We start from the raw sequence: 56439 nt of genomic DNA on the forward strand, positions 1-56439 counted from the left end.
TCTGGTAATACTCGCCAAGCCAGGCGCCAGCGAACGGACCGACGAACAGCCCGATCGGCATGAAGAAAATGCCTGCAATGCCCCCGATGACCGAACCCCACAACGCCAGCTTGCTGGCACCTACCCGCTGCGCCCCGTACAGCGTGGCCAGGAAGTCCACCAGGTACGACAGCGCGGTGATCAACCCCAGCACGACCAGCGTCACCCAGCCAATGTGGGTGAAATGGTCGGCCCAGGCGGCAACCAGCAGGCCGGCGAACACAAGGGGCAGGCCCGGCAGGGCCGGCAGGATGACCCCAGCCAGGCCGATCAGCACCAGCGCTGTGGCCAAGACGTAGTAAACGACGGCAGTGTCCATGATGGTTACGCAGGTCCTAATTCAGGCTTGACAAAAAGGCGCAAGAGGTGCTTGAAAATTCATTTTGTGCGGGTTAAGTTGCAGCCGCTGCTGTTTGCAAAGGTCACCGTGAATCGTGGCCTGATGCGGTAGATCGCCTGATCCGCTACATCCTTGTACCTCGCTTCCTCCTTGCAATCACAGCCACCACCGCTAGTCCATCACAGTGTCGTAGGGAGTCAGTCGAGATGTCCAACATCGAACGCGAAAATGGTGTCGTGAAGTGGTTCAACGATGCCAAGGGCTTTGGGTTCATCAGCCGCGAAAATGGCGAAGACGTCTTCGTGCATTTCCGCGCGATCCAGATCCAGGGCTTCAAGAGTCTCAAGGAAGGTCAGAAGGTCAGCTTCACGGTCGTGCAAGGCCAGAAGGGCTTGCAGGCCGATGCAGTGCAGGTGGTCTGAGCCGGTTGCCCGGAGCGCATCGGCCACGCAACAAAAAGGCCCGTCACCGGGCCTTTTTGTTGTCTGCAACCGTGTTGTCCGCGGCCCTTGCCAACTGGCGACGCATTGGCGCTGCGTCTGCGCCGCCGAGCCGATGGATCAGCGCAACACGACCTTGCCGTTGACCACGCGCACGTACGCGTTCTCGCGCACGCCAGCCAGGTCGCGCTGGTTGACCACGATCACGCGGCCGTCGTCCATGCGCACCTGCACGTCGAAGCTGGAACTGGTGACATTGTTCTGGATGGCGTTACCTGCCAGCGCGCCGGCAGCGGCACCGGCGACGGCCGAAACATTCTTGTTGCCCGTGCTGCCGCCGGTTTCCTTGGAAATCTGGCGGCCGGCCACCGCGCCCACGATGCCGCCCAGCACGGCGCCAGTGCCGGTCGGCGCGGTACGGGTCGGGCCGACTTCGTCGATCCGGGTCACGATGCCGCAATCCACGCAACGCTGCGTCTGCGAGTAGCCCTGGTCATAACCGCGGTCGCCGCGATAGCTGCCGTACTGGGGCTGTGAGGTGGCGCAGCCAACCAGGGTCGCGGTTGCAGCCAGGCCAATGACGAGCAGTCGGGTTTTCATGAGATCTCTCCGGGGTGGTTCGAAAAGGCGGCCGGGGCCGCGGCGACGCCATCCTGTGATGGTCCAGGTGAACGGCCTGCCAACTGCGACACTGCAGGCTTAACGAAACCCGAGCGTCGTATTCATCCAACCTCAGCGAAAGTCGCGATGGCAGGCCTCGCAGGCATCGGAGATGCGGGTGTGGAGTTGGCCCAGTTGACTGCAATCGGTCAGCGTTACGCCCTGGACCTGATCCAGCGCGGCACGCAATGCCTGTGCGTGCTCGCCGAAGCGGCGGTCCTCGCCAATTGCAGGGAAGGCCGGCTCGACTTCGTCGGCCAGCAGGCGCAACGATTGCAGCCGTCGCTGTTGCTGCGCCGGCGTGCAGGCGACGCCTTCGCCCGGTCGCAATGCGCGTAATTGGTAGGCCATGATCTGCATCAGGCTGTCGGGCACCGGGTCGCGTCGCGCCTGTAGTGCGTTGGCCACCATGACCGTGGCGACCAGGCCGATCAGCAGGCCCAGCACCAGCATGAAGGCGTAGCGGGCCGCGCGGGATTGGGTGGGAGGCGGGGCGTGCATAAGGTGGCTCCTGGGACGCAACGTTCGTTGCGGCAGCGTGGGCGCGCCCTGGACGGGGCGCGTAAAATAGGCCGATGAAAGCACAATGGCGTGAACGCTTTGCCGGTATCGACCGGCTGTATGGGGTCGGCACCGTCGAGCGCCTGTCGGCGTGCCGCGTGGCGGTGGTCGGCATGGGTGGGGTGGGCTCGTGGGTGGTCGAGGCGCTGGCACGCACCGGGGTGGGGCACATTCGCCTGATCGATGCCGATGACGTGTGCGTGTCCAACACCAACCGGCAGTTGCCGGCGCTGGCTGGCCAGTACGGTCGCAACAAGGCCCGCGCGATGGCCGAACGCTGCGTGGCGATCAACCCGGACATCGAAGTCGACGCCGTCGAGGCTTTCCTGACCTCGGGCAATATCGAGACCTTGCTGGGTGAGGAATTCGACCTGGTGATCGATGCCTGCGACAGCTTTCGGGTCAAGGTGGAAACCATCGCCTGGTGCCGTCGGCGCAAGTTGCCGCTGCTGACCGTGGGCGCGGCGGGCGGGCGCACCGACCCAACGCTGGTGCGCGTGCGCGACGTCTCGCGCACCGAGCACGATGCGATGCTGGCGCTGATCCGCAAGAAGCTGCGCAGCGAATTCAATTTTCCCAAGAACCCGCAGCGCTACTTTGGCGTGCCCGCGGTGTATTCGCTGGAAAACGTCAAATACCCGCAGGCCGATGGCAGCGTTTGCGGCATCCGCCCGCAGCTCGATGCCGATGCCACGCTCAAGCTGGATTGCGGGGCAGGGCTGGGCGCGGCCACGCATATCACCGGCACCTTTGCATTCGTGGCAGTGGGCAAGGCGCTGGAGATGTTGCTCAAGCCCAAGCCTAAGGCCGCGGCGCCGGCAGCCGAGGCGGTTGCGGCGTCGTGATGTTGCCTGCGCGCTGTCGTGCTGACCGGGCGCTCGCGCTGATGCGTACGCTGCGCTCAGCGCCGTAGGCCGAACAGGTTGCGTGCGTTGGCCGACGTGAGCGCGGCAATGTGCGCAGGGTCTTGCCCGCGGAGCTGGGCGATGCAGTCCAATACCGTGCGCAGATACGCCGGCTCGTTGCGTTGGCCGCGGTTGCCGGCGTCGGGCTGATCCGGCGCGTCGGTTTCCAGCAGCAGGTGCTGCAGCGGCATGCTGGCGACCAGCCTTCGCAAGCGATTGGCACGCGGGTAGGTCACCGGGCCGCCCAGGCCGATCATGAAATCCAGTTTCCACAACTGCTGCGCCTGCTCGGGGCTGCCGGCAAAGCTGTGCACTACGCCGCGCAGGCCACCTATCGCCTTGATACGGGCGATGACCTCTTCGGTGGCGCGGCGGGCATGCACGATCAGCGGCAGGTCGAAGCGCTTGGCCAACTGCAACTGAGCATCGAAATAGGCGCGCTGCGCCTGCGCATCCAATCCGTCGACGAAAAAGTCCAGGCCGCATTCGCCGATCGCGCAGGGCCGCTCGCGTTCGATCCACTCGGCCAGCAGCTCCAGGTGTTCGGGGCGGTGCTGGTCCAGAAACAGTGGGTGCAGGCCATAAGCGGGGTAGAGACCAGGCGCCTGATCGCAGACCGCACGCAGGCCCGGCCAGCTGGCAGCAGTGATCGCCGGTACCACTTGCTGCATGACGCCCGCGGCGCGCGCGCGCGCGATCACCGCCGCGCGGTCGTGGTCGAATTCGCCTGCATCCAGATGGCAATGGCTGTCGATCAACTGCATCAGTCGCGGCGCGCCGGTGCCGGCATTGGCGACTTGCGGGTTTTCCAGTTGGCCAGCAGCAGCGTGGTCAGGCCGAACAGCACTTCGTCCAGGAACGGGATCGGGTCCGGCGCCACCATGTCGATCAGAAACAGGGCGGCAGCCAGCTTGAACAAGGTGGGATAGCGCAGCGTGCTGGCCCAGTCCAGCGCGCGTGCGGTCAAGGGATTTCGCATGCGAATGCTCCGGCTGTTAGAGATGCATGAAGTAACCGCTAGCTGAACTTAACCGTCGTGTTCATGAGCGAGCGCCTTTTCGTTCAGGGTTCCCATGCTGGAATCACGGCCGTCAACAACGCGGTGCGTCCGCAGGGAGCTGGTTATGAAGAGCAATACGACAACTATACTGGTCGCTGCTGGTGCCTTGCTGGTCGGAGGCGTCGCCACTGCCGCCTTCATGAATAACCGCCCATCGTCCGGCGATTTTGTCGCCAACGGCCAGCCGGCGCCGCGCGGCCTGGAATATGCCGATGTGGTCAAGGTTGCTCCCATCACCCAGCGCGAGCCGCAGTACGCGCAGGTGATCAATAGCAACGCCATTCGCGAAACCACCACCAGTACCTCGCCACGTGAGGTGTGCCGCGATGTCGTGGTGCAGGAGCGTCTGCCCGAGCGCGACGGTAACGTCGGCGGCACCGTGGCCGGTGCGGTCATCGGCGGCCTGATCGGCAATCAGGTCGGTGGCGGCAACGGCCGCAAGCTGGCGACTGCCGCAGGCGCGGTGGGTGGCGGCTTCATCGGTAACCGCATCGACCGCAACCACGTCGGTGGCCGGGTCGTCGATCGCACCGAGCGTCAATGCCATACCGAAAATGCCAACTCGCAGTCCTCGCGCGTGGTGGGCTACGACGTGACCTATCGCAATGCCGACGGCACCACCGGCACCATGCGCATGGACAGCAAGCCGGGCGAACGCATCTCGCTGGGCGACGCCGACAACGTGGTGGCCTATGACGTCACCTACCGCTACGACGGGTTTGAAAAGACCGTGCGCATGAACGACAAGCCCACCAGCGACCGGCTGCCGGTGGTCGATGGCCAACTGGTGACCCAGATGGCATCGACGGCGGGCGATTCCAACGTGCGCCAGGACGGCTTGAGCACCCGGCAGTAACGTGTAAGCCGCCGCGCCGCGCAGTCAGCGCAGCAGTGAGAAAAGAGCCGGCAATGCCGGCTCTTTTCGTTTGCGCCATTGCCGCACGGGTGCACTGCCATGTTCGGCCGGCAACTGGCAGATAATCGAGCTTTCAGCTTGCGATGGAAGCCAACATGCCGGTGCGCCCCGATGACCTGTTCGATGTACGCGCGCTGCTCACCGACGAAGAGCGGGCGGTGCAGGACGCTGTCGCGCGCTTTACCGATACGCGGGTGGTGCCGGCCATCGGCGATGCCTTCGATGCCGGACGCTTTCCGCGCGAGTGGATCCCGGAACTGGCGGAACTGGGGTTGCTGGGCGCCAGCCTGCCGCCGCGCGACGGCGGTGCGGGCCTGGGCGCGGTGTGCTACGGACTGATCTGCCAGGAACTGGAGCGCGGCGACAGCGGCCTGCGCAGCTTCGTCAGCGTGCAATCGTCGTTGTGCATGTACCCCATCCACGCCTACGGCAGCGACGAACAGCGGCAGCGCTGGCTGCCGGAAATGGCCGCCGGCCGGGTCATCGGTTGTTTCGGCCTCAGTGAGGCGCAGGGCGGGTCGGACCCGGCTGCGATGACCACCCGCGCGGTGCGCGAGGGCGATGGCTGGCGCTTGAATGGCGCCAAGCTGTGGATCACCAACGGCAGCATCGCGGGGCTGGCAATCATCTGGGCGCATACCGACGATGGCGTGCGCGGCTTTCTGGTCGAAACCGACAGCGCCGGTTTCAGCGCGCACGACATCAGCCACAAGATGAGCCTGCGTGCGTCGGTCACCTCGGGCCTGTTCCTGGACAATGTGTTCGTGCCCGAGCAGATGCGGTTGCCGCGGGCGGCCGGTTTGAAGGCGCCACTGAGTTGCCTCAACCAGGCACGCTACGGCATTGCCTGGGGGGCGATCGGGGCGGCGGTGGCCTGCCTGCGCGAGGCGCTGGCCTATGCCGGCGAGCGCATCCTGTTCGGCCGGCCGCTGGCCGCCACGCAAAGCGCGCAGATCAAACTGGCCGACATGGCGCGGCGGATTTCCACCGCCCAGCTGCTCGCCTTGCAGCTCGGGCGCTTGAAGGACGCCGGGACGCTGCAGCCGGAGCAGATCTCGCTGGCAAAATGGAATAATTGCCGCATGGCGCTGGATGTGGCGCGCGAATGCCGCGACCTGCTGGGCGCGGCCGGCATCACCACCGAGCATGTGGCGATCCGGCATGCGCTGAACCTGGAATCGGTGATCACCTACGAAGGCACCGAAACCGTGCATCAGCTGGTGGTGGGCCGTGCGCTGACAGGACTCAATGCGTTTTGACGAGGAGTGGGGCTTGATCAGCAGGGATGTGATGCGACGCCTGTGCGGCGTCTTCTGCACGATGTGGTTGTTGGCCGGCGCCGGGATCGTGCCGGCATGGGCCAACGAGGCGCCGCGCATGGCGCCGACGCCGGGCTGGGTGGTGGCAGATGCCGTTCCCGGTAACGTGCCTGGCGCTGCCGGGCTGCGCTATGAACTGGTGTCCGACCAGGTCGATCTGACCGGCCGCGTGCCGCAGGCTTACCGCCGGCTCAGCTACACCGTGCAACGGGCCAAGAGCCTGGAGGAAGCCGGGCAGATTTCCATCGACTACCAGCCGCAGTACCAGCAGCTGGAACTCAACAGCCTGGAGGTCTGGCGCGCCGGCAAGCGCATCGATATGCGCACGCAGGCGCACTACGCCAGATTGCGGCGCGAAAGCGGGCTGGAGAACGGCCTGATCGATGGTGCGCTGACGCTGTCGATCACCTTGCCGGATCTGCGCGTGGGCGATCGCGTTGACTATGGCGTGACCATCAGTGGCAGCAATCCGGTGTTCGGCAAGGGCTATTACGACGTGTTCGAAGCGCGCTACGGCGTGCCGCTGGGCGAGCGCCGGGTACGTGTGCGCTATCGGGCCGACATGCCGCTGCAGTGGCGCATCAGCGCGCCGGGGTTTGGCCGGAACGTGCGCACGCTCGATGGGGTGACGCAACTGGATATCGGGGCCAGCAATATCGCGGCGGTGCAGGAAGAAAAAGACGCGCCCGACGATGTGGACCCGTATGGCGTGATCGAAGTGTCCACCGCCGGCAGTTGGGGTGCGGTGGCGGCCTGGGCGGCGCAGCTGTATCCGCGTGCATTCAACCAGACGCAGGTGGCCGCCAAGATGGCGCAGAGCCTGGGGTTGCGCAGCGACGACCCGCAGGGCGCGTTGTTGCGCGCCGTGGCGTTCGTGCAGGGCGAGATCCGTTACGTCGGCCTGGACATGGGCGAAAACTCGCACGCCCCGCACGCGCCCGAAGTAACGCTGCGCAACCGCTACGGCGACTGCAAGGACAAGGCGACGCTGCTGATCGCACTCTTGCAGCTGGCCGGCATCCGCGCCGAGCCGGTGCTGGTCAACAGCGACAAGGGGCATGGGCTGGAGAAGCGGTTGCCCAGTCCGTACGCCTTCGATCATGTGGTGGTGCGGGCGCATCTGCCGCAGGGCGAGGTGTGGGTGGATGCCACGCGCGATCGCGAAGAGGGCCCGTTGGCCCAGCGGCGGCCACTGCCGTTCGTGCGCGGATTGCCCGTGATTGCAGGGCAGGACACGTTGGTTGAAGTGCCTGCGCCGATGCCTGCGTTGCCGCAGATCGAAGTGAACGAAGAAATCTCCATTTCGCTGCGCAAGCCGCAGCGCTGGGCAAGCTTCACGGTGGACACCATCTATCGCCAGGGCCGCGGCGAGCGTGTCGCCAGCAGCTTCGACGACGATGGTGCGCAGACGGTGGGCGAGCACTATCTGGAATTCATGCAGCAGTACTACACCGCGCTGACCCAGGTGAGCGTGCCAAGCATCGACGCTGCCGACCCGCTGAATGTGCGCACGCACGAAGCCTACCGGCTGGAGTGGCCAGCGAAGGAGGGCGATGAGCTGGGTTTCCCGTTGTTCCAGCTTGGCGAATGGATGGATGCGTTACCGAAAGAGCCGCGCAAGAGCCCGCTGGCACTGCGCGGACCGCGGCTGGCGCGGCAGACCGTGCGCGTGCACAGCGACCCGGCGACCCAGGTGGAGGCAGATACCCAAGTGGTCGCCAATCCGTGGTTCCGCTTTTCGCGCAGCATCGCGATGCGCGAGGGAAAGCTGGTCATCGTGGGCGAGTGGCAGCGCTTCACCGACCGTATTCCGGCCAATGGCGTGGCGCGCGCGGCTGCCGACATGGAACGCGCGCGCGACCTGCTGTACTTGAATCACGATCTCCGGCCGCAGCGGCGCACGCAGCCTCCCGACTGGCGTGCGCTCGGCTACCCGCTGGCCGGCTTGGTGGCCCTGGTGTCGTTGCTGGTGGCGTGCTTTTTCTGGTGGCGCGGCGGTGGCCTGGGCGGAATCATGTTCGATCCACATGCCACCGTGGCCCGGATGCCGCAGCATGCTCGGTTGCGCTGGAGCGCCTGGGCGGTGTTTGCGGCGACCACGCTGCTGTCGGCGTGGGTGTGGCTGCACGCGCTGCCGCTATGGGCCAAGGCCGGTGGGGTCATTGTCGTGGTTGCAATCGCCTTGCTGGGATGCGTGCTGCTCACGCAGATCCTGCGGTGGATGGGCAGCGGCGCCCAGCTTGGGCAGGTGTTGCCGGCGATGGCCGGCTGCGCCTTGCCGTGGCTGGTATGCCTGCTGGCGGCCGTGGTCGCGCTCAAGGGCCAGGTTGCATTGCTGCGCACCGGCGCGACCGATCCGGCCGGCATGGCGCAACTGGCGACATGCATCTTGCTGCTGATGCTGGGGGCGCTGTGGTGGTCGGTCTGCTCGGTGCAGGCCGTTGCCGCCGCTGCCGGCTGTGCGCGCACGCGTGCGTTCGGCGCCTGGGCGCTGACGGTGGCGGCACTGGGCATCCTGATCGCGGTGTTGAGTGTGCCGGTGGCGGTGGTGGCCTTGGCCTGACGCAGGTCGGCGCGGCAGTGCACGCAACCCTGGCATCGGTGCGCCGCTGCTGCGTGCAGGGCTTTGCAAAGGCACGCGGGGCTGTGACACTGCCAGCCCCCTCGTTGCTGCCGCGGAGCCAGCCAGATGTCGAGCGTGCGTCCCCCGTTGACCGTCCATGGCATGTCCAGTTCCGGCAATTGCTACAAGGTGCGCCTGCTGCTGGAACAGTTGGGCAGCCGCTATCACTGGGTCGAGGTGGACAGCGTGGCCGGGCAGACCCGCACGCCCGAGTATCTGGCCAAGAACCCCAACGGCAAGGTGCCGATGGTCGAGCGCGACGATGGCCGCGTGTTGACCGAATCCAACGCGATCCTGTTCTGGCTGGCCGAAGGCACGCCGTATCTGCCCACCGATGCGTGGCAGCGCGCGCAGGCATTGAGCTGGATGTTCTTCGAGCAATACAGCCATGAGCCGTATGTGGCAGTGGCGCGGTTCATCAGCCTGTGGACGCCGCGCGATGCCGCACGCCGCGCCGAGTTGCCGCAGCTGCGCGCGCGCGGCGAGCAGGCGCTGGCGGTGATGGAGCAGCATCTGCAGCAGCACACCTGGTTCACCGGCAGCGACTACGGCATCGCCGATATCGCACTGTTTGCCTACACCCATTGCGCCGAAGACGGCGGTTTCGATCTGGAGCGCTGGCCCGCGATTGGTGCGTGGATACAACGCGTGCAGGGCTTACCGCGTTTCGTGCCGATGCCGGCAGCTGCATCGGTGGCGGCATGAGCTGTCTGCGCGATCTGCACGTGGCTGATGGCCATACCGCTGCGTGCCGGGCAGACGCTTGTCTCTGCTCTCTTGCATCGCCATCGCCATTCGCCGTGCGCCTGCTTGCGCGGATGCAAGGCGACACGCGTGCCGGCGCCGCCCGGTTACCCGTGGCCGGCCGGCAGGAGCGCTGACGATGTGCGGATTGGCAGGAATGTTGCTGGCCTCGCCGCGCCTGCATGGCGAACAGCTCGATGCGCTGGTGCGGCCGATGGGGGCCGCCTTGCGCCACCGCGGCCCCGACGATGCCGGCACCTGGTGCGATGCGCAGGCCGGCGTAGCGCTGGCGCATCAGCGCTTGAGCATTCTGGACCTGTCGCCGCTCGGCCATCAGCCGATGCGCTCGGCAGACGGCCGCTACGTGCTGGCCTACAACGGCGAGGTCTATAACTTCGCGCAGTTGCGCGCAGCGCTGTCCGCGCTTGGGCATCGCTTCCGCGGCCACTCCGATACCGAAGTGCTGCTGGCGGCCGTGGTGGAGTGGGGCCTGGACGAGACGTTGACCCGCTGCAACGGCATGTTCGCCATTGCGTTGTGGGACGAGCGCGACAACTGCCTGTTCCTGGCCCGCGACCGCGTCGGCAAGAAGCCGCTGTACTACGGGTGGGCCGGCGACACGCTGGTATTCGGTTCCGAACTCAAGGCCTTGTGGCAGCATCCGGATTTCGACAACGGCGTGGATCGCGATGCGCTCACGCTGCTGCTGCGGCTGGGCTATATCCCGGCGCCGGCCTGCATCCACGAGCACACCTTCAAGCTGATGCCCGGCCGCGTGCTGCGCATGGATGCACAAGCCGTTGCAGCCGGCGCGGCCGCGCATCGTCCCGATCAGGCGCAGCAACCGTTCTGGAACGCCCGCGAGGCGATGCAGCGCGCGCTGGCGACGCCGTTCACCGGTACCGACGCGCAGGCCGAAGAGCAGTTGGATAGCGTACTGCGCGATGCGGTGGCCTTGCGCATGGTGGCCGATGTGCCGGTGGGCGTGTTTCTCTCCGGCGGCACCGACTCGTCCATCGTCACTGCGATGATGCAGGCACAAAGCGCGCAGCCGGTGCACACCTTCAGCATCGGCTTCGAAGGTTCGCATCACGACGAAGCGCCGCTGGCGCGCGAAGTGGCCACGCATCTGCGCACCGACCACACCGAACTGTATGTCAGCGGCGCCGATGCGCTGGCAGTGGTGCCGGGCCTGCCGGACATGTTCGACGAACCCTTCGCCGATGCCTCGCAAGTGCCGACGGCGTTGGTCGCACGGCTGGCGCGCGGCGGGGTCACGGTGGCGCTGTCCGGCGATGGTGGCGACGAATTGTTCTTCGGCTATGGACGGTATCAGCGCGCACTGCGCAATTGGCGCATGCATGGCCTGGTGCCGGGCCCGCTGCGTCGCCTGATGGCGGTGGCAGCGCGTCGCAATGGCGAATCTTCGCGCACCGGCGGCCTGGCCGCGCTGGTGGCCGAGGCCGGTGCACGTGGCATCGGCGACATCTACCGCAACCGCATTTCGCGCTGGCGCGATCCGGCCGCGGTGGTGCTGGGCGCCACCGAACCCGACAGTTTCTACAGCCTGGCCGACCCGCTGCATGGGTCCGGCACCCCGGCCGATGCGATGATGCTGGCCGATTTTGCCGCCTACCTGCCGGACGATCTGCTGTGCAAGGTGGACCGCACCACCATGGCGGTGGGGCTGGAAGCGCGCGCGCCGCTGCTGGACTGGCGCGTGGCCGAATTCGCCTGGTCGCTGCCGCTGTCGCTGAAATATCGCGATGGAGTGAGCAAGTATCTGCTCAAGCGCGTGCTGTGCCGCTACCTGCCGGACGCAATGGTGTACCGCGGCAAGCGCGGCTTCGGCGCCCCGGTCAGCGCATGGCTGCGTGGCGACCTGCACGGCTGGGCGGACGATCTGCTGGCGCACGGCGCCCTGCAACGCGAAGGCGTGTTCGCCGCCGACAGCGTGGCCCGCCTGTGGCGCGACTTCAACGGTGGCGAGCGCAAATGGCATACGCATCTGTGGACGGTGCTGATGTTCCAGGCATGGCAGGCACACTGGCGCGAACAGCGTGCGGCCGTGGTGCGCTGACACCTGTAGGTTGTGGTCTGCACACCGGGCGGGGTAGGCGAAACCGCCTATGCGCGTTGCCGCGCTCGCGTGCACGCACTGCCGCTTGCGCTACAGACGCCGGCGGCGTTTCACCGGCCCTGAGCATCCGGCTGGGTAGGGTGGGGCCCTGTTTCCACGGAGCATTCCCCATGAGCAAGCTCACCATTGCCGTGCTGGTCGGCAGCCTGCGCGCCGAGTCGTATAACCGCCAGCTGGCACGCGCGCTGGAGCACCTGGCCGGCGACAAGGCCGTGTTCGAGTACCTGGAGATCGGCGATATCCCGCTCTACAACCAGGACCGCGACGGCGATTATCCCGCCGAAGGCACGCGCCTGAAGCAGCAGATCCGCGCTGCCGATGCGGTGCTGTTCGTCACCCCCGAATACAACCGCTCCATTCCCGGCGTGCTCAAGAACGCCATCGACACCGGCTCGCGTCCCTACGGCGATAGCGCGTTTGCCGGCAAGCCGGCAGCGGTGGTGGGCATCTCGGTCGGCGCGATCGGTACTGCCACCGCGCAGCAGCATTTGCGTAACGTGCTGGCGTATCTGGATATGCAGGTGCTCGGCCAGCCGGAAGTGTTCCTGCAATACAAGGACGGCCTGTTCGGGCCCGACGACCAGATTGCCAACGCCGACAGCCGCAAGTTCCTGCAGGGCTTCATCGACCAGTTCCTGGGCCTGATCGGGCACCTCAAGCGCTGAGTTGACCACAGCGGCGCCGCACGTCAATGCGGCGCCCCGTTGGGCCCTGGGCGAGGGCGGAAACCCAAGCGGCGCAAGGGTCTCGGCATCTGCGACGGCCGGCGCGTAGCACGTGGATGCACCGGCTATACACCAGTTATCCACAGAGTTGTGCATGGTCGCCGGCCGCGCCGATGACTATGCTTCCTGCCCTCGTCTCCCCGCGTCAGGTTTGTTTGTCCATGTCCGCTCGTCCTGGTTTCCGTTCCAAGCGCAGTCGCGATCGCGACGACGACGATTACGATCGTCCCGAGCCGCGTCTGGACCAGTTGCGGGTACCGCCGCATTCGGTCGAGGCCGAGCAGGCGGTGTTGGGTGGCCTGATGCTGGCGCCGGACGCGTTCGACCGCGTCAACGACCAGCTCACCGAAAACGACTTCTACCGGCGCGACCATCGGCTGATCTACCGCGCGATTCGCGAACTGAACGAGAAGGACCGTCCGTTCGACGCAGTGACCCTGGGCGAATGGTTCGAGTCGCAGGGCAAGCTGGAGCAGGTGGGCGATGGTGCGTACCTGATCGAGCTGGCCAGCACCACACCGTCGGCGGCCAACATCGCCGCGTATGCGGAAATCGTGCGCGACAAGGCAGTGCTGCGGCAGTTGATCGAGGTGGGCACCAACATCGTCAACGACGGCTTTCAGCCGGAAGGGCGCGACAGCGTCGAGTTGCTGTCCTCGGCCGAAAAGGCCGTGTTCAAGATCGCCGAAGCCGGCGCGCGCGGGCGCACCGATTTCGTGGCCATGCCCGGGGCATTGAAGGATGCCTTCGAAGAGCTGCGCAACCGCTTCGAAAACGGCGGCAACATCACTGGCTTGCCGACCGGCTACACCGATTTCGATGCGATGACCGCCGGCCTGCAGCCGACCGACCTGATCATCCTGGCGGCGCGTCCGGCGATGGGCAAGACCACCTTTGCGCTGAACATCGCCGAATACGCCGCGATCAAGTCCAAGAAGGGCGTGGCGGTGTTTTCGATGGAAATGTCGGCCTCGCAGTTGGCCATGCGCCTGATTTCCTCCAATGGCCGCATCAATGCGCAGCGCCTGCGTACCGGTGCGCTGGAAGACGAGGATTGGGCGCGCGTGACCGGCGCGATCAAGATGCTCAAGGAAACCAAGATCTTCATCGACGACACCCCGGGCGTGTCGCCGGAAGTGCTGCGTTCCAAGTGCCGCCGGCTCAAGCGCGAACACGACCTGGGCCTGATCGTCATCGACTACCTGCAGCTGATGTCGGTGCCGGGCAACAGCGAAAACCGCGCGACCGAAATTTCGGAAATCTCGCGCTCGCTGAAAGGCCTGGCCAAGGAGCTCAACGTGCCGGTGATTGCGTTGTCGCAGCTCAACCGCTCGTTGGAAACGCGCACCGACAAGCGCCCGGTGATGGCGGACTTGCGCGAGTCGGGCGCTATCGAGCAGGACGCGGACATGATCGTCTTCATCTACCGCGACGATTACTACAACAAGGAAAATTCGCCGGACAAGGGCCTGGCCGAAATCATCATCGGCAAGCACCGCGGCGGACCGACCGGCTCGTGCAAGCTGAAGTTCTTCGGCGAGTACACCCGCTTCGACAACCTGGCGCACGACTCGGTGGGCAGTTTCGAGTAAGCGCTGCCGGGGAACGGCCGGGTGGTCATCCACCGCCCGGCATCGCGCCATCGTTGCGCCCGCTGGCTTATGCTGCGCAGCCTCACCGTTTGCTGCCGAGCTCGTATGTCATACGCCATCGTCTGGTTCCGTCGCGATCTGCGTCTGGAAGACAACCCGGCCTTGCGCGCCGCACTCGATGCGGGGCATCACCCGATTCCGTTGTACATCGATGCGCCGCACGAAGAGGGCGAATGGACGCCTGGCGCCGCGTCGCGCACCTGGCGGCATCGCTCGCTTGCAGCGCTGGACGGTGCCCTGCGCGCGCTCGGCAGTGGGTTGGTCATTCGCTCCGGTGACAGCGCGCAGGTGCTCGATGAGGTGATCGCGCAGACCGGTGCGGTGGCGGTGTACTGGAACCGCAAGTACGAGCCGGCCACCCAGCCGCGCGATGCGCAGATCAAGCGCGATTTGCGCGAGCGCGGCATCGAGGTGCAGAGCTGCAATTGCGCATTGCTGTTCGAACCGTGGCAGTTGTCCACGCAGCAGGGCGGCCCCTACAAGGTGTTTACCCCGTTCTGGCGCAACGCGCTGACGCAGCTGCAATTGCCCGCCGCGATAGGTGCGCCGCGCAGTCTGCCGCCATTGCCTGCAAGCTTGAAGACCGATGCGCTCGACACGCTGCAGTTGGTGCCGGGCCTGCAGTGGGACCAGGGTTTCTGGGAGCACTGGCAGCCCGGCGAAGCCGGCGCGCACGAAATGCTGGAGATCTTTATCGACGGCGCGTTGTCTGGATATCGCGAAAACCGCGATCGCCCCGATCGCGTCGGGACCTCGCAACTGTCGCCGCATCTGCACTTCGGCGAAATTGCGCCGTGGCGGATCGCCAGCACCCTGGAGACGCATCGCACTGCGCGCAATGGCGCAGAAATCGATGCCTATATCCGGCAGCTTGGCTGGCGCGACTTTGCCTATCACTTGCTGCATCACTTCCCGGACACCACCAACCAGAATCTCAACCCGCGCTTTGCAGGATTCGATTGGGCAACGGTCGATCCGGTTGCATTGCAGGCCTGGCAGCGGGGCCGCACTGGCATTCCGATCGTCGATGCCGGCATGCGCCAGCTCTGGCATACCGGTTGGATGCACAATCGCGTGCGCATGATCGTCGCCAGTTTTTTGTGCAAGCATCTGCGCATCCACTGGATCGAAGGCGCGCGCTGGTTCTGGGACACGCTGGTCGATGCGGACCTGGCCAACAACACGCTGGGCTGGCAGTGGGTGGCCGGTACCGGCGCCGATGCGGCGCCCTATTTCCGCGTGTTCAATCCGGTGACGCAGGCAGAAAAATTCGACCCGCATGCGGCATACATCACGCGCTGGGTGCCCGAGCTGGGCAAGCTCGCGGTGAAGGAACGCTTCGCGCCATGGTTGCATCCGTTGTCGCTGGCTCGCTTTGCACCGGAGTATCCGCGCAATCCGATCATCGGCTTGGCCGAGGGCCGCGATGCGGCGTTGGCCGCGTATGCGAAATCGCGCGCCTAGTCGCTGCTGATCGATGCGCGTGTGCCTGTTTCTGGACGGTGCTCGCAACGCTGTCTGATGAGCGAAACAGGGCATGGAATGCGCGCTGTGTACTGGCGTGCGCTGGCTCATGTGGCGGCGCACGTGTACGCGTCATCGCCGAAAACGTTTTCCTGAATGGCACACCCGTTACACGTGGGTTGCGGCAGTTTTCATCATGCGCCAGTCGCGTGGGCCTGTTTATCCTCGCGCACACGATTGAGCGCCGGATGGTCCGGCCATAGGAGAGCACCATGTCCCCAGCAGCCACCAAAAGTCTTGCCGTTGCATTGGCCAGCGTCATTGCGCTGTCCGCGTGTGCCACCGGCGGCTCGTATGTGCAGCGCGACCAATACGGCGAGCAGACGCAACAGCAGAATCGGACCGGCCGCAATGCGCTGATCGGTACCGCCATTGGTGTGGCTGCAGGCCTGCTCACCGGCGACAGCGCCACCGAGCGTCGTCAGCACGCAATGGTCGGCGCTGGCATCGGTGCACTGAGCGGCGCAGCAATTGGCCAGTACCAGGACCGCCAGGAGCGCGCGCTGCGTGAGCGCACCGCCAACACCGGTATCGAAGTACAACGCCAGGGCGACAACATCAGCCTGAACCTGCCCGATGGCATCACCTTCGACTTCGGCAAGTCGGCATTGAAGCCGCAGTTCTACACTGCGCTCAACGGCGTGGCCTCCACCCTGCGCGAGTACAACCAGACCATGGTGGAAGTGGTGGGGCATACCGATAGCGTCGGTAGCGATGCGGTGAATCAGCGCCTGTCCGAAGAGCGCGCCAGCGCGGTAGCGCAATACCTGACCGCACAAGGTGTGCAGCGCGAGCGCATGGAAACCATGGGCGCCGGCAAGCGTTATCCGATTGCCGACAACACCACCGATGCCGGCCGCGCCAAGAACCGTCGCGTCGAAATCCGCCTGATTCCGTTGCGTGCCGACGGCGCGGCCAGCAACACCGGCATGCGTTGAGGGGATGCAGTGAATCGTGGCGGGTCGGATGACTCACCTGCGATGTGCTGATGTATGCAACACAGGCCGCGAAAGCGGCCTGTTTTTTTGCTGCATGGTGTGATCAAGAGCAGCGAACCAATCGCTTGGGTTTAGAACGGATGGTCTGCACGGCTTTGAGGTCTCGATCTTTCTCACGTCATCGGCGCGAATGTGTCGGCGTAACTGTGGAACTTCAAAGCGCGGATCTGGGTGTTATTGCAGGGCCCTTGCCCCCCACCATCGCGGGACACGCTGCAAGTAGGTCCATGTTAGCTCCGTGGCGGCATCCATGCCGCCAAGGGTCCCGCGACGGTGAGCGGGCAAGGGTCAATCGAGTTGGTCGCTGTATTTGTGCAAGCGATAGATGCGTTCGCTAGCGATTCAAGGAGGCGCGGCTAGCTCGCGGTGCTCAGGCGAGAAAGTATCTCCACCCCCTTTCCTACGATGGGCCGCTTTCCGCGCGACCGACCAACGTGCTGGCGCGGTGTTCTCGCCGCTTGCGGGAGAACGACGGCGGCATGGATGCCGCCATCGAGCCCCGATGGATGGGTTGACGGCGCGTCCTGCGAGCGGCGAGGGCACCGCGCGCGACCGAGTCGGCTTTGCGCTCATCGGGTGATCGCATCCGACGACGCCACGACGGACGTCTCGATCTTTTCCAACTCACCGCTGACGGCAGTGAGATCATCTGCAAAGCGACCGAGCTGTCATCGGCTGTACGCGTGTGGTGACAGAAATGCATTCACTGGGTTGCATCGATGAACTTATGGCCTGCGCCAGACGGCAACCACCGCCGGCGCAGTCGATCCGGCACTACGCCGTGACGTTTTCCAAGATTCGCTTGCCTTCGGCGCGCAACTCCGCGTCTGCGCCCACTTCGACTTTCGCATCGTTGTCGGCCTTTTGTGCGGCCAAGCGGGCAGGGCACTGCGCCATCATGTAATCCGCATCGAAATTCATGCGCGTCACCAAAAAGTCCACGAACGCCCGCACTTTCGGCGACACCAATCGGCCGCCGGCGAACACCGCGTTGAAGTCCACCTCAGGCCCGGTCCAACCGGCCAGCACGCGACGCACCAGGCCCGATTGCACGAACGGTTTGGCCATCACATCGCCAGTCAGCAACAGGCCTTCGCCGCACAGCACCGCACCGTTGAGCGCGGCCGGATCGTTGGCCACCATCAGCGGATTGACCGGGAAATCGCGTACATCGCTGCCGTCGCTGAGCGACCAGAAAAATCGGTTGTTGTGCACGTTGCGGTTCTTGCGCAAGGCGAGCGTGCGATGGAATTGCAATTCGTCCGGATGCAGCGGTTCGCCATAGCGTTCGATGTAGGAGGGGCTGGCGAACACCTGGGTGCGCAAGCTGCCGAGCTTGCGCGCCACCAGATTGGAGTCGGGCAGCGCGCCGACGCGCAATGCCAGATCGGCTTCACCGCCGATCAGGTCCAGCTTCTCGTTGCCCAGATGCATGTCAAGCTGGATTTCCGGGTATTGCGCGTGGAATTCGCCCAGCAACGGCGCGATCCAGGTAATGCCCAGCGAATACGGCACGGTAAAACGCAGCCAGCCACGCGGGCCCGATTGCAGCTGTCCCACCGCGCTTTCGGCTTCTTCCAGTTCGCGCGCGATGCGCTGGCAATGTTCGTGGTACACCGAGCCGGCTTCGGTCAGGCCGATGCGGCGGGTAGTTCGATGCAACAGGCGCGCACCCAACCGGGTTTCCAGTTCCTGCACCTTGCGGCTGACGGTGGTCTTGGGCAGGCCAAGCGCATTGGCGGCGGCGATGAAGCTGCCTTGTTCGACCACCTTGACGAAGATCAAGGTGTCGTTGAGATCGTGAGTCATGGGATGCCTTCCGGGGGTCAGGAGGGATTAGACCGCTTGCGGGACGATTATTCCCCTAAATCCGGACTAATCAAGTGCTGCTTTGAAGCCTAACTTATGCGGCATCCCCTCCATGCAGGAGCACGGCCATGTGGTTGTGCAACGTTTTCGGCGTGTCTTCCAGTCAGCGCAGTGCGATCGAAAGCGCCTTCGATCCGGTCGTTTCCACGGAAAAACGGTCGTACGACAGTGCCTTGCGCGAATTCTCCAGCTCGCCACGGCGGCAGGCTGGCGGCGCGCCTGCGCAGCGGACTGGACTGCAGGCGCGCTGGGCACGCCGTGGAATTATCCCGATCTCGGGAGCGAAAATCCCATGAGCGGGATGGTTCAATCCGAGACGGCCGTCATTGGCGGCGCGGGCAACGTGGGCATGGGCATCGTCTCTGCATTGCTGGATGCCGGTATGCCAACGGTGGTGATTGGGCGCGACGCCGCCAAGCTGGACGCACTGCGTGCGCAGCACGGTCACTCCCCGCTGCTGGACATCGTGCAGGGATCAGTGGCCGACGATGCATCTGCGCAGCGCCTGGCCACCGAACTGGCCCAGCGGCAACGACCGCTGGGCGCGGTGATCGCCAGCCTGGGCAGCCCGCCCAAGGCTGGGCGGCTGGTGGATCGGCCGGTGGCCGCCCTGCGTCGTCGCCTGGAGCGCGACGTGCTGCCGCATCTGGCTGCCGCCCGTCACCTGCTGCCGCTGCTGGCCGAGGCCGACGGCGGCGGCCGCTATCTGCTGCTTGGCAGCCCGTGCGCGCTGCGCGCCTGGTCGGCGCATGGCGATCGTTCGGTTGCGGCCTCAGCCACCCGCATGCTTGCCCAGGTGTTGCACGAGGAAGCCAAGCCGTTGGGCGTCCGCGTGCAGTTGCTCTCGGTCGAACAGCCGGTCTGCACGCCCGGCCGCGCCAAGGACGCCTGTCCGGAATGGATCCGCGCCGTGGACGTCGGCCGCGCCGCTGTTTCCCTGATTGCCGGGCCTGGCCAGCCCGGACAAGCCATCGTGACCGTGAGTCGTCGCCCGCCGGCCGCACCGTCGGCCAGCCGGCTGGCCGGTCTGCAATTTCCCATCCCCACCCGAGAGATTTCCCCATGACCACGAACGCCACCCCGTTCCGTTTTCCCTTGCGTACCGTGTTGGCGGGCGCCGTGCTTGCGGTCGTGCTCGCCGGCTGCGGCAGCAAGGCCGCCGAGACCGGCGCACCGCCGCCGCCCAGCGTCAGCGTCGCGCCGGTGTTGATGAAGCAGATCAGCCAGTGGGACGAATTCAGCGGCCGCATCGAGCCGGTGGAAAGCGTGGAACTGCGTCCGCGCGTGTCCGGCTATATCGACAAGGTCAACTACACCGAAGGTGCAGAGGTGAAGAAGGGCGATGTGCTCTTCACCATCGATGAGCGTAGCTACCGCGCCGAGTTCGCGCGTGCCAACGCGGCGCTGGTGCGTGCCCGCACCCAGGCCACGCTGGCACGTAGCGAAGCCACGCGCGCACGCAAATTGTCCGAGCAGCAGGCCATCTCCACCGAAACCTGGGAGCAGCGCCGCGCCGCCGCCGATCAGGCCGATGCCGACCTGCAGGCCGCCCAGGCCGCGGTGGACACCGCCAGGCTCAACCTGGATTGGACGCGCGTGCGCGCTCCCATCGATGGCCGCGCCGGGCGTGCGATGGTCACCGCCGGCAACCTGGTCACGGCCGGCGACAGCGCCAGCGTGCTGACCACCCTGGTGTCGCTGGACAAGGTATTCGTCTACTTCGATGCCGACGAAGGCACCTTCCTGCGCTATTCGCAGATGGCCCGCAACGGCGAGCGCCCGGACGAACGTGGCGGCGAGTTGCCGGTGCGGATCGGGCTGGTCGGCGAGCAGGGCTTCCCGCACACCGGTCGCGTGGATTTCCTGGACAACCAGGTGACCCGCAGCACCGGCACCATCCGCGTCCGCGCGGTACTGGACAACGCGCAACGGCAATTCACGCCGGGGTTGTATGCGCATGTGCAGTTGCTGGGCAGCGGCCAGTTCAAGGCCATGCTGGTCGACGAAAAGGCCGTGCTCACCGACCAGGACCGCAAATACGTGTACGTGGTGGACAAGGACGGCAAGGCGCAGCGCCGCGATGTGGAGCTCGGCCGCAGTGCCGATGGTCTGCGCATCGTGCGTAGCGGCCTGGCCGCCGGCGACCGCGTGGTGGTCGATGGCGTGCAGAAGATCTTCATGCCCGGCATGCCGGTGGACGCCAAGACCGTGGCCATGGCGCCGGCGGCGGACAAGCGCACCGCTTCCAACTAGGGATCGCCAACGCGCGTTGCGCGCTGTCGCGCCTGCCTGGCGACAGCGCACCACCTGCAATGGCTGTACTGCTGTATCGCTGCATCGCAGCTCATGACTGCCGGCCTCGTCATCAGGCCGGCCCGGGGCCGCTGTGCCGCGCCGCCACCCGGCGGCAACCTCTTTCAGGACCATCCCAATGGACTTTTCCCGTTTTTTCATCGACCGGCCGATCTTTGCCGCGGTGCTGTCGATCATCATCTTCGCCGCCGGCCTGATCGCCATGCCGCTGCTGCCGATCAGCGAATACCCAGAAGTGGTGCCGCCGAGCGTGCAGGTGCGCGCGGTGTATCCGGGCGCCAACCCCAAGGTCATCGCCGAGACCGTTGCCACGCCGCTTGAGGAAGCCATCAACGGCGTGGAAAACATGATGTACATGAAGTCGGTGGCCGGCTCGGACGGCGTGCTGGTGGTCACCGTGACCTTCAAGCCCGGCACCGATCCGGACCAGGCGCAGGTGCAGGTGCAGAACCGCGTCAGCCAGGCGCAGGCGCGTCTGCCCGAGGACGTGCGCCGCCAAGGCGTGACCACGCAGAAGCAATCGCCGACGCTGACCATGGTCGTGCATCTGACCTCGCCCAAGGGCAAGTACAACTCGCTGTACCTGAGCAACTACGCCACCTTGAAGGTCAAGGACGAGCTGTCGCGCCTGCCGGGCGTGGGACAGATCCAGATCTTCGGTGCCGGCGACTACGCCATGCGCATCTGGTTGAACCCGGACAAGGTGGCCGCACGCGGGCTCACCGCCAGCGATGTGGTCGCCGCCATCCGCGAGCAGAACGTGCAGGTCTCCGCCGGCCAGCTCGGCGCAGAACCCATGCCCAACAAGAGCGATTTCCTGCTCTCGATCAATGCGCAGGGCCGCCTCACCACCGAAGAAGAGTTCGGCAACATCGTCATCCGCAGCGGCAACAGCGGCGAGATCGTGCGGCTGAGCGACGTGGCGCGTCTGGAGCTGGGCGCCGGCAACTACACCTTGCGTTCGCAGCTGGACAACCAGAACGCGGTGGGCATGGGCGTGTTCCAGTCGCCCGGTGCCAACGCGATCGAATTGTCCGATGCGGTGCGCGCCAAGATGGCCGAACTGGAAAAGCAGTTCCCGCAGGACATGGCATGGTCGGCCGCGTACGACCCGACCGTGTTCGTGCGCGATTCGATCAGCGCGGTGGTGCACACGCTGCTGGAAGCGGTGCTGCTGGTGGTGCTGGTGGTGATCCTGTTCCTGCAGACCTGGCGCGCTTCGATCATTCCGTTGCTGGCGGTACCGGTGTCGGTGGTCGGTACGTTCGCTGCGTTGTACCTGCTGGGCTTTTCGATCAATACGCTGAGCCTGTTCGGTTTGGTGCTGGCGATCGGCATCGTGGTCGACGATGCGATCGTGGTGGTGGAAAACGTCGAGCGCAACATCGAAGAAGGCCTGAGCCCATTGGCGGCTGCCCATCAGGCCATGCGCGAAGTGTCCGGGCCGATCATCGCCATCGCGCTGGTGCTGTGCGCGGTGTTCGTGCCGATGGCGTTCCTGTCGGGCGTGACCGGCCAGTTCTACAAGCAGTTCGCGGTGACCATCGCCATTTCCACGGTGATTTCGGCGATCAACTCGCTGACCTTGTCGCCGGCGCTGGCGGCGATGCTGCTGAAGTCGCACGACGCGCCCAAGGATGGTCCGTCGCGGTTGATCGACCGTTTGTTCGGCTGGTTGTTCCGCCCGTTCAATCGTTTCTTCAACACCAGCTCGCACAAGTACCAAGGCGCGGTGTCGCGTGCGCTGGGCAAGCGGGGTGCGGTGTTCGTGGTCTACCTGCTGCTGTTGGTCGGTACTGGTTTCATGTTCAAGCTGGTGCCGGGCGGCTTCATTCCGACCCAGGACAAGCTGTATCTGATTGCGGGCACCAAACTGCCGGAAGGGTCGTCGCTGGAGCGCACCAATGAGGTGATCCGCCAGATCACCCAGATCGCGCTGCAGACCGACGGTGTGGATCACGCAATCGCGTTCCCGGGCCTGAACCCGCTGCAGTTCACCAATACGCCCAATACCGGCACGGTGTTCCTGACGCTCAAGCCGTTCAGTCAGCGCAGCCGCACCGCCGCGCAGATCAATGCGGAAATCAACGCACGCATCAGCCAGATCCAGCAGGGCTTCGCGTTCGCCTTCATGCCGCCACCGATTCTTGGCTTGGGCCAGGGCTCGGGCTACTCGCTGTACATCCAGGACCGTGCCGGCCTGGGCTATGGCCAGTTGCAGAGTGCGGTCAATGCGATGTCCGGTGCGATCTCGCAAACGCCGGGCATGCAGTTCCCGATCGGTACCTACCAGGCCAACGTGCCGCAGCTCGATGCCAAGGTCGACCGCGACAAGGCCAAGGCGCAGGGCGTGCCGCTGACCAATCTGTTCGATACGCTGCAGACCTATCTGGGTTCGTCCTACATCAACGACTTCAATCGCTTCGGTCGCACCTATCAGGTGATCGCCCAGGCCGATGGACAGTTCCGCGATAGCGTGGAAGACATCGCCAACCTGCGCACGCGCAACGCCAACGGCGACATGGTGCCGATCGGCAGCATGGTCACGCTGGGCCAGACCTACGGCCCGGACCCGGTGATCCGCTACAACGGCTACCCGGCCGCCGACCTCATCGGCGAAGCGGACCCGCGCGTGCTGTCGTCCACCGAGGCCATGCAGAAGCTGTCCAGCATGGCGCCGCAGGTGCTGCCCAACGGCATGAACATCGAGTGGACCGACCTGAGTTATCAGCAGTCCACGCAAGGCAACTCGGCGTTGATCGTGTTCCCGATGGCGGTGTTGCTGGCGTTCCTGGTATTGGCTGCGTTGTACGAAAGCTGGACCCTGCCGCTGGCAGTGATCCTGATCGTGCCGATGACCTTGCTGTCTGCGCTGTTCGGTGTGTGGCTCACCAATGGCGACAACAACGTGTTCGTGCAGGTGGGTCTGGTGGTGTTGATGGGCCTGGCGTGCAAGAACGCGATCCTGATCGTGGAGTTCGCCCGCGAACTGGAAATGCACGGCAAGGGCATTGTCGAAGCCGCACTGGAAGCCTGCCGCCTGCGCCTGCGTCCGATCGTGATGACCTCCATCGCCTTCATCGCCGGCACGGTGCCGCTGGTGTTCGGCCACGGTGCCGGCGCCGAAGTGCGCTCGGTCACCGGCATCACGGTGTTCGCCGGCATGCTGGGTGTGACCTTGTTCGGCCTGTTCCTGACTCCGGTGTTCTACGTGGCACTGCGCAAGTGGGTCACCCGTCGCGGGCCCGCGACACCGCCCGCGGTTGCGCACGATCACGCGCACGTCAACGCCTAAGCACGCGTGACTTCCCCCTACATACATTCGAAGGATTTACACATGAGCAACACCAAGATCGCATTGGTCACCGGCGCAACCCGCGGCATCGGCCTGGAGACCGTTCGGCAATTGGCCACCGCCGGCGTGCACACGCTGCTGGCCGGCCGCAAGCGCGACGACGCCGTGGCCGCGGCCCTCAAGTTGCAGGCCGAAGGCCTGCCGGTGGAGGCCATCCAGCTCGACGTCAACGACGACATCAGCATTGCTGCCGCGGTGGGCACGGTGGAGCAGCGCCATGGTCATCTGGACATCCTGATCAACAACGCCGGCATCATGATCGAGGACATGCAGCGTACCCCGTCGCAGCAGAGCCTGGAGGTGTGGAAGCGTACCTTCGACACCAATCTGTTCGCGGTGGTCGAGGTGACCAAGGCCTTCCTGCCGCTGCTGCGTCGTTCGCTGGCCGGGCGTATCGTCAACGTGTCGAGCATCCTCGGTTCGCTGACCTTGCACAGCCAGCCCGGCTCGCCGATCTACGACTTCAAGATTCCTGCTTACGACGCGTCCAAGAGCGCGTTGAACAGCTGGACGGTGCATCTGGCCTACGAATTGCGCGACACAGCCATCAAGGTCAACACGGTGCATCCGGGTTACGTCAAAACCGACATGAACGGTGGCGGCGGCGAAATCGAAGTGGAGCAGGGCGCGCATAGCAGCGTGCAAATGGCGCTATTGGATGCCCACGGTGCCACCGGCAGCTTTACCCATCTGGGAGAGGTGTTGCCATGGTAAGAAACTTCCTGAGCGTGGCACTGGCTGCACTGGTGCTCAGCGGTTGCGCGGTCGGGCCGGATTACCGCCCCGATCCGCCGGCGGCGGTGACGCTGCAAGGCGCGCAAGACCCGGCATACAGCGCGCAGTCGCCGGTGGGCAACTGGTGGTCGCAGTTCGACGACCCGGTGCTGGAGCAATTGGTGCGCGACGCCTTGTTCGCCAACCACGACCTGCGCATCGCGGTGGCGCGCGTCAAGCAGGCGCGCGCGGTGTTCGTCGAGCGCCGCCTGGATCAGGCGCCGCATATCGCCGCGCAAGGCAGCTTCGATCGTCGCGAGCAGCAGCAGGTGATCGCCGGCAATCAGCGCTTTCTGACCGAGCAGACCACGCTCGGTCTGGATGCGGCCTGGGAGCTGGACCTGTTCGGCCGTCAGCGGCGTGCATCGGAGGCCGCGCGTGCCGACCTGGATGCCGAGCAGGCCAACCTGCAGGACGTGCAGGTCACCGTTGCTGCCGAAGTGGCGCGCAATTATTTCGAATTGCGCGGCACCCAGAAGCGCTTGGACGTCTCCAAGCGCACGCTCACCAACCTGCGCGACACCCAGAAGCTGACCCAGACCCGATGGGATCTGGGTGCCGGCAGCGAGCTGGACGTGCAGAGCAGCCTGGCGCGGTTGAAGGCGATCGAGGCGGATATTCCGCTGCTGGAAACCGCCGAGGCGCAATACCGCCACCGTCTGGCTGTGTTGCTGGGCCAGCAACCGGATGCGTTGGATGCCACCTTGGCCGCGCGCGAGATGCCGGCGTTCGCGCGCCCGCTGCCGCTGGGCGATACCGCCGGCTTGCTGCGTCAGCGTCCGGATGTGCGCGGCGCCGAGCGCCGGCTGGCGGCAGCCACCGCGCAAGTGGGCGTGGCCACTGCCGACCTGTTTCCGCGCATCAGCGTGAGCGGGTTCGTCGGCTTCCTCACCGGCGACGCAGCCAGGTTGACCGAAGGCAACGCCAAGGCCTGGTCGGTGACCCCGTCGATCAGCTGGGCCGCCTTCGATTTCGGCACCGTGCGTGCGCGCTTGCGTGCCAGCAAGGCGCAGGCCGAAGGTGCGTTGGCGCAGTATCAGCAAACCGTATTGCTGGCGCTGGAAGACACCGAAAACGCGTTGATCGGCTATGGCCGCCAGCAGGCGCGCCTGGCCATCGTGGTGGAGCAGGCCAATGCCGCGCGGCGTGCCGAGCAGCTGGCGCAGATCCGCTACCGCGAGGGCTCGGAAGACTTCCTCACCCTGCTGGATGCGCAGCGCACCCAGCTGGCGGCCGACGATGCGTTGGCGCAGGCCGAAGCGGCGGTGAATGTCGGCGTGGTCGGCGTGTACAAGGCGCTCGGTGGCTGGAAGCAGGACCAAGCCCCTGCGGCACCGGTGGCCGTGGTCAATCGTTGAACGACGTGCGGGGGGGCCAGTGGGTCGCCCCGCAGTTCTGGCTGCAGCGTCAGAGCTAAACGGGGCGGTCGAACGTGTGCGGGCGATGGCTGGCGATACTGGCCATGCATCCGACGCCGCCAGTTCGCGCACCTCGGCTGACAGGCGCGCTACCGGCGCTTTCGTCACCACCATCGCATTCGCGACCAAGGCGTAACCCATCTGTCAGGTGCGTATGCCTACGCAGACCCGGACGCTTCCATGCCGCCAGGTGCCTATTCGGCGACCCGCACGCTGTCGCGTCCGCCGTTCTTGGCCAGATACAGCGCCGCATCGGCACGCGAAAACCAGTCCTGCCAATGCGTTTCGCCATCGTGGCGCGCCGCGCCCAGCGAGACGGTGATGCGCCCGCCGGGTCCGCGCAAGCCGTTGCGTATCACCTTGCGCAGGCGTTCGGTGGCCGCTTCCAGTTCGGCCAGCGAGCCGGCACGCAGCAGCACCACGAATTCTTCGCCACCAAAACGGAAGACCTGGTGCGGTTCGCGTACTTCAAAGCGCAGGATGGTGGCCAGATCCGAGAGCGCCGCATCGCCAGCGGCATGCCCGTACAGATCGTTGACCTCCTTGAAGTGATCCAGATCCAGGATGATCAGGCTGTTGAGCCGGTCGTGCGGTTGACGTTGATCGATCTGGTGGGTCAGCGCACGTTCCAGCATGCGACGGTTGGGCAAGCCGGTCAGCGCATCCAGCGAGGCCAGTTCTTCCAGGTGCACGCGGTCGTCCTGCATTCGCAGCGAAAACGCGTAGCCCACCGCCAGCGTCACCAGCGTCACCACGATCGTCGACACGCCCTGGCCGGGGCTGGTGATCAAGCCTGGCAAGAACAACAAGGCGGCCAGCAGCGGCAAGCTCAACAACACCGCGCGTCGCGGCCCGCACAAGAAATAATTGGTGGCCAGCACCGGGAACAGCCAGGGCAGGGCGCCGTCGCCACCGGTCCAGCACGCCACCAGGCACCCGCCGACGTTGATCGACGCCAGCCACACGCCGCCGGCGCCGGTGTCTTCGGCACTGCGCATCTGCCAGCCGCGCCATACCGCAAGCACGCCCAGCGCCGCGGTGACCAGGCACGCAACTACCTGACCGGTCATGGCCAAATACACCGCATAGAGGCAAAGCAACAGCGCGGTGATTGGCCCGAGCATCTTGACGATGCCGAGTCGGAAATCCCGCCGCAGGTGGAGGATCACAGGGAAGGTTCTATAGGAGTCGGCATCATTATCGGCGGAGTGCGGTCAAAGTTGAGCGTGTCTTCATCACCGCAATGGGTAGGAAAGTGAAGCGTTGCAGCGCAAGGCTTCGCACATCCTTGACGGCGCTGCCGCAAACGTATCGTTTTGGTTGTCGGAGTCTGCCATGCCCACCCGCGAAGAACTGGCCACGCGCCTGGACGCGTTGCAGGAAGAGTTGCCCAAGTTGTCGGCAGATGAAGATGCGGATTTCGACTATCTGGATTTTCAGGCGCGTGCCGAAGCGATCCTGAGCAGCGTCGCGCAGGACGATGCCGCCTATGTGCGCACGCGTATCGACGGCATGCTGGCCGGTGCGGGCCTGATCCCCACCGACGACGCGGGCCACGCCTGCGGCTGAGGCCTGGTCTTGGCATGAGCGCATGTGCCTGAGCGTTCGTCGCTGCAATGCGCGCGCCGGCGAATGATCCGAGCATCTTCGTTCAGGCGCTCGCACCAGGGTTCGCCAAGCGCGCGCGATGTGGATCTGAGCGTCGACCGCGCGACACAGGCCTCTGCGACAGACCGCAGCAGCACGCCCGGCTGCTTGCGTTCAGGCCACGGATGCAAGCACATCCGCGCTCACGACCTGATTGCGGCCACCCTGCTTTGCGCGATACAGCGCCGCGTCCGCCCGTTGCAGTAACGAGGCCACGGTGCTGGCGTGAGCGGGAAAGCTGGCCGCGCCGAACGAGGCGGTGACCTTCGGCAGACAGACGCCATCGCCCATGACCTGCAGGGCCTCGATGCCGGCGCGCAATTTCTCCGCCATCATGCACGCGGTTGGCAGATCGACTTCGGGCAGGATGATCGTCAATTCTTCGCCGCCGTACCGGCAGCAGATGTCCTCGCCACGCGTCTGCGCCAGCAACAATTCGCCAATGGCCGCCAGCACGCGGTCGCCGCCGCTGTGCCCGTGCAGGTCGTTGAACCGCTTGAAGTGATCCACATCCAGCATCAGCACCGACAAGGGCAGCTCGCGGCGCGTGCAGCGCGCCAACTCGTGACTGAGGGTTTCTTCCAGATAGCGGCGGTTGTACAGGCCTGTCAGCGGGTCGCGGATCGATTGCTGGCGCAGCGTTTCGCGCAGGCGCAGGTTGTGCAGCGCCAAGGAGAGTTGTTCTGCTGCCGCCTCGGCCACGGTCAGCGAGGCAAGATCGTCAGGGTCTTCGCTACGCAATGCCAGCATCCCCAGCTGCGTGCCCTGCGCCGATAGCGGAATACAGGCGGTGGCCGCATGCGCCGGGAGGTTGACGCCGGCATGCTGGCACAGCATGCCCTGGCCGGCGTCCATCACCACATGGGTGCGGTCGCGGCGCAGCGCCCAGCAGTTGTCCGGCGCGATGCTGGCACTGGCGTCGTCTGCCATCTCGCCCCAGGCGACCACCTGTTCGGCGCGATCGCGCGAGGCGCGTAGCAAGTAGACCGCGCCGGCGGCACCGGGAATCAGCGGTGCAATCGTGCGTGCAGTTATTTCCAGCGCTTCTTCGGCATCGCGGCAGTTCTGCAGCAACCCGGAGTAGCGTGCCAGCGCCTCCAGGCCAGCGGAGGTGCGTTCGAGTGCGGCAAACGACTCGATCAGGCGCTCGCTGGTCCGGCTGGCGTCGTTTTCGGCACGCGTACGCCGTTCCAGCTCGCGCGACAACAAGCGGTACGCCAACAGCATCACCAGCAAGCCACTGACAATGCCGATCACCGTCACCCACAGCACCCACTGTGCGCTGCGGGTGGTGGCTGCATTGCGCCTGATCAGTTGCTGCCGCTCCAGCTCCGTCATGGTCTGCACCTGGCGGCGCAGCGATGAAGAGGTCTGGAACACCCCGCGCGCGATGGCAGCACGCGCGCCATCCAGGCCTTGCTTGCGATAGCTATGCAATAACTCGTCGATCTGCACCAGGCGCGCGTCCACCAAACGGCTCAGCACGACCACATTGCGCCGCTGCGTCGGGTTGTCCTGCACCAGGGCGTCCAGCCGCACGATGCGCTCGGGCAGGCGGCCGATCGCATCGGCATACACGCCCAGAAAGGCCTCGTTGTCGGTCAAGACATAGCCGCGCGCCGACGATTCCGCCGACAGCATGCCCGCCTGGATTTCGTCGATGCTGGCAATCACTTCCTGGGTGTGCGTCACCCAGCCGGCGTCCGACAGCGAACGCTGCGTCGTGAGGTACCCGCCCACGCCGATCAGGACAAAGATCAGCCCACCCACCAGCAAGGCCCCGGCAGCACGACGTTTGGTTCTTTTGGTCAACACCGCGTTCCCCCGGCACGATTGTCTGGTCGAGGCCGATGCAAGCCGCGTGCCTACGCTCCACTTCGCTTGCCGAGTCAGCTGGCAGACGGCACATTGCCCCCGGAAGCAGCGTCGTGGCGGTATGCTGGCAAGCAGTCACCGAAAAGGGCGCCCGTTGGTCATTTTTCTAGGCAATTACCAACTCACCTGTCATGCCGTCAAAGGCGATACCCCCGCCCATGGCTGGGTGGCAGGCTGGGATATTGCGCAGATCGGCATCGGCCGCGGCGCGAACCTGGCAGGCGCCGCGCTGTCGTCGACCTTTCCCGACCATCGCAGCGCCATGGCAGCCGCCCGGATTGCCGGCATGGTCACGCTGGAAGCCATGCACGCCAAGGCGCAAGAGCAGCGCGAGTACGCCTGAGCGGGAAGCCCTGACGGCTGGCACGCGATTTGCTCGGGTTTGATCAGGGCGCCGTCGAGCGTCTCTGGAGCAAGTGCAATGGAAGAGCCCAATAAAAGCGCACTGGCGTTGCTGCAACACGAAGCCAGCGCGTTGCTGGCCTTGTTCGATCAACTCCGCGGCGATGCCGCCCCGCGGTGTGCAGCTGCCGACGACCGGGCAGGGGCCCTCGTTCGTCGCGATGAGCCCGACCATGCCGCGCGCGTCACTAACTGACGCAGCGCGCGCAGTCTGCTTCGTCCTTCGCAATGGCCAACGTCTGACCTCTGCATCGGGAAATCCCGGCCTTGTCCGTTTATCTCTGGGGCGAGGTTGAAGCGGGTGGGCAGGGCCCCAGCACGCACTGACGCATGTCGCAACGCGGACGCATGTCGCAACGCGCAAGCGCTTTCGGTGACCTCGCTGTCAAACGAACGCCTCAATGGTGAGGTGGCTTATACCTTCTGGATCGCGATGGCACGCCTCGTCCACACAAAAGGAGGGCCGCTGCTGCCAGCGTTGCTGCCAAGCCTGGAACATGAGAATGGGCCAAAGATGCGTGTGCCACTTTCGTTGACCTGCGATGAACGCTTGCCAGAGATGCGTCACCACCCCGACGTCGAAGACGCCTTGCTCTTCGAGTTTTGAAGGTGTCAACAAGTCTTCAGCCCACTCGCGTAAGGGGCCGCGTAGCCAGCGGCCGACAGGCGCACCGAAGCCTCGCTTGGGTCGGTAGATAAGCTCCTGCGGCAGATACAGTTCGAGCAGGCGCTTCAAAATGTATTTTTGCTCCCCACGAACCATTTTGAGCTTGAGCGGAATCTGCCAGGCCAGCTGAAATACCTGCTGATCCAGGAAGGGGGAAGACGTGTTCAGGCCATGCAGCATGCACGCGCGGTCGACTTTGGTCATGAGTCCTTCCCCAAGTTCCATGGCAATGTCCATAAAGAGAACGCGCTCGCCTGGGGATCCGACGGTCAGCTGCTCCATGGGGGTGTCATAGATCGTGGGGTACTCCATGGAGCCAAGCACGGCGCAACGGGGGTTGCGCCAACGCGAGACCCTGAGCAGGTAGCTGTCTTCCACCGAGCGGCTGATCGTCTCCCCCAGGGCCGCTCGCCATCCGCCCAAACGGGCCGACTCCTTCGTGTAGACGCCCCGGCGACGCAGCGAACAGCGCAGCGTGTCCGGGATCATGGAGCTCAGGCGCGCATTGCGCAGTGCACGCGCATACGCGGCATGGCCGAAGAACAATTCGTCGCCTCCATCGCCTGTCAGCATGTGACTGACTTGGCGGCGCGCGGAGCCTGCTGCAAGCAGTGTCGGAATCTGGGACGAGTCCGCAAAGGGTTCGCAAAACGCCTCCGATATCTCCGGCAGAATGGCCACGGCCTGCTGATCGCTGATGCGTTGTTGGAAATGCCGCGTACCTAGATGGCTTGCAACCTTTTGTGCCCAATCCATTTCGTCGTGGTCGGCATCCTCAAATCCGATGGTGACGGTATCGACAGGTGTTGAGCGTTGCGACTGCAGGAGGGACGTGATGAGGCTGGAATCGGTTCCTCCCGACAGGAATGAACCAGTCTTGCGATCGCTGACGCGGTCAACCGCCATCGAGAGCGCATCCTGCAGGCGGCTGATCGCACGCTCTTCGGTCACATGCTCTCTTGCTTGGATTAAGTTGCTGACATTTCTTTTCGGATGCCAGTAGCGCGCCCCCTCGCTGGGGTCGTGATGGGGCGCACCGCGTTCCACATCCAGCGTGCTGAAAACTTGAATGGTTCCTGCCGCGAGTTTGAAGATGCCTCGATGGATGCTATATGGCGATGGAATGTAGCCGTATCGCAGCAGGAGCGTCAGCGCATTCCGATCGAGCAAGTTACTGAAGCCGTGAGAGGAAGCGATTGCTTTGAGTTCAGAAGCAAACACAAGACCCTGATGTGTCCAGCCGTAGTACAGGCTGCATTGACCGATGCGGTCGCGCACTAGCGACAGCGTGTGTAATCGACGATCAAGAATGGCCAGGCAGAAGCTGCCATCGATGAGCGCTAGGGTTTGCTGCAGCCCCAACGACTGAATGCTTTGCGCGATCCTTGCGGCAGAGGTGTTGCTCTCACAAGCCTCTGGTGTGCTGTAAAGCGGCGAGAGGCCATTGGCGCGTCCAGCGAAGGCGACAAGATAACGACCATCGGCAGAAAAGCCCATGCGAGTCCCCGGGGTGCCAGAGCTCCCGCATGCTGCAAGTACCAGGGGCGTGTCAACGACGGTTGCCACACACGCTTTATCTCCACGGTGCTTCATCACAGCAACCATCGCACTTCCACGCCGTCCTAGCGTGCTGCTGTCTTTGTGAGAATTTGGTTCCAACCACAATCCACAGATACCCGACATCTGACCCGTCCGCCCTTGACCATATAGAGAGGTGCACTGGGCCGGGCAACGCGACTTGCTGGCGACGTCGTTCCCGATCCGGTGCGGCGCGCATGGTGGGCTGGTCGTATGGGGATTCCGCCTGGAAATGATCAAGGAACGGTTGAGAGGGCGCTGTTTTTTGAGCGCTTTGCATCGATGTCGCTCCGGTGCGCTGCGTCATGTCGAGCGCGTGGATGGCCGCGTGCAACCAGGCGCAGCGATGACTCGAACAGGTGACAGATGGCGTTTGCCTGATCGCTCTCTCGCCCGCCACGTCGCCGGCAACCAATGACTGCGCCCTGCGGAGATCGTGGCCGACAAGGCGCCCCGGCATCGGCTCATCGAAGTCGATATCGGGATGCCGGACCGCTTGCCGGTGCTGGCGGAATCCGAGCGCAGCTTTGGCGCGGCATATCGCAAGGTGGGCGAGGGCATCGTGGGGGTATCGACGTTGGCCATTGGCTGCATGCCCCCAGATGTCCCCAGCGTCGCATGGCGTGATACGTTCACCTGCGCACTGCGTCGCACATGAAAAAGGCCGAGAACCCTTGTTTTACGGGGGTTCCCGGCCTTCTCAGGACCTCATCGGTCCGCTCATTGGTGGAGGTGGGCGGAATCGAACCGCCGTCCGGAAGCACTCCATCCCCAGCACTACATGCTTAGCCCTCCGTTAGATCTCGTTTCCAGGCAGCACGGTTGGCAAAGCGCACCTGGAAACCAGCCTGCTTTATCTGACCGGTAGCTGACAGGCAGCCACTACCGATGGTTCCGTGATAATGACCCTACACCTACGAGCACGGGCACAAGTAGGTTCGGGGGTTCGCCTTAGGCGGCTGTAGAACTACAACTAAAGCCAATTAAGCGGCGATAGCGAAGTCCGAACCGTAGTTGTCATCGTTGGCAACTAAAAGTTTGCTGCTGGATTAACGAGGAAAGCTGCCCCCTCGGCATGCGCCAAGCGACTTCGCGACCCCCGTCGAAACCAGTGCACCCCCGGGGAAAGCAATAAAACGCTGACCGGGTCAGTGTAGGGATCGGCGCGCCCTGTCACAAGTGGTGAGATGCGCAACGCTTACAGTGGCTTCAGTCCCGTACCGAACGGAACAGTCTGCATACGAAGGAGCGACGCGATGGCGACAAGCAAGCCCCCACGTTCGAAACCTGCACGCGCGCTGCCGCGCAAGGCGGCTGCAAGCACGCAACAACCGGCGCGGCCGCGCGCTGCGCGCGCGCAGCAGGCCGGGACCCAGGAGTCCACAGCGACCCGCGTGCAGGGCAAGGCGCGCACGGTGATCTACATCCATGGCATCGGCAACAAGCCGCCGGCCGATGTGCTGCGTTGTCAGTGGGACAAGGCGTTGTTCGGGCGGCCCATGGGCGAGCGCACGCGGCTGGCGTACTGGGTCAATCGCGAGCGGTATCCAGTGGCCGAGCCGGGCAATTGCGACGCGCGCGATGTGGGGCCGGCGCTCAATCAAAGCGTGCAGCGCGCCTTGAGTACGCTTGGCCTGGTGCCGGGCGAACAGGACCTGCACCTGTTGGCAGACGCGCTGGCGCAGAGCGAGCAGGAACGCACCGATCTGCATCGGCTGCTGGACGAGCTTCAGGGCACGTCCGTGTCCGGCAGCGTGCAGGCCAAGGGCGCCATCGATGCGATCAACCGGGTGTTGCTGCGGCTGATTTCGGCTGCATTGTTGCAGGATGTGCATGACCTGTTCTTCGTGCCGGAACGTGCGGCGTTGATGCGCGAGAGTCTGGCGCAGCGGCTGCGCGCAGGGGGCGGGCCATTCGTGGTGGTGGCGCACAGCCAGGGGTCGATGATCGCCTTCGATGTGCTGCGCCAGCTGAAGGCCGCCGATTGCGAGGTCAGTTTGTTCCTCACCCTGGGTTCGCCACTGGGCTTGCCGCAGGTGCGCAGCATGTTCAAGCGCTGGACTGGCACGCGCAAATTGCCGTTTCCCGAGTGCGTACAGCGCTGGATCAATGTGGCCGAAACGCGCGACCCGATCGCGCTGGACCCGGACCTCACCGACGACATCGCCAATGCCCAAGGACGTTTCGAGAACCTGGCCGCTGCGCGTTTGAACCCGGACTGGCAGCACAACCCGCATTCGGCTTCGGGCTATCTGTCCATTCCGCAGGTGCGCGCCGCGGTGCGCCAAGCCGTGGGTGTGGGCTTCGATCAGCCGGTGTCCAATGCAGTGCTGATCAAGGACCTCAGCGAGCAGCTCGAAGCGCATGGCCCTGAGTACCGGCACGATGTGCTGATCGAGCTGGATCGGCGCGTGTTGGGGAACGACCCTGCCGGTGTGCGCGCATTGCTGTTGCAGCATGTGCGCGAAGCCGCTGCGCGTACCACCGGCCTGAGCGGCGATGCGCTGGATGAGGCGATCGAGCTGGAAGACAGCCTGCAGCGTTTCGTGTCTGCGCGGCTGACCCGATTCGAGATCGAGTCGCTGCAGGATCGCTACCGCGCGTTGGGCTTTCGGCGGGTATGGCGCGATGCCGGAAAACGCGCGTTGATCCATGTGTCGGGCAATGTGCTGCATGCCGATGCGGCACGCACGGCGTATCGCGCACGCGGGCAGCAGATCGGTTGGGCGGTGATGGATACCGGCATCGTGGCCGATCACCCGCATTTTTTCGTCAAGGGTGAACGCGACACCGTGGTGGCACAGTGGGATTGCACGCGGCGCGGCGCGCCCAAACGGCTGACCCGCGCCGATGGCACGGCGTTTACCCGGCTCGATCGGCATGGCCACGGCACGCATATCGCCGGCATCATCGCCGGCCAGTGCCGCGCGTCGATCCCGGAGGCGGGCGGCACGCCCGGCCGTCCGCTGGAATTTTCCGGCATCGCGCCGGATACCCAGCTGTATGGCTTCAAGGTGCTCGACAATGCCGGAAACGGCCGCGATTCGTGGACGATCAAGGCGGTGCAGCAGGTGGCCGACATCAACGAGCGTGCCGGCGAGTTGGTCATCCATGGCGTCAATCTGAGCCTGGGCGGCTGCTTCGACCCGGAGAGCTACGGTTGCGGGTTTACGCCGTTGTGCAACGAATTACGCCGGCTGTGGCGGCAAGGCGTGCTGGTGGTGGTCGCGGCCGGCAACGAAGGCCTGGCCTGGTTGATGCGCAACGACGGTGACGCATATGCCGCCAACATGGATCTGTCGATCAGCGACCCGGGCAATCTGGAAGACGCCATCGTGGTCGGCTCAGTGCACAAGAGCAGCCCGCACAACTATGGCGTGTCGTATTTTTCCTCGCGCGGGCCGACCGCCGACGGCCGCAGCAAGCCGGATGTGGTCGCGCCAGGGGAGAAGATCCTGTCGGCCTACTACGACTTCGACCCGAACGACCCGACCAGCCTGATGGTGGAGATGAGCGGCACCAGCATGGCCGCACCGCATGTCTCCGGCGTGCTGGCCGGCTTCCTGTCGGCGCGCCGCGAGTTCATCGGCTTCCCCGATCGGGTCAAGCAACTGCTGCTGGATACCTGCACCGACCTGCAGCGCGACCGCTATGTGCAGGGCAGGGGAGTGCCGAATTTGATGCGGATGCTGGGAGCGACGTGATCCGGAGCCGTGAGTCGGGATTGGGGATTGGGGATTGGCAAGAGCGGTGTGGCTTAGCCTCGCCGCTCTGCAGGTGTGGATCGCAGGACAGCAGTGCAAAAGGCCACGCACAGCCGCTCTAACCAATCCCTAATCCCGAATCACCAATCCCCGCTCATCACGCATCGCGGTTATGCCGCCGCATCACGCGCTGCTTGTCGCGCTGCCAGTCGCGGTCCTTGGCGGCGTCGCGCTTGTCGTGATTCTGCTTGCCCTTGGCCAGGGCGATTTCCAGCTTGACCTTGTTGCTGCTCCAGTACAGCGCGGTAGGCACCAGGGTGTAGCCTTCGCGCTCCACGCGGGTGAGCACCTTGTCGATCTCGGCCCGGTGCAGCAGCAGTTTACGGTCGCGCCGTTCCACTGGCACCGTGTGGGTGGAGGCCTGGATCAGCGGCGTGATCTGTGCGCCGATCAGGTAGATCTCGCCGGAGCGCACATAGGCATAGCCGTCGACGATGTTGGCGCGGCCGGCGCGGATCGCCTTGACCTCCCAGCCCTGCAGTGCCAGGCCGGCTTCGTAGCGTTCTTCCAGGTGGTATTCGTGGCGCGCACGCTTGTTCAACGCGATGGTTTTCGTGGCCTTCGCGCCGTTTGCTTTATCCTTGGTCTGTTTCTTGCTCATCCGCCCATTGTCGCCGATTCGGTGTCGTCAAACGATCTTCCGTCTTTCACAAGTTAGCGAATGCCTACCATCCGTCGCAGCGCCCTGGTCGAACACAGCGCCTCCCGCATGTTCGATCTGGTCAATGATGTCGCCGCCTATCCGCGCCGCTTCGGCTGGTGCGACGCTGCCAATGTGCTCGAGCAGGACCAGGCGCACATCGTGGCGCGCCTGGATTTGGGGCTGGGGTCGTTCCGCACCTGGTTCACCACCGAGAACATCCTTGAACGCCCGGAGCGCATCGTCATGCACCTGCGCGATGGCCCGTTCAAGCGCCTGGAAGGCCTGTGGGAGTTCCAGGCGCTGGGCGAGGGCGCCTGCAAGGTGAGTCTGACCCTGGAGGTCGAAACCAGCTCGCGGCTGCTTGGCCCGGCGCTGGCGCTGGGGTTTCAGGGCCTGGCCGATCGCATGGTCAATGATTTCGTGCGCGTCGCCGACCGCGGCGACGTCTAGGTTGCGCAGCGGCATGCGCATCGAAGTCGTGCTGGCCTGGCCGGATCGCTACAGCTCGGTACACCTGGAATTGCCTGAAGGCGCAACGGTGGCCGAAGCCGTTGCCATGTCCGATCTGGCGGTGGAGCGGGCCCCCGCCGCGTATGCGGTGCACGGGCTGATCGCGCGGCCGGAGCAGGGGTTGCGCGACGGCGACCGGGTCGAATTGCTCAGGCCGCTGTTGCTGGATCCGAAGGAAGCCCGCCGCAGGCGTGCCGGACCAAGCAAGAAAGCCGGCCCCAACCGCTAGCGATTGCCAGCGCTGCGACGACGCAGACTCGCTGCAAAGCCATCGCTGCTGACGGCGTGTCTCGAAGAATCAGCCGTGTTGGTTGAGTTCGAACGAGCGCGCTTGGACTAAGACATGCGACAGACAGCACGATCGATCGGTCCTGGGAGTCAGCGCTGTAGAGTCACTGAAGCGCTCTGTTGGCATCGGGCAAAACGAAAAACGCATCCGTTCGAAGGGATGCGTTTTGGGTCCGATCAGGCGATCACGAGACCGCCCGGTAACCGCATCAACGGCCGCGTTGCTTCTTCTTGTCGCGGGCCAGGTTGCGGCCGAACTGCTTGGGCGCGGCTTTGGCCAGTTGCTCGTCCTGCGACGGGAAATAGTCGCCTTCCCAGCGTGCGACCTGTTCGTTCTCGAAGAACACGGTGAAATTCTTGATCTCGGTACGCGCCAGACGGTCCACGCGCTGCGTGGAGGTGTAGTCCCAGCGCTGGGCATGGAACGGGTCGGGGATCGAGGGCGTGCCCAGCAACGCACTGACCTGCTGCTTGCTCTGGCCTACCTGCAGTTGCTCCACGGCGTTCTGTTTGATCAGATTGCCCTGGTAGATCGGCTGCTTGTAGATGATGCCGCAGCCAGCGGTGGAAAGAGCAATGGCGGCGACCAGCAGGAGATTACGCATCGGGGATTAAGTGCTGAGGAAATCACGCCGATGATACACTTCCGCCGGTCGCCGCGACCCGTTTGATGGCAGCTGGCGCTAAATCGCCAATGAACGGAGAACGTATGGAAACCCACGACCTGCGCAAAGTCGGGCTCAAGGTGACCCATCCGCGCATGCGGATCCTGGAACTGCTCGAACAGAAGAGCAATCAGCATCACCTCAGCGCAGAAGACATCTATCGCCAACTGCTCGATCACGGCGACGAGATCGGGCTGGCGACGGTCTACCGGGTGCTGACCCAGTTCGAGGCGGCCGGCCTGGTGCTGAAGCACAATTTCGAAGGCGGGCAGGCCGTCTACGAGCTGGACCGCGGCGGTCATCACGACCATATGGTGGACGTGGATACCGGTCATGTGATCGAGTTCGAGAGCGAGGAAATCGAGGCGCTGCAGCGCCAGATCGCCGCCAAGCATGGCTACGAACTGGAAGAGCACTCGCTGGTGCTGTACGTGCGCAAAAAGCGTCCGCGTTGAGTTCAGTGTCTGCAGAGATCTAATGACAGGGCGGCTTCGGCCGCCTTGTGCGTGCTGGGGCGTGTTGGTGGGTTTGCTGCAGGCCCATGCTCCCATCCGCCCTTCGGGCACCTTCCCCCCAGGCGGGGGAAGGGAGACTCATCAGCGGGGGAGGGAACGGGGACTGTGAATTTGCGAACGACCGGCCCCGCTCAGGCGCTTTGCAGCAGCTTGCGGGCGGCCGCGCGCGCTTCCTTGCTCACTTCCACACCACCCAGCATGCGTGCCAATTCTTCCTGGCGGGCCTGCGGGCCGAGCAGTTCGACCGCACTCTGGGTCATGCCGTCCACCGGCGCCTTGCTGACCCGGTAATGCGCGTGGCCCTTGGCGGCGACCTGCGGCAAGTGGGTAACGCACAGCACCTGGCGCTCTTCGCCCAGCGCGCGCAGCTTCTGCCCGACGATGTCGGCCACCGCGCCGCCGATGCCCGAATCCACTTCGTCGAACACCATGGTGGGCACGCTGTCCAGGCCCAGCGCCGCCACTTCGATGGCCAGCGAAATGCGCGACAGCTCGCCGCCGGAGGCGACCTTGCGCAAGGCGCGCGGGGGCTGCCCGGCGTTGGCGGCGACCAGGAATTCCACCCGTTCGGCGCCATTGGGGTCCGGCCGGGGGCTCTCGTGCGGCTGTAGCTGGATCAGGAACTGCCCGCCGCCCATGCCCAACTCGCCGATCAGCGCGGTGGTCGCGGCCGACAACGCCTCGGCGGCGGCGGTGCGGCTGTCGCTGAGCACGCCGGCCGCGCTGCGCCAGGCGCCGGTGGCGATTTCGATGTGCTTGTCGAGCTGCTGCAGGCGCTCGTCGGCGCCGCGCAGGCTCTCGACTTCGGCGCTCAGGTGGTCGCGATGCGCGGCCAGTTCGTCCGGCGTGACGCGGTGTTTGCGGGCCAGGTCGTGCAGGCGGCCAAGGCGGCGCTCCATCGCCTCGAACTGGGCCGGGTCGGCCTCCAGGTCGTCGCGCACACGGTCGAGCAGGGCCAGCGCTTCCTCGATCTGGATCACGGCGCTGTCCAGCAGCGCGTCCACTTCGCCCAGCCGCGGTTCGTGTTCGGCCACGCGCGACAAATCGTGGCGGCTGTCCTGCAACAGGCCCAGGGCACTGGCGCCGTCGTCGCCGTTGAGCTGCTGGGCGACGCTGTCGCAGGCACCGATCAGCGCGGTGGCATGGGCCTGGCGGCGGTGATTGACGTCCAGTGCGGCAATCGCGGCCGGATCCAGGTCCTCGCGTTCCAATTCGGCCAGTTGGTGTTCCAGAAAGCCGATCCGGTCGGAGACATCGCCTTGCGCGGAGAGCGCATCACGCTCGTCCAGCAGCGCCTGCCAGCGCTGGCTGGCCTGGCGCACCTGCTCGCGCTGGGCGCTGTTGCGGGCGTAGGCATCGAGCAGGGCGAGCTGGCTGTGCCGGGCCATCAGCGCCTGGTGCTCGTGCTGGCCGTGGATTTCGACCAGTCTCGAGGCGAGTTCCGCCAGTTGCGAGGAGGTGACCGGGCGGCCGTTGATCCAGGCGCGCGAGCCGCCGTCGGCGCGGATGATCCGGCGCAGCTGGCATTGCGCCTCGTCGTCGAGTTCGTTGTCGGCCAGCCAGCGCAGCCCGGGATGCTCGGCCGGCAGCTGGAATTCGGCCGACAGTTCGGCGCGCTCGGCGCCATGACGCACCACGCCGCTGTCGGCGCGCAGGCCGGACAGAAAGCCCAGCGCGTCCACCATCAGCGACTTGCCGGCGCCGGTTTCGCCCGATACCACGGTCATTCCCGGCCCGAATTCCAGTTCGGTGGCACGGACAACGGCGAAATCCTTGATCGAGAGGTGTCTGAGCATGAGGTCGAGTGTGAACGCTTTGGGGAAGCTTAGGGTGGCAGGGGCAGACGGGGAATCGGACGCTTGCCATCCCCGGGGCCAGACATTATCTATGCGCTGTCTCACCGGATGATCCCATGCGCGCGTCCCAGTCCCCAATGCTCGACCCCCGCGCCCGCCAGTTGCTGCGCACCCTGATTGCGCGCTACATCCGCGACGGCGAGCCGGTGGGGTCAAAGACGCTGGCCCAGCATGCGGGGTTGGACGTCAGCCCGGCCACCATCCGCAATATCCTGGCCGACCTGGAAGACGTCGGCCTGCTCAGCTCCCCGCATACCTCGGCCGGACGCGTGCCCACTGCGCATGGCTACCGGGTGTTCGTCGACAGCCTGGTGCAGATGCAGCCGCCTGGCGAAGAGGAAGTCCGCCGCCTGCGCGCGGAGCTGGCTAGCGGCAACGGCACGCAATCGTTGCTGGGCAGCGCCTCGCAGATGCTGTCGGCGATGAGCCACTTCGTCGGCGTGGTCAGCGCGCCGCGCCGCGAGCAGTTCGCGTTCCGGCATATCGACTTCGTGGCGCTGGATGCGCGCCGCGTGCTGGCGATCCTGGTGTTTGCCGACAACGAGGTGCAAAACCGCGTGATCGAGCCGCGCCGCGCTTACGAGCCGGCCGAGCTGGAACGGGTGGCCAATTACCTCAATGCGCAGTTCGCCGGGCGCGCGCTGGCCGACATCCGCGCCTGCCTACTGCGCGAGCTGCGCATGGCCAAGAGCGAGATGGAACAACTGCTGGCGCACAGCGTGGACCTGGCCAGCGAGGCGCTGGTACCGGCCGATGCCGAGGACATGGTGATGGCCGGGCAGACCCGGCTGATGGGCGTGCAGGACCTGTCGGATCTGGATCGCCTGCGCGAACTGTTCGAGGCCTTCGCCAGCAAACGCGAGATCCTGCAGCTGCTCGAACGCACCATCCAGGCGCCGGGCGTGCGCATCTTCATCGGCGAAGAAACCGGCATGGTGTCGCTGGAAGACGTCTCGCTGGTCACTGCACCTTACGCCGCCAATGGCCAGGTGCTGGGCGTGCTGGGGGTGATCGGGCCCAAACGCATGGCCTACGACCGGCTGATTCCGCTGGTGCAGACCGCCGCCGACGTGCTGGGCGCGGCCATGGAGTCGCCCGGTACGCGATAACCGGCATCGATCGGCGCGATGCTTTGCTTGAAACGCGCGCGGGCGCCCATATACGGGGTGACGTTGGGGCGGGCGTTCCGCTTGCCCGGGAACTGCATATGAACCAAGACCACCCCGAATTCGACTCCGAAGACCTGTCACAGAACCCGCCCGAGACCGATCCGCTCAAGGCCGAGATCGAATCGCTGCGCAGCGAGATCGCCCTGGTCAAGGCCGATGCCCTGCGCGAGCGCGCCGACCTGGAAAACCAGCGCAAGCGTATCGCCCGCGACGTGGAAAACGCGCGCAAGTTCGCCAACGAGAAGCTGCTCGGCGAACTGCTGCCGGTGTTCGACAGCCTGGACGCGGGACTCACCGCCGCCGGCACCGAGCCCAGCCCGCTGCGCGACGGCCTGGACATGACCTACAAGCAATTGCTCAAGGTGGCCGCCGACAACGGCCTGACCCTGCTCGATCCGGTCGGCCAGCCGTTCAACCCGGACCAGCACCAGGCGATCAGCCAGGGCGAGGCCGAGGGCGTTGCGCCGGGTCACGTCGTGCAGGTGTTCCAGAAGGGCTACCTGCTCAACGATCGCCTGCTGCGCCCGGCCCTGGTGGTCGTGGCCAAGCACGACTGAACCGCAGCGCCGGCTGAACTGCCAGGCGCAGGCACGAAACACAGATGTGCGCCGGTGGCTTGAACACCTGCGCACCACCCCCACATCTCAGCCAGACCCGGCGTCGCCGGACACAGCTACAGAATCATCAGGAGCGTATCCATGGGCAAGATCATTGGTATTGACCTCGGCACCACGAACTCGTGCGTGTCGATCATGGACGGCGGCAAGGCCCGCGTCATCGAAAACTCCGAGGGCGATCGCACCACGCCTTCGATCGTCGCCTACACCAAGGACGGCGAAGTGCTGGTCGGCGCCTCGGCCAAGCGCCAGGCCGTGACCAACCCGAAGAACACCTTCTACGCGGTGAAGCGCCTGATCGGCCGCAAGTTCACCGATGGCGAAGTGCAGAAGGACATCTCGCACGTGCCGTACGGCATCCTGGCGCACGACAACGGCGACGCCTGGGTGCAGACCAGCGATGCCAAGCGCATGGCGCCGCAGGAAATCTCCGCGCGCGTGCTGGAAAAGATGAAGAAGACCGCCGAAGACTTCCTCGGCGAGAAGGTCACCGAAGCGGTGATCACCGTGCCGGCGTACTTCAACGACAGCCAGCGCCAGGCCACCAAGGATGCCGGCCGCATCGCCGGTCTGGACGTCAAGCGCATCATCAACGAGCCGACCGCCGCAGCCCTGGCCTATGGCCTGGACAAGAACGGCGGCGACCGCAAGATTGCCGTCTACGACCTGGGCGGCGGTACCTTCGACGTGTCGATCATCGAGATCGCCGAAGTCGATGGCGAAAAGCAGTTCGAAGTGCTGGCCACCAACGGCGACACCTTCCTGGGCGGCGAAGACTTCGACAACCGCGTCATCGAGTACCTGGTCGACGAATTCAACAAGGACCAGGGCATCGACCTGCGTAAGGATCCGCTGGCGCTGCAGCGCCTGAAGGACGCCGCAGAGCGCGCCAAGATTGAGCTGTCGTCCAGCCAGCAGACCGAAGTGAACCTGCCGTACGTCACCGCCGATGCGTCGGGCCCGAAGCACCTCAACATCAAGTTGACCCGTGCCAAGCTCGAAGCGCTGGTGGAAGACTTGGTCAAGAAGTCGATCGAGCCGTGCCGCACCGCGTTGAACGACGCTGGCCTGCGCGCCAGCGACATCAACGAAGTGATCCTGGTCGGCGGCCAGACCCGCATGCCGAAGGTGCAGCAGGCGGTTGCCGATTTCTTCGGCAAGGAACCGCGCAAGGACGTCAACCCGGACGAGGCGGTGGCCGTGGGTGCGGCGATCCAGGGCGGCGTGCTGGCCGGCGACGTCAAGGACGTGCTGCTGCTGGACGTGACCCCGCTGTCGCTGGGTATCGAGACCATGGGCGGCGTGTTCACCAAGATCATCGAAAAGAACACCACCATTCCGACCAAGGCCTCGCAGACCTTCTCCACCGCCGAAGACAACCAGTCGGCCGTGACCGTGCATGTGTTGCAGGGTGAGCGCGAGCAGGCCCGCTTCAACAAGTCGCTGGCCAAGTTCGACCTGTCCGGCATCGAGCCGGCGCCGCGCGGCATGCCGCAGGTGGAAGTGTCCTTCGACATCGACGCCAACGGCATCCTGCACGTGTCGGCCAAGGACAAGAAGACCAACAAGGAACAGAAGGTCGAGATCAAGGCCGGTTCGGGTCTGTCGGACGAAGAGATCCAGCGCATGGTCGCCGACGCGGAAGCCAACCGCGAAGAAGACAAGAAGTTCCAGGAGCTGGTGCAGGCCCGCAACCAGGCCGATGGTCTGATCCATGCCACCCGTACCGCGATCACCGAGCATGGCAGCAAGGTCGGTGGCGATGTGATCGGCAAGGTGGAAGCGGCGCTGTCGGATCTGGAAACCGCCATGAAGGGCGACGACAAGGCGCAGATCGAAGCACGCACCAAGACGCTGGAAGAAGCCGGCCAGTCGTTGTACGCAGCAGCTGCGGCGGCAGAGCAGGGCGGTAACGCCGATGCGGCCAGCGGCAATGCCCAGGCCTCCAAGGCCGCCGACGACGTGGTGGACGCCGAGTTCACCGAGGTCAAGGACGACAAGAAGTAAGCCGTGATTTGGGAGTCGGGAGTGGGGATTGGCAAGCGCTAAAGCTTGCCGATTCCCGTCCCGATATCCTTAACGCGTCGCGTCGCCAGGGCGGACCAGCACACGCTGTCCGCTTTTGCGTTTCAACGAATCTCAAATCACGAATCCCGAATCCCGGCTTATGAGCAAACGCGATTACTACGAAGTGCTGGGCGTTGCCCGTGGCGCCAGCGACGAGGAGCTGAAGAAGGCGTACCGGCGCTGTGCGATGAAGCACCACCCGGACCGCAATCCTGGCGACGCGGCTGCCGAAGCGGCGTTCAAGGAATGCAAGGAAGCCTACGAGGTGCTGTCCGATGGCAATAAGCGGCGCGCCTACGACGCGCACGGCCATGCGGCCTTCGAGCACGGCATGGGCGGTGGCGGTGGGCCGGGTGGCCCGGACATGGGAGATATCTTTGGCGATATCTTCGGCAATATTTTCGGCGGTGGCGCCGCCGGTCCGCGCGCTGCGCGACGTGGTGCCGACGTTGGTTACGTCCTGGAACTGGATCTGGAAGAAGCTGTCGCCGGCATCGAGCGCCGCATCGAGATTCCGACGCTGGTCGAATGCGCGCCCTGTCACGGCAGCGGTTCGGAAGACGGCAAGGTCGAGACCTGCGGTACCTGCCATGGGCGCGGCCAGGTGCGCATCCAGCGCGGCATTTTCGCCATGCAGCAGAGCTGCCCGCATTGCGACGGGCGCGGTACGCTGATCCAGAACCCCTGCAAGACCTGCCACGGTGCCGGTCGCGTGGAAGAAGACAAGGTGCTGTCGATCAAGGTGCCCGCCGGCGTGGATACCGGCGACCGGATTCGTCTTGCAGGCGAAGGCGAGGCCGGCCCGGCCGGCACGCCGCCGGGCGATCTGTATGTGGAAGTGCGGGTGCGCGAGCATGCGATCTTCCAGCGCGACGGCGACGATCTGCATTGCGAGGTGCCGATCCGCATTTCGCAGGCCGCGCTCGGCGATACCGTGCGCGTGGCGACCCTAGGCGGCGAAGCGGAGATCCGCATCCCGGCCGAGACCCAGACCGGCAAGTTGTTCCGTCTGCGCGGCAAGGGCGTGCGTTCGGTGCGCAGCCGTAGCGAAGGCGATCTGTATTGCCGCGTGGTGGTGGAGACCCCGGTCAATCTCACCGCCGACCAGCGCGAACTGCTGCAGCAGTTCGAAGCGACGTTCACCGGCGAGGATGCACGCAAGCATTCGCCCAAGTCGGCCACCTTCATCGACGGCGTCAAGGGGTTTTGGGATCGGATGACGTCCTGACCCAGGCGGCGTGATGTCACGATGGCCCGGCGTGCGGCTTGCTGCGCGTCGGGCTCTTTTTTGGGTTGTCCCGAAGGCTGCCCGCGATGCGGCCGACGCGTTGAAGTTGCGGACGCAACGCGATGTCAGCGTGAGAATTGCCGGGGCAGCTGCGCGCGTTTCAGTAGCGCCACTGCGAGATCTCCAGCGACATCTCCGCACATCGCACGTGTGTGTTTGACGCGTCGTCATTGCCTTCAGACGCAGCACGCTGTCGCCCGCAACGCGAGGCAACGCCAGTCCTTGATCGTGCAGTTCGGCCATTGGCCTGCAGCATCGGTCGAGCGTCTTTTGGCGTCTCACCTTGCTCAACGAGCGTATTGCCACTCACGCTGCGCCGGCGGGCTTGGGCATCTGGCCATGATGTGTTCAAGACCAGGGGCGTGCTGTTCGGCAGCGCCCACTGCCGGTGATGCCGTTCCTCCACGACATCCTGGCAAGGTTACGCGGATAATCGGTGCCATCTCTCCAGCATGGTCGCCCGCATGAGCGATGCAACCGACAGCCACCTCGTCCATGGTCGCCGCCAGCGTCCGGACGGCCCTTCGCCGATCGACGTGATTTCGGTGCAATCGCAATTGGTCTATGGCCATGCCGGCAACAGCGCTGCGGTGCCGCCGCTGCGCGCGCTGGGACTGCGTGTGGCCGAAGTACCCACCACGTTGCTGAGCAACGCGCCGTTTTACGCGACCCTGCGCGGGCGCATCCTGCCAGCCGACTGGCTGGCGGATTTGTTGCTGGGCGCCACCGAACGTGGCTTGCCGCAGCGTGCACGCATGCTGGTGTCCGGCTATTTCGGCAGCCTGGCCAACGGCGAAGCCTTCGCCGACTGGCTGGAGCAGACCTTGCCGCAGGCCCCGCAGCTGCGTTATTGCCTGGACCCGGTGATTGGCGACACGCACACCGGCCCATATGTGGAACCCGGGCTGGAGCGCGTGTTCGCCGAGCGTCTGCTGCCGCACGCCTGGCTGGTGACGCCCAACGCGTTCGAGTTGGGGCGGTTGACCGGTTTGCCGAGCCTGCAGCAGGACGAGGCCATCGCCGCCGCGCGCGCGTTGCTGGCGCGTGGGCCGCAATGGGTACTTGCACACAGCGTGGCCGGTGCCGCAGGTGAGCTGGTGACCTTGGCAGTCAGCGATGCGGCGGTGTATCGCTGGGCCAGCCCGCACCTGCCGGTCGATGTGGCAGGCACCGGCGATGTGCTGATGGCCTTGCTGATTGGCTTCCTGTTGCGCGATGTGCCGTTCGAGCAGGCGGTGGGACACGCGCTCAGCGGCGTGCATGGCGCGCTGGAAGCGACGCTGGCCGCAGGTTTCGAGGAGTTCGACGTGCTGGCCGCGGCGCCGGCCGCACTTGCTGGGACGCCGCGATTTGCCGTCGAGCGATTGGCATGATCGCGCAGCCGGTGGTCGGCATCGTCGGCATCGCCGGCGCGTACGGGCGCTGGCTGGCGCAGTTCCTGCGCACGCGCATGCAGCTGGACGTGATCGGGTTCGATCCGGCCGACAGCGGCAGCATGGACGAAGCCACACTGGCGCAGCGTGCTGACGTACTGATTTTCGCCGCGCCGATTCGCCATACCGCCGCATTGATCGAGCGGTATGTGGCACTCGCCGGCGCACGGGCTGCCGCGCAGCTGTGGCTGGATGTCACCTCGATCAAACAGGCACCGGTCGCGGCAATGCTGACCTCGCAGGCGGACGTGGTCGGCCTGCATCCGATGACCGCACCGCCAAAATCGCCGACCTTGAAAGGGCGCGTGATGGTGGTCTGCGAAGGGCGGCTGCAGCACTGGTCGGCGTGGGTGCAGAACTTGTGCAGCGCGCTGCAGGCCGAATGCGTGTATGCAACGCCGGAGCACCATGACCGCGTGATGGCGCTGGTGCAGGCGATGGTGCACGCCACTCACCTGGCGCAGGCCGGCACCTTGCGCGACTACGCACCGCTGCTGGGCGAACTGCGTGCGCTGATGCCGTACCGCTCGGCAGCGTTCGAACTGGATACCGCGGTGATCGCGCGCATTCTCTCGCTGAACCCCTCGATCTACGAAGACATCCAATTCGGTAACCCGTATGTGGGCGAGATGCTCGACCGGTTGCTGCAGCAGCTGCAGCAACTGCGTGCCTTGGTGGCGCAGGGCGACGATGCCGCGCGTGCGCAGTTCCGCACCCAATTCCTGCACGACAACGCGCAAGCCTTGCAGCACGACGCGCTTGCGGCAGGCAATTACACCTACGAGCGCGTGGGCTACCTGCTGGCCGATCTCACCGAGCCGCTGACACTGAGCGTGTATCTGCCCGAAGACCAGCCCGGCTCGCTGCGCGCCTTGCTGCATGTGTTCGAGCGGCATGGAGTGAACCTGTCCTCGATCCACTCGTCGCGCACGCCGGTTGGCGAACTGCATTTCAGGATCGGCTTCGAGGTGGCGAGCGATCGTGCCGCATTGGCGCAGGCAGCGAGCGAGATCGACCGAAGCGGGATCGGCCGGGTGCTGGAGCGTTCCGGCAGCTAGTGGCGTGACCAGGCCACCTCCAGAGCGGTCGATTTCATCCACACAGGGTGTGGATGAAACTTGCACAAGCGTGTGGATAACTGCGCACGGCCCTTGCAGCGCAAGGGTCGGGCAGTGGGTGGTCAAAATTTGACCAGGCTGTGGGGTGGCGACGCGCGGGTTTGGCTGCCGTACCTAGAGCGCGGAAAGGCGTAGCTCGCCGCCGTCGGTGACAAACCGCTGCCCCTGACGTTGCAGATGTCGACCGTCGGGAAGCTCGTAACGCGGTGCCGACTGCGGGTTTGCGCGCGGTTGTTGCTCGTCGCGAAATTCGATGATGACGTAAGGCTCGCCATCTGCACCGATTGCGGGAAATTGCCGGAAAGACATACGCACCTCCGAAAGTTCCTGAGTTTGCAGTGCAGATCGCGATGGACTGCACGCCCGGCGCCGAGCCGGTATGGCGAGCATGCGCATGCAGGTGTTACCCAGATGTCGATATGCGGTGAGGTGTGCGAGCCCTGCTGGTTGAGCTCGTCAGGCGCGGTGGCGACAGTGTTTGGCCACGCCGACAAGCGGCTGAGTACGCGTGCGTGGCATGGACGGCTGCCTGGGAGTGATGGGGCAGGCAGCTGCAACCTCGGGTTCGACCACGCGCCAAGCGCGCTGAAGCGTCGCTGGGCGTCATCAGCCAGCCACCTGCGTGACGGTTGCGTACGTGCGTGCGCTGCGTAGGCTTTGCTTGAATCCAGGGATGCTGCTGCGGCATCGCCAAGTCACTCGCACAACCGCGCGATTGCCCGGCATCACCGCCTGCCCGGCGCGCAGCCGAGCGGTCAACGACTCAACTGCAAGGCATCCCGGTCGGCGGTGGCCGCCGCCAGTTCGGCACGCGCAGAGGCGATGCGCGCCTGCGCATCGATCAGGCGTACGCGCGCGTCGTTGGCGGTTTCCTCGCGCTGGTTGACCAGGAAAAAGTCACCCGAGCCCAGCTCGAAGCGCCGCCGCTCGGCCGCGGCCAGGCGGTCTGCCAGGCCGCGTTCCTCATCGGCGATCTTGGCCAGCCGCTCGGCGGCATTGAGCGAGATGACGATCGATTCGACCTCGATCGAAATCTGGTCGCGTAGAAAACGGCTGCGCTGATCCAGCGCTTCGATCTCGGCACGCGCTTCGGCCACGCGGCCCCTGGCGGCGCGGTTTTCCAGTGGCACGCTGAAACGGAAGCCGATGATGGCGTCGGTCAGCGACCGGTTCGGGCCGCCGACGCCGGGCGGGCCCAGATCCTTGCTGACTTCCACGCTGACATCCAGGCGTGGTTTGAGATCGTTCTGGGCCAGCATCAGCCGTGCGGTGGCCTGGTCGATGCGGGTCAGCACGGCGCGGTAATCCGGGCGCTCCACCGGCGCGGTGATTTTGCTGGCGCCGGCCAGTCCTTCCAGCGCCGAGGTGTCGGCTGGCAGGCGTTCGGCGGACACGATCAGCGGCATGCCGGCGTCGTCGCGCAAATACAGCGACAAGGCGTTGGCCGCATTGGCGAAGTCCTGTTCCGCGCGCACCACCAAGGCGCGACGACGCACCAGATTCTGGTCGTTTTCGGTCAGCAGGATGGTGGGTCGCGCACCGAGCGTGACCTGGCGCGAAATCGCATTGCGCCGTTGCTCGGCCAGTTGCAGCAGCTCGTTGTAGGCGCGCAACTTCAGCCCGGCGGCGACCCAGTTCTGGTAGGCATCCACGGCGCGCCGCTGCACGCCGATGGCCACCATTTCCGCTTCGTACTTGGCCACATCGATATCGGTGCTGGCGATACTGCGCTTGGTGCGGCGTTCGTCGATCACGCGGTCGCGCAGCAGCGCGTATAGCGCGCCGACCTTCACTTCGCCGCCGCGATCGGTATAGGACTTGTCCTCGTAGATCGGGAAGGAGCCACGCGAGGAGCGGTAGCCACCGTAGTAATAGCCGCCGTTCTCTTCGAACGGCCGCTTGACCCCGGTTTCGATCGTACTGCCGTCGTAATAGCCGGCCTCGCGCGAGCGGCCTTCGATGTCGAACACCGTGTCGAAGGCGCCATCGGCCGAGATGCCCTTGCCTTCGGCCTGGCGCACCTTCGCCAGCGCTTCGACGATCTGCGGTGCCGAGCGTGCCGAGGACTGCAGCACCTCATCCAGCGTCAGCGCAGCGGCCTGGGCGAATGCCGCACCGGGGCTGAGTGCGATCAACAGGACGACAAGACGGCCGATCATTTCTTACCCGTCGCTTCGTCTTCGGACTTGGGTGCGGCCGGCTTGGCCTTGCTCTCTTCCTGCGTGGCCGCAGCCGGGCGCCGTCCGAATTCCAAGGGGAAGTTGTTGAGCTGGCGCCACAGTTCGTAGCCGACCTTGACCGTTTCGCCCTGCACCCAGCCGCGCACCTTGCCGCCCTGGCGGGCGAATTCCTGCGCCGGCCATGCCGGCTTGCCCGGCATCGGCTCCACCAGGATGCGGAACAGCCCATCGGGCGCGGCGTTGGGGTCGATGGCGCGCACCCGGCCGTCGAACATGCCGTGCGCCACCGACGGCCAACCGCTGAACTGGATCGCCGGCCAGCCTTCGAATTCCAGCCGCACCGGGCGGCCGGGGCGGATCAGCGGCACGTCGCGGCCGTCGATATACAGCTCGACCGCGCGTTCCACCCGTTCCGGCGCGATCACCGCCAGCACGGTGCCCGGCGAGACCATGGCGCTGCCGCTGGCGGCATTGAGCTGCTGCACGCGGCCGTCGCGCGGGGCGCGCACCAGCTGTGCAGACTGGCGATTCAGCTGGATGTCGATGCGGGTCAGCTTGGCGCGCGATTCGGCCAGCTTGGCGTCGGCTTCGGCCACCTTGATCTGGGTCAGCTCGTAGTCGCGGCGTCCGGCCAGGCCTTCGGCCAGCAATTGTCTGCTACGCGCCACGTCGATGCTGGCCACTGCACGCGACTGCTGGATGGCGGCGATTTCCGCCTGCGCCTGCGCGCGCTCGCTGGCCAGGCGGGTGAGCAGGTCCGGGTCCAGATCGCCGACACGCGCGATCGGGTCGCCCTTGGAAACATGCTGGCCGTCATGCACGTACCAGCGCTCGACGCGGCCCGGCACGAAGGCGGTGACCGGTTGCTGACGGTCGCTGGGATCCAGCGACACGACCTGGCCTTTGCCACTGGCGGTCTGCACCCACGGCGCCAGTGCCAGGATCGCCGCGGCGATGCCGATGCCGATCAACAGCATCCAGGCGACCGCCTTGGCGATGCTGGGCGGACGCATTGCCGCCAGGGTCGGGAAATGCGCCATGCGATCAGGGGCGTGCGGCATGCGGCACCTCCTGCGTGGATGCGATCAACTCGGCGCGTGTGGCGTAGCGTTGCTGGCGCTCCGGCTCCAGCCGGAACCAGCCATCCAGGGTGATGTCCTCCGGCCGCCCGGTGCACAGCAGCACCGTGGTTCCTGCATCCTTCAAGCGTCGCAGGACCTGGGTCAGGCGCTCGGCCGGGATCAGGTCGTACAGCTGCGACAGCATCAGCACGCGCGGGCGCACCAACAGTGCATTGGCCAGCTTCAGCGCCATGACCTCGCCAATCCACAGCGGGAACCCGGAGGCGGCAAGCCGGGTGTCCAGGCCTTGCGGCAACGCGGCGATGCGCGCGCGCAGGCCCACCGTATCGATGGCTTGCAGCATCGCTTCGGACGTCACGTCGGCCGAGGCCATTGCCAGGTATTCGCGAATGGTGACCTCCACGATGGTCGGGCGGTCGAGCACGGTGACTTCCGAACGCAGCAGGTACATATCGAACGTGGCCATGTCCGCACCACCCACCATCACCAGCCCGCGGTCGGGAACGACGTGGCGCTTGAGCACCATGGCCAGCAGGCGCTCGGCGCCGCCATCGGCCAGCGTGACCAGCTGCTCGCCGGCTTCCAGCGCGAAATCGAAACGCGCGCCCTCGATCACCACCCCATCCAGGCGTACCCCGCTGTTGCGCGGCGCCTCGCCGGCGGCAAGCACCGGGCGTTCCTGGGGGATGGCGTACAGCAACGACAACTCCTCAGCGCTGGCCACCAGGTCGTAGAAGGTGTCCAGGTAGCTGCCCAGCTGTGTAATGCCGTAGAACACTGCGCTCAGGATCAGTTCGGCTGCCACCAGCTGGCCGATCGACAGCTCGCCGCGCAGGATCAGGCTGCCGCCCAGCGCCAGCAGCGCCGCGCTGGCCACTGCATAGGTGAGCAGGAATGCCAGCGTCTGGGTGAAGGTGTAGCGGAAATGGCGCCGATGCCGGTCGACATAGTCGGCGGTCACCTTTTCCGAGCGATCCATGGCGAAGTTGAGATGGCGGCTGGATTTATAGAACCCGTTGGAGCCGCCGACGCTTTCCAGCCAATGCGCGGCGTTGTGCTTGGCCTGGCTCAGTTCGACCGCCGAGCGGATCGAACCGCGCGACCAGATCATCCAGATCGAGAAGATGGTCAGCAGCAGCAGCGCGTTGAAGCCGAGGAAAAACGGGTGATAGAAGCTGGTGACGATCAAGCCGACCGCCGACTGCAGCACGATGGTGAACGCACCGACCGCCAGGCTGGGCACTGCCTTTTGCACCACCACCAGATCGAAGTAGCGGTTGAATACATCGCCGCGGTTCTGGTCGGCGAAGAACGGATTCTGCGCATGTACCGCGCGCACGGTGATTTCCGCCACCACGCGTGCGAACAGGCGACGTTCGAACAGCGCCATCACCCACACCCGCATCGCGCTCAGTGCCGCCACCAGCAGCAGCAGGCCCAGCAGCAGGCCGGACAAGGTCCACAGCGGCGTGGGCAGCGCGGTGTTGGCAACGCTGTTGATCAGCAACTGCACCGAGATCGGCGTGGCCAGCGACAGCAGGCTGATCGCAACGCCGTACACCAGGGTCAGGCGCACATACGGCATGTCCGGGCCGACAACTTCCGTCAGCCAGCTCGCCGCTTCCCGCCATCCAATCCGCTTGGCCGCCATTCGATATCCGTTGATGAGTTCAGTGAAGCATTGACGAGTTGCCGGCCCGCAAACAAGGCCATCGCGCTTATGTGCCGCATAGGATTTTCCTATGCAGCCACCGCGCGCAACAGATTGGCGATCAAACCGAAGGCCGGTGCGCGACCGGCACCCTGGCGCCAGAGCAGACCGATCTCCCTATAGTAGCGCCCGCCTTTGACCGGCCGCACCACCACATCGTCGCCTTCGCGGATTTCCTGGCGCACGTACAGGTCCGGGAGCAAGGCAAGACCCATGCCCATGCCGGCCATCTGGCGGATCGCGTCCAGGCTGGTGCCTTCGTAATCGCGCAAGACATTGGCGCCCACGTCCATGGCGATCGCGGCAACCTGTTCTGCCAATCGGTATTCCGGCATCAAGGTCAGCAAGTTGGCACCGCGCAGATCGGCCGGGGTGATGCAGGCCTTGGTGCGCAGCGGATGATCGGCCGCCATGGTCACATGCAGCAGTTCGCGAAACAGCCGCTCGCTGTGCAGGCCGCGGCCGGCCACCGGCAGTTGCGCGAGGACCAGATCGTGCGTGCCGCTGCTCAGGTCGGCGGCGAGTGCGGTTGGCAGGCCTTCGCGCACGTGCACGCGCAGGGCCGGATGCTCGCGATGCAGACGTGCCACCAGGCTGGGCATCAGATAGGCGCCGAGCGTGGGCGAGACGCCAAGGCGAATGGTGCCGATCAAGGTATCGGCGGCGGTGGCGCGGACCTCTTCCAGATCGGTGACATCGAGCAGGATGCTGCGTGCGCGGTCGAGCAGCTCGCGACCGAGCGGGGTCAGGATCGCCTGCGCGCCGCGCTCGAACAGCGGCGCACCGATGATCGCTTCCAATGCGCGGATCTGCTGCGACAACGATGGCTGCGAGACGCCCATCTGCTCGGCGGCACGGGTAAAGCTGCCGGTATCGGCCAGCGCGACGAAATAGCTCAGCTGGCGAAGGGTGGTTCTGGGGCGGGGCATGGGGTCACATCGGATTGCGTGGGACCGCACGGCCGGCGTGGCCGGTGAGACAAGACGGGCGAGGTACGGCTAGCGAGTGGAGCGGCAGCGCGTCCGGCGAGGGCGGAGGAGCCGTGGTAACCGCAGTGTACGAGCGGCGCATGCCGATTCCGAGCACCGGCCGCGCCCGCATCGCGGTGGGCGCAGTCGTTTCGCTGGTTGCGCCAGGTGCCATCGCTGGAACGACGGCGCCTGGCGGCGCTCATTGGTCGATGAACTGCAGCCGCGCCAGCTCCGCATACAGCCCACCTTCGGCGATCAACTGTGCATGCGTACCCTGCGCGACGATGCGCCCGGCATCCATCACCACGATGCGGTCGGCCTTGAGCACGGTGGCCAGGCGGTGCGCGATCACCAGTGTGGTGCGGCCTTCCATCAGCCGCTCCAGCGCCTGCTGCACGGCGCGCTCGCTTTGCGCATCGAGCGCGCTGGTGGCTTCGTCCAGCAGCAGGATCGGCGCATCCTTGAGCAGCGCACGCGCAATGGCCACGCGTTGCTGCTGGCCGCCGGACAGGCGCGTGCCGCGCTCGCCCAGTTCGCTGGCGTAGCCCTGGGGCAGGGCGCGGATGAAGCCATCGGCTTCGGCGGCGGCGGCCGCCGCTTCCACCTCGGCGTCGCTGGCCTGCAGGCGCCCGTAGCGGATGTTGTCGGCGGCGCTGGCGGCAAACAATGTGGGTTGCTGCGGTACCAGCGCGATGTGTTCGCGCAGCAGGACCGGGTCGACGTCGCGCAGGTCGATGTCGTCGATGCGCACCTTGCCGCTGACCGGGTCGTGGAAACGCAGCAGCATCGACAGCACCGTGCTCTTGCCCGCTCCGGACGGGCCCACCAGCGCCACGGTTTCGCCGGGGCTGACATGCAGGTCGAACCCATCCAGCGCCGGCGCGTCCGGGCGTTGCGGGTAATGGAAGACCACCCGGTCGAAATGGATCGCGCCGCGCAGCGGCTGCGGCAAGGCCTGCGGCGTGGCCGGCGCCACGATCGCCGGTTGTTCGTCGAGCAATTCGCTCACCCGGCCCATGCCGCCGGCGGCACGCTGCAACTCGTTCCAGACCTCGGCCAGCGCCCCGACCGACCCGCCGCCGATCAGCGCGTACAACACGAATTGGCCGAGCGTGCCCGGCGTCATGCGGCCAGCGATCACATCGTGCGCGCCAAGCCACAACACCGCGACGATCGCACCGAAGATCAGCATGATCGCCACCGCGGTCACGGTGGCCTGGGTGCGGATGCGCAGCTTGGCGGTATCGATGGCGGCAAACAGCGCAGTGCTGAAACGTTGGCTTTCGTAACGCTCGCGCGCGTGTGCCTGCACGGTGCGCACCGCGCCCAGGGTTTCGGCCGCCAGCGTATTGGCGTCGGCCACGCGGTCCTGGCTTGCGCGCGAAATCTTCTGCAGGCGGCGTGCGCCCAGCACGATCGGCAGCACCGCCAGCGGGATGCCGATCAAGGTGAAGCCGGCCAGCCGCGGGCTGGTGACGAACAGCATGACCATGCTGCCGATCACCGTGACCGAACTGCGCAAGGCCACCGACATGGTGGTGCCGATCAGCCCCCGCAGCAATTCGCTGTCGGCCGACAGGCGCGACACCAGTTCGCCGCTGCGGCTGCGGTCATGGAACCCGGCGTCCAGTCCGATCAGGTGCGCGTACAGCCGGCCGCGCAGGTCGGCGACCACTTTCTCGCCCAGCAGTGCGACGAAATAGAAGCGCGCCGCAGTTGCCAACGCCAGCACGACCGAAACTGCGAACAGCAGCGAGAACGCCTGGTTGATCTGCGAGTCGCCGGAGAAGCCCTGGTCGATCATGCGCTTGACCGCTGCGGGCAGGCTCAGTGTGGCGGCAGCGGAAATCGACAGCGCGACCAGCCAGGCGGCGAACAGGCCGCGCTGACGTCGGACGAATGGCCACAAGGTGCGCAGGCTGCCCAGCTTCCGCAACGGGTTGGGACGTGCAGCGGCTGGCTCGGTCATGCGGCTTCCGGGGTTGAGAGATGGACACGATTGCGAGTGGCGTCGCACA

At 65.4% G+C, this 56439-nt stretch carries 50 protein-coding genes and 1 other RNA gene (2 of these 51 cut by a window edge); 31 read left to right on the top strand and 20 right to left on the bottom strand.

The genetic code is table 11. The features are described from left to right. Window positions 1–358 carry the 5' portion of a DUF456 domain-containing protein gene (locus ACCQ16_RS07245; RefSeq protein WP_008577289.1) on the bottom strand. The gene continues 128 nt to the left of window position 1, outside the view, so the window shows 358 of its 486 coding nt (coding positions 1–358); its start codon is at window positions 356–358; the stop codon falls past the left edge of the window. Window positions 359–585: 227 nt separating this feature from the next. On the opposite strand from ACCQ16_RS07245, the gene ACCQ16_RS07250 reads away from it, so the two are divergent. Next, a complete protein-coding gene (locus ACCQ16_RS07250) occupies window positions 586–801 on the top strand; it encodes a cold-shock protein (RefSeq protein ID WP_003483561.1) in 216 nt (71 codons plus the stop codon). 138 nt (window positions 802–939) lie between these two features. On the opposite strand, the gene ACCQ16_RS07255 is transcribed toward ACCQ16_RS07250, so the two are convergent. Continuing rightward, window positions 940–1419, bottom strand: a complete 480-nt coding sequence (locus ACCQ16_RS07255) for a glycine zipper 2TM domain-containing protein (RefSeq protein WP_007966687.1) — start codon at window positions 1417–1419, stop codon at window positions 940–942. Between the two features lie 132 nt (window positions 1420–1551). After that, a complete protein-coding gene (locus ACCQ16_RS07260) occupies window positions 1552–1980 on the bottom strand; it encodes a cytochrome c (RefSeq protein ID WP_136733849.1) in 429 nt (142 codons plus the stop codon). A gap of 74 nt (window positions 1981–2054) precedes the next feature. On the opposite strand from ACCQ16_RS07260, the gene ACCQ16_RS07265 reads away from it, so the two are divergent. Further along, complete coding sequence (locus tag ACCQ16_RS07265) at window positions 2055–2885, top strand: tRNA threonylcarbamoyladenosine dehydratase (RefSeq protein ID WP_277572882.1); 831 nt, start codon at window positions 2055–2057, stop codon at window positions 2883–2885. A 56-nt stretch (window positions 2886–2941) separates the two neighbouring features. On the opposite strand, the gene ACCQ16_RS07270 is transcribed toward ACCQ16_RS07265, so the two are convergent. After that, complete coding sequence (locus tag ACCQ16_RS07270; protein ID WP_011346930.1) at window positions 2942–3709, bottom strand: TatD family hydrolase; 768 nt, start codon at window positions 3707–3709, stop codon at window positions 2942–2944. Continuing rightward, complete coding sequence (locus ACCQ16_RS07275; RefSeq protein ID WP_277572883.1) at window positions 3709–3924, bottom strand: DUF6116 family protein; 216 nt, start codon at window positions 3922–3924, stop codon at window positions 3709–3711. The genes ACCQ16_RS07270 and ACCQ16_RS07275 overlap by 1 nt, the downstream gene beginning before the upstream one ends. A 145-nt stretch (window positions 3925–4069) precedes the next feature. Between ACCQ16_RS07275 and ACCQ16_RS07280 the strand changes: the two genes are divergently transcribed. The 9 genes from ACCQ16_RS07280 to ACCQ16_RS07320 all read left to right on the top strand — a co-directional run bounded on the left by ACCQ16_RS07280 (window position 4070) and on the right by ACCQ16_RS07320 (window position 16586). Beyond that, window positions 4070–4861, top strand: coding sequence for a glycine zipper 2TM domain-containing protein (locus ACCQ16_RS07280; RefSeq protein WP_011346932.1), 792 nt, complete (start codon window positions 4070–4072; stop codon window positions 4859–4861). A 143-nt stretch (window positions 4862–5004) separates the two neighbouring features. Beyond that, window positions 5005–6180, top strand: coding sequence for an acyl-CoA dehydrogenase family protein (locus ACCQ16_RS07285; protein WP_014089785.1), 1176 nt, complete (start codon window positions 5005–5007; stop codon window positions 6178–6180). Between the two features lie 61 nt (window positions 6181–6241). Next, the gene (locus ACCQ16_RS07290) at window positions 6242–8803 is read left to right on the top strand and encodes a DUF3857 domain-containing protein (RefSeq protein ID WP_277572941.1); all 2562 of its coding nucleotides are present in this window, start codon (window positions 6242–6244) and stop codon (window positions 8801–8803) included. A gap of 126 nt (window positions 8804–8929) precedes the next feature. Continuing rightward, complete coding sequence (locus tag ACCQ16_RS07295) at window positions 8930–9568, top strand: glutathione S-transferase family protein (RefSeq protein WP_218541662.1); 639 nt, start codon at window positions 8930–8932, stop codon at window positions 9566–9568. A gap of 178 nt (window positions 9569–9746) precedes the next feature. After that, complete coding sequence (asnB, locus tag ACCQ16_RS07300) at window positions 9747–11687, top strand: asparagine synthase (glutamine-hydrolyzing) (protein ID WP_011346937.1); 1941 nt, start codon at window positions 9747–9749, stop codon at window positions 11685–11687. A 170-nt stretch (window positions 11688–11857) separates the two neighbouring features. After that, window positions 11858–12412, top strand: coding sequence for an NADPH-dependent FMN reductase (locus tag ACCQ16_RS07305; RefSeq protein ID WP_014089788.1), 555 nt, complete (start codon window positions 11858–11860; stop codon window positions 12410–12412). Window positions 12413–12633: 221 nt separating this feature from the next. After that, window positions 12634–14064, top strand: coding sequence for a replicative DNA helicase (locus ACCQ16_RS07310; protein WP_014089789.1), 1431 nt, complete (start codon window positions 12634–12636; stop codon window positions 14062–14064). Between the two features lie 105 nt (window positions 14065–14169). Further along, a complete protein-coding gene (locus ACCQ16_RS07315) occupies window positions 14170–15588 on the top strand; it encodes a cryptochrome/photolyase family protein (RefSeq protein WP_277572884.1) in 1419 nt (472 codons plus the stop codon). 272 nt (window positions 15589–15860) lie between these two features. Beyond that, complete coding sequence (locus ACCQ16_RS07320; protein ID WP_277572885.1) at window positions 15861–16586, top strand: YiaD family glycine zipper/OmpA-like lipoprotein; 726 nt, start codon at window positions 15861–15863, stop codon at window positions 16584–16586. Between the two features lie 834 nt (window positions 16587–17420). On the opposite strand, the gene ACCQ16_RS07325 is transcribed toward ACCQ16_RS07320, so the two are convergent. Beyond that, window positions 17421–18455: an XC_2801 family transcriptional regulator gene (locus tag ACCQ16_RS07325; RefSeq protein WP_005925689.1), complete on the bottom strand. Its 1035-nt coding sequence runs from the start codon at window positions 18453–18455 to the stop codon at window positions 17421–17423. A gap of 128 nt (window positions 18456–18583) precedes the next feature. On the opposite strand from ACCQ16_RS07325, the gene ACCQ16_RS07330 reads away from it, so the two are divergent. From ACCQ16_RS07330 to ACCQ16_RS07355, 6 genes are all read left to right on the top strand, one after another. Beyond that, a complete protein-coding gene (locus ACCQ16_RS07330) occupies window positions 18584–18811 on the top strand; it encodes a hypothetical protein (protein ID WP_031421913.1) in 228 nt (75 codons plus the stop codon). Beyond that, entirely contained in the window at window positions 18808–19581 is a 774-nt protein-coding gene (locus ACCQ16_RS07335; protein WP_218531867.1) for an SDR family NAD(P)-dependent oxidoreductase, read from the top strand. The genes ACCQ16_RS07330 and ACCQ16_RS07335 overlap by 4 nt, the downstream gene beginning before the upstream one ends. Beyond that, a complete protein-coding gene (locus ACCQ16_RS07340; RefSeq protein WP_029819072.1) occupies window positions 19578–20768 on the top strand; it encodes an efflux RND transporter periplasmic adaptor subunit in 1191 nt (396 codons plus the stop codon). The genes ACCQ16_RS07335 and ACCQ16_RS07340 overlap by 4 nt, the downstream gene beginning before the upstream one ends. A 178-nt stretch (window positions 20769–20946) precedes the next feature. Beyond that, window positions 20947–24123, top strand: a complete 3177-nt coding sequence (locus ACCQ16_RS07345) for an efflux RND transporter permease subunit (protein WP_008577268.1) — start codon at window positions 20947–20949, stop codon at window positions 24121–24123. A 42-nt stretch (window positions 24124–24165) separates the two neighbouring features. Continuing rightward, window positions 24166–24897, top strand: coding sequence for an SDR family oxidoreductase (locus ACCQ16_RS07350; RefSeq protein WP_008577266.1), 732 nt, complete (start codon window positions 24166–24168; stop codon window positions 24895–24897). Next, window positions 24891–26315, top strand: coding sequence for an efflux transporter outer membrane subunit (locus ACCQ16_RS07355; RefSeq protein ID WP_029819075.1), 1425 nt, complete (start codon window positions 24891–24893; stop codon window positions 26313–26315). The genes ACCQ16_RS07350 and ACCQ16_RS07355 overlap by 7 nt, the downstream gene beginning before the upstream one ends. A gap of 254 nt (window positions 26316–26569) precedes the next feature. Here ACCQ16_RS07355 and ACCQ16_RS07360 read toward each other — a convergent pair whose 3' ends face one another. After that, a complete protein-coding gene (locus ACCQ16_RS07360) occupies window positions 26570–27544 on the bottom strand; it encodes a GGDEF domain-containing protein (protein ID WP_005919921.1) in 975 nt (324 codons plus the stop codon). A 94-nt stretch (window positions 27545–27638) separates the two neighbouring features. Between ACCQ16_RS07360 and ACCQ16_RS07365 the strand changes: the two genes are divergently transcribed. Continuing rightward, window positions 27639–27944 carry a hypothetical protein gene (locus tag ACCQ16_RS07365; RefSeq protein ID WP_277572886.1) on the top strand — a complete coding sequence of 102 codons (306 nt, stop codon included), beginning with the start codon at window positions 27639–27641 and terminating at the stop codon, window positions 27942–27944. A 192-nt stretch (window positions 27945–28136) separates the two neighbouring features. Here ACCQ16_RS07365 and ACCQ16_RS07370 read toward each other — a convergent pair whose 3' ends face one another. Beyond that, window positions 28137–29792, bottom strand: coding sequence for a sensor domain-containing diguanylate cyclase (locus tag ACCQ16_RS07370; protein WP_277572942.1), 1656 nt, complete (start codon window positions 29790–29792; stop codon window positions 28137–28139). A gap of 199 nt (window positions 29793–29991) precedes the next feature. Here ACCQ16_RS07370 and ACCQ16_RS07375 point away from each other — a divergent pair, with 199 nt between their 5' ends. Together ACCQ16_RS07375 and ACCQ16_RS07380 are read left to right on the top strand one after the other, a co-directional pair. Further along, on the top strand, window positions 29992–30240 hold the full coding sequence (locus tag ACCQ16_RS07375) for a hypothetical protein (RefSeq protein WP_014089797.1): 249 nt from the start codon (window positions 29992–29994) through the stop codon (window positions 30238–30240). Between the two features lie 78 nt (window positions 30241–30318). Beyond that, window positions 30319–30495 carry a hypothetical protein gene (locus tag ACCQ16_RS07380; RefSeq protein WP_008577255.1) on the top strand — a complete coding sequence of 59 codons (177 nt, stop codon included), beginning with the start codon at window positions 30319–30321 and terminating at the stop codon, window positions 30493–30495. 189 nt (window positions 30496–30684) lie between these two features. Here the strand turns inward: ACCQ16_RS07380 and ACCQ16_RS07385 are convergent, their stop codons facing one another. Next, the gene (locus tag ACCQ16_RS07385) at window positions 30685–32649 is read right to left on the bottom strand and encodes an asparagine synthetase B family protein (RefSeq protein ID WP_506175290.1); all 1965 of its coding nucleotides are present in this window, start codon (window positions 32647–32649) and stop codon (window positions 30685–30687) included. A gap of 331 nt (window positions 32650–32980) precedes the next feature. Between ACCQ16_RS07385 and ACCQ16_RS07390 the strand changes: the two genes are divergently transcribed. Next, window positions 32981–33202: a hypothetical protein gene (locus tag ACCQ16_RS07390; RefSeq protein ID WP_008577251.1), complete on the top strand. Its 222-nt coding sequence runs from the start codon at window positions 32981–32983 to the stop codon at window positions 33200–33202. Window positions 33203–33268: 66 nt separating this feature from the next. Here ACCQ16_RS07390 and ssrA read toward each other — a convergent pair. Continuing rightward, window positions 33269–33665: a transfer-messenger RNA gene (gene ssrA, locus ACCQ16_RS07395) on the bottom strand. A 135-nt stretch (window positions 33666–33800) separates the two neighbouring features. Here ssrA and ACCQ16_RS07400 point away from each other — a divergent pair. Further along, on the top strand, window positions 33801–36248 hold the full coding sequence (locus ACCQ16_RS07400) for a S8 family serine peptidase (protein ID WP_218489355.1): 2448 nt from the start codon (window positions 33801–33803) through the stop codon (window positions 36246–36248). Between the two features lie 157 nt (window positions 36249–36405). Here the strand turns inward: ACCQ16_RS07400 and smpB are convergent, their stop codons facing one another. Beyond that, entirely contained in the window at window positions 36406–36909 is a 504-nt protein-coding gene (gene smpB / locus ACCQ16_RS07405) for an SsrA-binding protein SmpB (RefSeq protein WP_005913721.1), read from the bottom strand. 60 nt (window positions 36910–36969) lie between these two features. On the opposite strand from smpB, the gene ACCQ16_RS07410 reads away from it, so the two are divergent. Next, window positions 36970–37401 carry a type II toxin-antitoxin system RatA family toxin gene (locus tag ACCQ16_RS07410; RefSeq protein WP_008577248.1) on the top strand — a complete coding sequence of 144 codons (432 nt, stop codon included), beginning with the start codon at window positions 36970–36972 and terminating at the stop codon, window positions 37399–37401. Window position 37402: 1 nt separating this feature from the next. Then, complete coding sequence (locus ACCQ16_RS07415) at window positions 37403–37690, top strand: RnfH family protein (RefSeq protein ID WP_008577246.1); 288 nt, start codon at window positions 37403–37405, stop codon at window positions 37688–37690. A gap of 268 nt (window positions 37691–37958) precedes the next feature. Here the strand turns inward: ACCQ16_RS07415 and ACCQ16_RS07420 are convergent, their stop codons facing one another. Beyond that, window positions 37959–38354, bottom strand: coding sequence for an outer membrane protein assembly factor BamE (locus ACCQ16_RS07420; RefSeq protein WP_008577244.1), 396 nt, complete (start codon window positions 38352–38354; stop codon window positions 37959–37961). 104 nt (window positions 38355–38458) lie between these two features. On the opposite strand from ACCQ16_RS07420, the gene fur reads away from it, so the two are divergent. Continuing rightward, complete coding sequence (gene fur, locus ACCQ16_RS07425; protein ID WP_005988392.1) at window positions 38459–38869, top strand: ferric iron uptake transcriptional regulator; 411 nt, start codon at window positions 38459–38461, stop codon at window positions 38867–38869. 191 nt (window positions 38870–39060) lie between these two features. Here the strand turns inward: fur and recN are convergent, their stop codons facing one another. Beyond that, window positions 39061–40725: a DNA repair protein RecN gene (gene recN, locus ACCQ16_RS07430; protein ID WP_014089801.1), complete on the bottom strand. Its 1665-nt coding sequence runs from the start codon at window positions 40723–40725 to the stop codon at window positions 39061–39063. Between the two features lie 137 nt (window positions 40726–40862). On the opposite strand from recN, the gene hrcA reads away from it, so the two are divergent. From hrcA to ACCQ16_RS07460, 6 genes are all read left to right on the top strand, one after another. Continuing rightward, window positions 40863–41894, top strand: a complete 1032-nt coding sequence (gene hrcA, locus ACCQ16_RS07435) for a heat-inducible transcriptional repressor HrcA (RefSeq protein WP_008577240.1) — start codon at window positions 40863–40865, stop codon at window positions 41892–41894. Between the two features lie 98 nt (window positions 41895–41992). Further along, complete coding sequence (grpE, locus tag ACCQ16_RS07440) at window positions 41993–42511, top strand: nucleotide exchange factor GrpE (protein WP_003483633.1); 519 nt, start codon at window positions 41993–41995, stop codon at window positions 42509–42511. A 141-nt stretch (window positions 42512–42652) separates the two neighbouring features. Then, window positions 42653–44578 carry a molecular chaperone DnaK gene (gene dnaK / locus ACCQ16_RS07445; protein WP_011346955.1) on the top strand — a complete coding sequence of 642 codons (1926 nt, stop codon included), beginning with the start codon at window positions 42653–42655 and terminating at the stop codon, window positions 44576–44578. Between the two features lie 160 nt (window positions 44579–44738). Continuing rightward, the gene (gene dnaJ, locus ACCQ16_RS07450) at window positions 44739–45866 is read left to right on the top strand and encodes a molecular chaperone DnaJ (protein ID WP_008577236.1); all 1128 of its coding nucleotides are present in this window, start codon (window positions 44739–44741) and stop codon (window positions 45864–45866) included. A 524-nt stretch (window positions 45867–46390) separates the two neighbouring features. Next, entirely contained in the window at window positions 46391–47299 is a 909-nt protein-coding gene (pdxY, locus tag ACCQ16_RS07455; RefSeq protein ID WP_008577235.1) for a pyridoxal kinase, read from the top strand. Continuing rightward, window positions 47296–48417, top strand: coding sequence for a prephenate dehydrogenase (locus tag ACCQ16_RS07460; protein WP_127165908.1), 1122 nt, complete (start codon window positions 47296–47298; stop codon window positions 48415–48417). The genes pdxY and ACCQ16_RS07460 overlap by 4 nt, the downstream gene beginning before the upstream one ends. Window positions 48418–48591: 174 nt before the next feature. On the opposite strand, the gene ACCQ16_RS07465 is transcribed toward ACCQ16_RS07460, so the two are convergent. From ACCQ16_RS07465 to ACCQ16_RS07495, 7 genes are all read right to left on the bottom strand, one after another. Continuing rightward, a complete protein-coding gene (locus ACCQ16_RS07465) occupies window positions 48592–48786 on the bottom strand; it encodes a hypothetical protein (RefSeq protein WP_008577231.1) in 195 nt (64 codons plus the stop codon). A 446-nt stretch (window positions 48787–49232) separates the two neighbouring features. After that, on the bottom strand, window positions 49233–50636 hold the full coding sequence (locus ACCQ16_RS07470; protein WP_031421946.1) for a TolC family protein: 1404 nt from the start codon (window positions 50634–50636) through the stop codon (window positions 49233–49235). Next, the gene (locus ACCQ16_RS07475; RefSeq protein ID WP_011346960.1) at window positions 50633–51718 is read right to left on the bottom strand and encodes an efflux RND transporter periplasmic adaptor subunit; all 1086 of its coding nucleotides are present in this window, start codon (window positions 51716–51718) and stop codon (window positions 50633–50635) included. Before ACCQ16_RS07475 ends, ACCQ16_RS07470 begins: the two co-directional genes overlap by 4 nt. Then, on the bottom strand, window positions 51702–53390 hold the full coding sequence (locus tag ACCQ16_RS07480) for an ABC transporter transmembrane domain-containing protein (protein WP_372380242.1): 1689 nt from the start codon (window positions 53388–53390) through the stop codon (window positions 51702–51704). The genes ACCQ16_RS07475 and ACCQ16_RS07480 overlap by 17 nt, the downstream gene beginning before the upstream one ends. A gap of 89 nt (window positions 53391–53479) precedes the next feature. Then, window positions 53480–54379, bottom strand: coding sequence for a hydrogen peroxide-inducible genes activator (locus ACCQ16_RS07485; RefSeq protein ID WP_011346962.1), 900 nt, complete (start codon window positions 54377–54379; stop codon window positions 53480–53482). 241 nt (window positions 54380–54620) lie between these two features. Then, on the bottom strand, window positions 54621–56390 hold the full coding sequence (locus ACCQ16_RS07490; protein WP_057681583.1) for an ABC transporter transmembrane domain-containing protein: 1770 nt from the start codon (window positions 56388–56390) through the stop codon (window positions 54621–54623). Further along, a protein-coding gene (locus tag ACCQ16_RS07495; protein ID WP_277569812.1) for an IMPACT family protein crosses the window boundary here: on the bottom strand, window positions 56387–56439 show its final stretch. It continues 550 nt past the right edge of the window; 53 of the gene's 603 nt are visible here — the last part of the coding sequence; the start codon falls outside the window, past its right edge; the stop codon is at window positions 56387–56389. Before ACCQ16_RS07495 ends, ACCQ16_RS07490 begins: the two co-directional genes overlap by 4 nt.

Source organism: Xanthomonas sp. NCPPB 1062, assembly GCF_041481705.2.
Taxonomy (GTDB): domain Bacteria; phylum Pseudomonadota; class Gammaproteobacteria; order Xanthomonadales; family Xanthomonadaceae; genus Xanthomonas; species Xanthomonas euvesicatoria.

What these genes read in the sequence shown, in the direction of transcription:
- ACCQ16_RS07250 (WP_003483561.1), top strand. Translation starts at nt 586, where the DNA reads ATGTCCAACATCGAACGCGAAAATGGTGTCGTGAAGTGGTTCAACGAT.
- ACCQ16_RS07255 (WP_007966687.1), bottom strand. Translation starts at nt 1,419, where the DNA reads ATGAAAACCCGACTGCTCGTCATTGGCCTGGCTGCAACCGCGACCCTG.
- ACCQ16_RS07260 (WP_136733849.1), bottom strand. Translation starts at nt 1,980, where the DNA reads ATGCACGCCCCGCCTCCCACCCAATCCCGCGCGGCCCGCTACGCCTTC.
- ACCQ16_RS07265 (WP_277572882.1), top strand. Translation starts at nt 2,055, where the DNA reads ATGAAAGCACAATGGCGTGAACGCTTTGCCGGTATCGACCGGCTGTAT.
- ACCQ16_RS07270 (WP_011346930.1), bottom strand. Translation starts at nt 3,709, where the DNA reads ATGCAGTTGATCGACAGCCATTGCCATCTGGATGCAGGCGAATTCGAC.
- ACCQ16_RS07275 (WP_277572883.1), bottom strand. Translation starts at nt 3,924, where the DNA reads ATGCGAAATCCCTTGACCGCACGCGCGCTGGACTGGGCCAGCACGCTG.
- ACCQ16_RS07280 (WP_011346932.1), top strand. Translation starts at nt 4,070, where the DNA reads ATGAAGAGCAATACGACAACTATACTGGTCGCTGCTGGTGCCTTGCTG.
- ACCQ16_RS07285 (WP_014089785.1), top strand. Translation starts at nt 5,005, where the DNA reads ATGGAAGCCAACATGCCGGTGCGCCCCGATGACCTGTTCGATGTACGC.
- ACCQ16_RS07290 (WP_277572941.1), top strand. Translation starts at nt 6,242, where the DNA reads ATGTGGTTGTTGGCCGGCGCCGGGATCGTGCCGGCATGGGCCAACGAG.
- ACCQ16_RS07295 (WP_218541662.1), top strand. Translation starts at nt 8,930, where the DNA reads ATGTCGAGCGTGCGTCCCCCGTTGACCGTCCATGGCATGTCCAGTTCC.
- asnB (WP_011346937.1), top strand. Translation starts at nt 9,747, where the DNA reads ATGTGCGGATTGGCAGGAATGTTGCTGGCCTCGCCGCGCCTGCATGGC.
- ACCQ16_RS07305 (WP_014089788.1), top strand. Translation starts at nt 11,858, where the DNA reads ATGAGCAAGCTCACCATTGCCGTGCTGGTCGGCAGCCTGCGCGCCGAG.
- ACCQ16_RS07310 (WP_014089789.1), top strand. Translation starts at nt 12,634, where the DNA reads ATGTCCGCTCGTCCTGGTTTCCGTTCCAAGCGCAGTCGCGATCGCGAC.
- ACCQ16_RS07315 (WP_277572884.1), top strand. Translation starts at nt 14,170, where the DNA reads ATGTCATACGCCATCGTCTGGTTCCGTCGCGATCTGCGTCTGGAAGAC.
- ACCQ16_RS07320 (WP_277572885.1), top strand. Translation starts at nt 15,861, where the DNA reads ATGTCCCCAGCAGCCACCAAAAGTCTTGCCGTTGCATTGGCCAGCGTC.
- ACCQ16_RS07325 (WP_005925689.1), bottom strand. Translation starts at nt 18,455, where the DNA reads ATGACTCACGATCTCAACGACACCTTGATCTTCGTCAAGGTGGTCGAA.
- ACCQ16_RS07330 (WP_031421913.1), top strand. Translation starts at nt 18,584, where the DNA reads ATGTGGTTGTGCAACGTTTTCGGCGTGTCTTCCAGTCAGCGCAGTGCG.
- ACCQ16_RS07335 (WP_218531867.1), top strand. Translation starts at nt 18,808, where the DNA reads ATGAGCGGGATGGTTCAATCCGAGACGGCCGTCATTGGCGGCGCGGGC.
- ACCQ16_RS07340 (WP_029819072.1), top strand. Translation starts at nt 19,578, where the DNA reads ATGACCACGAACGCCACCCCGTTCCGTTTTCCCTTGCGTACCGTGTTG.
- ACCQ16_RS07345 (WP_008577268.1), top strand. Translation starts at nt 20,947, where the DNA reads ATGGACTTTTCCCGTTTTTTCATCGACCGGCCGATCTTTGCCGCGGTG.
- ACCQ16_RS07350 (WP_008577266.1), top strand. Translation starts at nt 24,166, where the DNA reads ATGAGCAACACCAAGATCGCATTGGTCACCGGCGCAACCCGCGGCATC.
- ACCQ16_RS07355 (WP_029819075.1), top strand. Translation starts at nt 24,891, where the DNA reads ATGGTAAGAAACTTCCTGAGCGTGGCACTGGCTGCACTGGTGCTCAGC.
- ACCQ16_RS07380 (WP_008577255.1), top strand. Translation starts at nt 30,319, where the DNA reads ATGGAAGAGCCCAATAAAAGCGCACTGGCGTTGCTGCAACACGAAGCC.
- ACCQ16_RS07385 (WP_506175290.1), bottom strand. Translation starts at nt 32,649, where the DNA reads ATGTCGGGTATCTGTGGATTGTGGTTGGAACCAAATTCTCACAAAGAC.
- ACCQ16_RS07400 (WP_218489355.1), top strand. Translation starts at nt 33,801, where the DNA reads ATGGCGACAAGCAAGCCCCCACGTTCGAAACCTGCACGCGCGCTGCCG.
- smpB (WP_005913721.1), bottom strand. Translation starts at nt 36,909, where the DNA reads ATGAGCAAGAAACAGACCAAGGATAAAGCAAACGGCGCGAAGGCCACG.
- ACCQ16_RS07410 (WP_008577248.1), top strand. Translation starts at nt 36,970, where the DNA reads ATGCCTACCATCCGTCGCAGCGCCCTGGTCGAACACAGCGCCTCCCGC.
- ACCQ16_RS07420 (WP_008577244.1), bottom strand. Translation starts at nt 38,354, where the DNA reads ATGCGTAATCTCCTGCTGGTCGCCGCCATTGCTCTTTCCACCGCTGGC.
- fur (WP_005988392.1), top strand. Translation starts at nt 38,459, where the DNA reads ATGGAAACCCACGACCTGCGCAAAGTCGGGCTCAAGGTGACCCATCCG.
- recN (WP_014089801.1), bottom strand. Translation starts at nt 40,725, where the DNA reads ATGCTCAGACACCTCTCGATCAAGGATTTCGCCGTTGTCCGTGCCACC.
- hrcA (WP_008577240.1), top strand. Translation starts at nt 40,863, where the DNA reads ATGCTCGACCCCCGCGCCCGCCAGTTGCTGCGCACCCTGATTGCGCGC.
- grpE (WP_003483633.1), top strand. Translation starts at nt 41,993, where the DNA reads ATGAACCAAGACCACCCCGAATTCGACTCCGAAGACCTGTCACAGAAC.
- dnaK (WP_011346955.1), top strand. Translation starts at nt 42,653, where the DNA reads ATGGGCAAGATCATTGGTATTGACCTCGGCACCACGAACTCGTGCGTG.
- dnaJ (WP_008577236.1), top strand. Translation starts at nt 44,739, where the DNA reads ATGAGCAAACGCGATTACTACGAAGTGCTGGGCGTTGCCCGTGGCGCC.
- pdxY (WP_008577235.1), top strand. Translation starts at nt 46,391, where the DNA reads ATGAGCGATGCAACCGACAGCCACCTCGTCCATGGTCGCCGCCAGCGT.
- ACCQ16_RS07460 (WP_127165908.1), top strand. Translation starts at nt 47,296, where the DNA reads ATGATCGCGCAGCCGGTGGTCGGCATCGTCGGCATCGCCGGCGCGTAC.
- ACCQ16_RS07465 (WP_008577231.1), bottom strand. Translation starts at nt 48,786, where the DNA reads ATGTCTTTCCGGCAATTTCCCGCAATCGGTGCAGATGGCGAGCCTTAC.
- ACCQ16_RS07470 (WP_031421946.1), bottom strand. Translation starts at nt 50,636, where the DNA reads ATGATCGGCCGTCTTGTCGTCCTGTTGATCGCACTCAGCCCCGGTGCG.
- ACCQ16_RS07475 (WP_011346960.1), bottom strand. Translation starts at nt 51,718, where the DNA reads ATGCCGCACGCCCCTGATCGCATGGCGCATTTCCCGACCCTGGCGGCA.
- ACCQ16_RS07480 (WP_372380242.1), bottom strand. Translation starts at nt 53,390, where the DNA reads ATGGCGGCCAAGCGGATTGGATGGCGGGAAGCGGCGAGCTGGCTGACG.
- ACCQ16_RS07485 (WP_011346962.1), bottom strand. Translation starts at nt 54,379, where the DNA reads ATGCCCCGCCCCAGAACCACCCTTCGCCAGCTGAGCTATTTCGTCGCG.
- ACCQ16_RS07490 (WP_057681583.1), bottom strand. Translation starts at nt 56,390, where the DNA reads ATGACCGAGCCAGCCGCTGCACGTCCCAACCCGTTGCGGAAGCTGGGC.